General features: G+C 59.0%; 49 protein-coding genes, 3 pseudogenes and 2 riboswitches (2 of these 54 running past the window's edge). Of the genes and pseudogenes, 42 read left to right on the top strand and 10 right to left on the bottom strand.

Going from position 1 to position 57671, the window contains the following annotated elements:
• Together JJE66_RS31140 and JJE66_RS31135 are read left to right on the top strand one after the other, a co-directional pair.
• Positions 1–3353, top strand: the 3' portion of a protein-coding gene (locus JJE66_RS31140; protein WP_311979980.1) for a non-ribosomal peptide synthetase. 3079 nt of this gene lie to the left of the window's left edge; only the last 3353 of its 6432 coding nucleotides appear in the window; its start codon lies beyond the left edge, outside the window; it ends in the stop codon at positions 3351–3353.
• On the top strand, positions 3346–4764 hold the full coding sequence (locus JJE66_RS31135; RefSeq protein WP_200518484.1) for an MATE family efflux transporter: 1419 nt from the start codon (positions 3346–3348) through the stop codon (positions 4762–4764). The genes JJE66_RS31140 and JJE66_RS31135 overlap by 8 nt, the downstream gene beginning before the upstream one ends.
• Positions 4765–5354: 590 nt before the next feature.
• Here the strand turns inward: JJE66_RS31135 and JJE66_RS31130 are convergent.
• Positions 5355–5765 (bottom strand): hypothetical protein, encoded by a 411-nt coding sequence (locus JJE66_RS31130; protein ID WP_200518482.1) that lies wholly within the window; start codon positions 5763–5765, stop codon positions 5355–5357.
• A 961-nt stretch (positions 5766–6726) separates the two neighbouring features.
• Positions 6727–8409, bottom strand: a complete 1683-nt coding sequence (locus JJE66_RS31125; RefSeq protein ID WP_200518480.1) for an outer membrane beta-barrel protein — start codon at positions 8407–8409, stop codon at positions 6727–6729.
• A 754-nt stretch (positions 8410–9163) separates the two neighbouring features.
• On the opposite strand from JJE66_RS31125, the gene JJE66_RS31120 reads away from it, so the two are divergent.
• The 6 genes from JJE66_RS31120 (at position 9164) to JJE66_RS31095 (ending at position 14545) form a co-directional block, all read left to right on the top strand.
• Positions 9164–9817 carry a hypothetical protein gene (locus tag JJE66_RS31120; RefSeq protein WP_200518478.1) on the top strand — a complete coding sequence of 218 codons (654 nt, stop codon included), beginning with the start codon at positions 9164–9166 and terminating at the stop codon, positions 9815–9817.
• 13 nt (positions 9818–9830) lie between these two features.
• On the top strand, positions 9831–10232 hold the full coding sequence (locus JJE66_RS31115) for an SxtJ family membrane protein (RefSeq protein ID WP_200518476.1): 402 nt from the start codon (positions 9831–9833) through the stop codon (positions 10230–10232).
• Positions 10233–10239: 7 nt separating this feature from the next.
• Positions 10240–10392 carry a DUF5989 family protein gene (locus JJE66_RS31110; RefSeq protein ID WP_200518474.1) on the top strand — a complete coding sequence of 51 codons (153 nt, stop codon included), beginning with the start codon at positions 10240–10242 and terminating at the stop codon, positions 10390–10392.
• Between the two features lie 3 nt (positions 10393–10395).
• Positions 10396–12231 (top strand): carbamoyltransferase, encoded by a 1836-nt coding sequence (locus JJE66_RS31105; protein WP_200518472.1) that lies wholly within the window; start codon positions 10396–10398, stop codon positions 12229–12231.
• A 95-nt stretch (positions 12232–12326) separates the two neighbouring features.
• Positions 12327–13334 (top strand): SGNH/GDSL hydrolase family protein, encoded by a 1008-nt coding sequence (locus tag JJE66_RS31100; protein ID WP_200518470.1) that lies wholly within the window; start codon positions 12327–12329, stop codon positions 13332–13334.
• Positions 13331–14545: an SGNH/GDSL hydrolase family protein gene (locus JJE66_RS31095; RefSeq protein ID WP_200518468.1), complete on the top strand. Its 1215-nt coding sequence runs from the start codon at positions 13331–13333 to the stop codon at positions 14543–14545. The genes JJE66_RS31100 and JJE66_RS31095 overlap by 4 nt, the downstream gene beginning before the upstream one ends.
• Before the next feature lie 121 nt (positions 14546–14666).
• Here JJE66_RS31095 and JJE66_RS38275 read toward each other — a convergent pair.
• Positions 14667–14732, bottom strand: a pseudogene (locus tag JJE66_RS38275) (hypothetical protein); the annotation flags it as partial.
• 138 nt (positions 14733–14870) lie between these two features.
• Here JJE66_RS38275 and hypD point away from each other — a divergent pair.
• Positions 14871–15387 (top strand): annotated as a pseudogene (gene hypD / locus JJE66_RS31085) (hydrogenase formation protein HypD); the annotation flags it as partial.
• 125 nt (positions 15388–15512) lie between these two features.
• Here the strand turns inward: hypD and JJE66_RS38755 are convergent.
• Complete coding sequence (locus JJE66_RS38755) at positions 15513–15635, bottom strand: hypothetical protein (protein ID WP_311979915.1); 123 nt, start codon at positions 15633–15635, stop codon at positions 15513–15515.
• Here JJE66_RS38755 and JJE66_RS31080 point away from each other — a divergent pair.
• The 7 genes and pseudogenes from JJE66_RS31080 (at position 15579) to JJE66_RS31050 (ending at position 21847) form a co-directional block, all read left to right on the top strand.
• Positions 15579–15899, top strand: a complete 321-nt coding sequence (locus tag JJE66_RS31080) for a transposase (RefSeq protein WP_311979912.1) — start codon at positions 15579–15581, stop codon at positions 15897–15899. The genes JJE66_RS38755 and JJE66_RS31080 overlap by 57 nt on opposite strands.
• Positions 15893–16246, top strand: a complete 354-nt coding sequence (tnpB, locus tag JJE66_RS31075) for an IS66 family insertion sequence element accessory protein TnpB (RefSeq protein WP_200515194.1) — start codon at positions 15893–15895, stop codon at positions 16244–16246. Before JJE66_RS31080 ends, tnpB begins: the two co-directional genes overlap by 7 nt.
• A gap of 51 nt (positions 16247–16297) precedes the next feature.
• On the top strand, positions 16298–17863 hold the full coding sequence (gene tnpC / locus JJE66_RS31070) for an IS66 family transposase (RefSeq protein WP_200515193.1): 1566 nt from the start codon (positions 16298–16300) through the stop codon (positions 17861–17863).
• Complete coding sequence (locus JJE66_RS31065; RefSeq protein WP_200515192.1) at positions 17860–18462, top strand: plasmid pRiA4b ORF-3 family protein; 603 nt, start codon at positions 17860–17862, stop codon at positions 18460–18462. Before tnpC ends, JJE66_RS31065 begins: the two co-directional genes overlap by 4 nt.
• A gap of 36 nt (positions 18463–18498) precedes the next feature.
• Positions 18499–18758: pseudogene (locus JJE66_RS31060) on the top strand (hydrogenase formation protein HypD); the annotation flags it as partial.
• Positions 18755–19795 (top strand): hydrogenase expression/formation protein HypE, encoded by a 1041-nt coding sequence (gene hypE / locus JJE66_RS31055; RefSeq protein ID WP_200518466.1) that lies wholly within the window; start codon positions 18755–18757, stop codon positions 19793–19795. The pseudogene JJE66_RS31060 and the gene hypE, both read left to right, overlap by 4 nt.
• A 428-nt stretch (positions 19796–20223) precedes the next feature.
• A riboswitch (glycine riboswitch) is annotated at positions 20224–20312 on the top strand.
• Positions 20313–20422: 110 nt separating this feature from the next.
• On the top strand, positions 20423–21847 hold the full coding sequence (locus JJE66_RS31050) for an L-serine ammonia-lyase (RefSeq protein ID WP_200518464.1): 1425 nt from the start codon (positions 20423–20425) through the stop codon (positions 21845–21847).
• Positions 21848–21959: 112 nt separating this feature from the next.
• Here the strand turns inward: JJE66_RS31050 and JJE66_RS31045 are convergent, their stop codons facing one another.
• A complete protein-coding gene (locus JJE66_RS31045; protein ID WP_200518462.1) occupies positions 21960–22883 on the bottom strand; it encodes a LysR family transcriptional regulator in 924 nt (307 codons plus the stop codon).
• 221 nt (positions 22884–23104) lie between these two features.
• Here JJE66_RS31045 and JJE66_RS31040 point away from each other — a divergent pair, with 221 nt between their 5' ends.
• From JJE66_RS31040 to JJE66_RS31030, 3 genes are all read left to right on the top strand, one after another.
• Positions 23105–24088, top strand: coding sequence for an ABC transporter substrate-binding protein (locus JJE66_RS31040; RefSeq protein ID WP_200518460.1), 984 nt, complete (start codon positions 23105–23107; stop codon positions 24086–24088).
• Between the two features lie 248 nt (positions 24089–24336).
• Complete coding sequence (locus JJE66_RS31035; RefSeq protein ID WP_200518458.1) at positions 24337–26016, top strand: methyl-accepting chemotaxis protein; 1680 nt, start codon at positions 24337–24339, stop codon at positions 26014–26016.
• Positions 26017–26201: 185 nt separating this feature from the next.
• Positions 26202–27167: a PDR/VanB family oxidoreductase gene (locus tag JJE66_RS31030; protein WP_200518456.1), complete on the top strand. Its 966-nt coding sequence runs from the start codon at positions 26202–26204 to the stop codon at positions 27165–27167.
• Positions 27168–27512: 345 nt separating this feature from the next.
• Here JJE66_RS31030 and JJE66_RS31025 read toward each other — a convergent pair whose 3' ends face one another.
• Positions 27513–28532, bottom strand: coding sequence for an aromatic ring-hydroxylating dioxygenase subunit alpha (locus JJE66_RS31025; RefSeq protein WP_200518454.1), 1020 nt, complete (start codon positions 28530–28532; stop codon positions 27513–27515).
• A gap of 187 nt (positions 28533–28719) precedes the next feature.
• Positions 28720–29043, bottom strand: a complete 324-nt coding sequence (locus tag JJE66_RS31020; protein WP_200518452.1) for a hypothetical protein — start codon at positions 29041–29043, stop codon at positions 28720–28722.
• Positions 29044–29207: 164 nt separating this feature from the next.
• On the opposite strand from JJE66_RS31020, the gene JJE66_RS31015 reads away from it, so the two are divergent.
• The 21 genes from JJE66_RS31015 (at position 29208) to JJE66_RS30915 (ending at position 50108) form a co-directional block, all read left to right on the top strand.
• Positions 29208–30368: a mandelate racemase/muconate lactonizing enzyme family protein gene (locus JJE66_RS31015; RefSeq protein WP_200518450.1), complete on the top strand. Its 1161-nt coding sequence runs from the start codon at positions 29208–29210 to the stop codon at positions 30366–30368.
• A gap of 72 nt (positions 30369–30440) precedes the next feature.
• On the top strand, positions 30441–31583 hold the full coding sequence (locus JJE66_RS31010; protein ID WP_246756603.1) for a Xaa-Pro peptidase family protein: 1143 nt from the start codon (positions 30441–30443) through the stop codon (positions 31581–31583).
• A gap of 118 nt (positions 31584–31701) precedes the next feature.
• Positions 31702–33141 (top strand): amidohydrolase family protein, encoded by a 1440-nt coding sequence (locus tag JJE66_RS31005; protein ID WP_200518446.1) that lies wholly within the window; start codon positions 31702–31704, stop codon positions 33139–33141.
• A gap of 51 nt (positions 33142–33192) precedes the next feature.
• Positions 33193–33295, top strand: a riboswitch (glycine riboswitch).
• Positions 33296–33441: 146 nt separating this feature from the next.
• Positions 33442–34707, top strand: coding sequence for a D-amino acid dehydrogenase (locus JJE66_RS31000; RefSeq protein WP_200518437.1), 1266 nt, complete (start codon positions 33442–33444; stop codon positions 34705–34707).
• A gap of 136 nt (positions 34708–34843) precedes the next feature.
• Complete coding sequence (locus JJE66_RS30995) at positions 34844–35932, top strand: NAD/NADP octopine/nopaline dehydrogenase family protein (RefSeq protein ID WP_200518435.1); 1089 nt, start codon at positions 34844–34846, stop codon at positions 35930–35932.
• On the top strand, positions 35929–36819 hold the full coding sequence (locus JJE66_RS30990; RefSeq protein ID WP_200518433.1) for a dipicolinate synthase subunit DpsA: 891 nt from the start codon (positions 35929–35931) through the stop codon (positions 36817–36819). Before JJE66_RS30995 ends, JJE66_RS30990 begins: the two co-directional genes overlap by 4 nt.
• Positions 36816–38162 (top strand): dihydroorotase family protein, encoded by a 1347-nt coding sequence (locus tag JJE66_RS30985; protein WP_200518431.1) that lies wholly within the window; start codon positions 36816–36818, stop codon positions 38160–38162. The genes JJE66_RS30990 and JJE66_RS30985 overlap by 4 nt, the downstream gene beginning before the upstream one ends.
• A 47-nt stretch (positions 38163–38209) precedes the next feature.
• On the top strand, positions 38210–38845 hold the full coding sequence (locus JJE66_RS30980; protein ID WP_246756601.1) for a resolvase: 636 nt from the start codon (positions 38210–38212) through the stop codon (positions 38843–38845).
• Complete coding sequence (locus JJE66_RS30975) at positions 38845–39045, top strand: 2-hydroxymuconate tautomerase (protein ID WP_200518423.1); 201 nt, start codon at positions 38845–38847, stop codon at positions 39043–39045. The genes JJE66_RS30980 and JJE66_RS30975 overlap by 1 nt, the downstream gene beginning before the upstream one ends.
• Complete coding sequence (locus JJE66_RS30970) at positions 39042–40031, top strand: isochorismatase family protein (RefSeq protein ID WP_200518421.1); 990 nt, start codon at positions 39042–39044, stop codon at positions 40029–40031. Before JJE66_RS30975 ends, JJE66_RS30970 begins: the two co-directional genes overlap by 4 nt.
• 259 nt (positions 40032–40290) lie before the next feature.
• Positions 40291–41031 carry a GntR family transcriptional regulator gene (locus tag JJE66_RS30965; protein WP_200518419.1) on the top strand — a complete coding sequence of 247 codons (741 nt, stop codon included), beginning with the start codon at positions 40291–40293 and terminating at the stop codon, positions 41029–41031.
• A gap of 25 nt (positions 41032–41056) precedes the next feature.
• Positions 41057–41524: a RidA family protein gene (locus JJE66_RS30960; RefSeq protein ID WP_200518417.1), complete on the top strand. Its 468-nt coding sequence runs from the start codon at positions 41057–41059 to the stop codon at positions 41522–41524.
• 48 nt (positions 41525–41572) lie between these two features.
• Complete coding sequence (locus JJE66_RS30955) at positions 41573–42526, top strand: GTP-binding protein (protein ID WP_311979979.1); 954 nt, start codon at positions 41573–41575, stop codon at positions 42524–42526.
• A gap of 44 nt (positions 42527–42570) precedes the next feature.
• Positions 42571–42726, top strand: coding sequence for a hypothetical protein (locus tag JJE66_RS30950; RefSeq protein ID WP_200518405.1), 156 nt, complete (start codon positions 42571–42573; stop codon positions 42724–42726).
• A gap of 434 nt (positions 42727–43160) precedes the next feature.
• Positions 43161–43937 carry an ABC transporter permease gene (locus JJE66_RS30945; protein ID WP_200518402.1) on the top strand — a complete coding sequence of 259 codons (777 nt, stop codon included), beginning with the start codon at positions 43161–43163 and terminating at the stop codon, positions 43935–43937.
• 49 nt (positions 43938–43986) lie between these two features.
• Complete coding sequence (locus JJE66_RS30940; protein ID WP_200518399.1) at positions 43987–44790, top strand: ABC transporter ATP-binding protein; 804 nt, start codon at positions 43987–43989, stop codon at positions 44788–44790.
• Between the two features lie 232 nt (positions 44791–45022).
• A complete protein-coding gene (locus JJE66_RS30935; RefSeq protein ID WP_200518396.1) occupies positions 45023–46135 on the top strand; it encodes a hypothetical protein in 1113 nt (370 codons plus the stop codon).
• A 78-nt stretch (positions 46136–46213) separates the two neighbouring features.
• A complete protein-coding gene (locus JJE66_RS30930) occupies positions 46214–46393 on the top strand; it encodes a hypothetical protein (protein ID WP_200518393.1) in 180 nt (59 codons plus the stop codon).
• 59 nt (positions 46394–46452) lie between these two features.
• Positions 46453–47454 carry an ABC transporter substrate-binding protein gene (locus JJE66_RS30925; RefSeq protein WP_200518390.1) on the top strand — a complete coding sequence of 334 codons (1002 nt, stop codon included), beginning with the start codon at positions 46453–46455 and terminating at the stop codon, positions 47452–47454.
• A 353-nt stretch (positions 47455–47807) separates the two neighbouring features.
• On the top strand, positions 47808–48116 hold the full coding sequence (locus JJE66_RS30920; protein WP_200518371.1) for a hypothetical protein: 309 nt from the start codon (positions 47808–47810) through the stop codon (positions 48114–48116).
• A 708-nt stretch (positions 48117–48824) separates the two neighbouring features.
• Positions 48825–50108 (top strand): FAD-binding oxidoreductase, encoded by a 1284-nt coding sequence (locus tag JJE66_RS30915; RefSeq protein WP_200518370.1) that lies wholly within the window; start codon positions 48825–48827, stop codon positions 50106–50108.
• A gap of 381 nt (positions 50109–50489) precedes the next feature.
• Here the strand turns inward: JJE66_RS30915 and groL are convergent, their stop codons facing one another.
• From groL to JJE66_RS30900, 3 genes are all read right to left on the bottom strand, one after another.
• The gene (gene groL, locus JJE66_RS30910) at positions 50490–52139 is read right to left on the bottom strand and encodes a chaperonin GroEL (protein WP_200298516.1); all 1650 of its coding nucleotides are present in this window, start codon (positions 52137–52139) and stop codon (positions 50490–50492) included.
• Positions 52140–52228: 89 nt separating this feature from the next.
• Positions 52229–52543 (bottom strand): co-chaperone GroES, encoded by a 315-nt coding sequence (gene groES, locus JJE66_RS30905; RefSeq protein ID WP_200518368.1) that lies wholly within the window; start codon positions 52541–52543, stop codon positions 52229–52231.
• A 772-nt stretch (positions 52544–53315) separates the two neighbouring features.
• The gene (locus tag JJE66_RS30900; RefSeq protein WP_200518367.1) at positions 53316–53519 is read right to left on the bottom strand and encodes a hypothetical protein; all 204 of its coding nucleotides are present in this window, start codon (positions 53517–53519) and stop codon (positions 53316–53318) included.
• Positions 53520–54223: 704 nt separating this feature from the next.
• On the opposite strand from JJE66_RS30900, the gene JJE66_RS30895 reads away from it, so the two are divergent.
• A complete protein-coding gene (locus JJE66_RS30895) occupies positions 54224–55354 on the top strand; it encodes a glycoside hydrolase family 18 protein (protein ID WP_200518366.1) in 1131 nt (376 codons plus the stop codon).
• A gap of 766 nt (positions 55355–56120) precedes the next feature.
• Positions 56121–57671 carry the 5' portion of an outer membrane beta-barrel protein gene (locus tag JJE66_RS30890; RefSeq protein WP_200518365.1) on the top strand. It continues 171 nt past the right edge of the window, so 1551 of the gene's 1722 nt are visible here — the first part of the coding sequence; it begins with the start codon at positions 56121–56123; its stop codon lies off the right edge, out of view.

The raw sequence follows: 57671 nt of genomic DNA, 5'->3' as shown, positions 1-57671 counted from the left end.
GCGATCTCATCGGCCGTATGGCTGATAATCTGCGCTGTCTGATTGCAGCCTGCGTCGAGAATCCGCTTGCGCCCGTTAAGGATCTGAGCTGCCTCAGCGCGGCGGACGTCGTTGTGCTGGAATCGCTCGATGGCTCGGCGCAGTCATACGCGACTGAATGTCCGATTGTCGAAGCGTTCGAGCAAATCAGCGCCTCACATCGCAGCCAGCTGGCGTATTTTGGTGATTTCGGTGCGATCACATTCGGCGATCTGCGTGAGCGCGTAACCGCAATCCGGTCGCTACTGCAGGCGTCTGACGTCGGCGCCGGCGATAGGGTCGCCTTGCTGGTCGACCGGTCGCCTGACGTGGCCGCTGTTATTCTCGCGGCACGAGCCTTGCGGTCTATCGTTGTCCCTATATCGCCGGATTATCCACGTGAACGGATCGAACATGTCCTGCGAGATAGTCAACCAAAGCGTCTGGTTCACGCAAGTGCCATTGACCTTGGCTTTGAGACTCCGTCGATTTCTTTGTTGGACCTAGAAGGGTACGGCACGTCCGCGCACCATTCTGAGCGCATCGACAAACCATCAGATCAGGGAATTGCGAGCCTTATATACACCTCGTCCTCAACCGGAAAGGCGAAGGGGGTCCTTATACCGGAATCGGCAATTCTCAATCGGCTGCACTGGATGTGGCGAAGCGCTCCCTTCGACAAGTCCGACGTAATGGTTGTCCAGAAGTCCGCATCACTTGTTGCGTCGGCTTGGGAATACTTCGGGGGGCTTCTGAGAGGTGTGTCCACTCTGATCCTGACCCGGGAGCAGTTGCTGGATCCAGATCTGCTGTTGAGCACGTTGGCGAGATGTCGCGCGACACATCTATTTGCCTCGCCGTCGCTCCTGACCGGCCTCATTGCTTCCCAAGAACGGCAGCGGCGCGCCACCTCCCTGCGGTTGGTCACAAGCAGCGCTGAACCGATGCCGTCCTCGCTCCCGGTTCGCTGGCGTGCGCTTTTCCCGGATGTGCCGTTGTGGAATTTCTATGGCGCTACGGAATGTGCATCCAATGCCTCAGTCTACAAAACATCGGATGCCGACGACGGCTCGTCGCTCGTCCCAGTTGGGCATCCAATCGACAACGTCAAAGTCTACGTGCTCGATGACAGATTGAAGAGAGTCCCTGTCGGAGCCGCCGGCGAACTCTGCATCGCGGGACGCTGCGTGAGCGCCGGCTACTGGCGGGATCCGGAACGGACAGACCGTTGTTTCGTGCCGAATCCTTATGGTGACGGACAATACAGCGTTCTTTATCGAACTGGTGATATCGCACGGATCTCAACCAGCGGCCTTCTCGAGATTTGCGGCCGATCCGACAACCAGATTAAAGTACGGGGCTATCGCATTGAGCTGGAGGAGGTCGAAAAGGCCCTTGAATCTCATCCGGCAATCGCAAAGGCCGCGGTCGTCGCGCAAGGTATGGATGACCATCCTCACTTGACCGCAAGCCTGGTTCCCGTGCGGGACAGGCTATGCTCTGAGGATCTTGTCGCCCACCTGCGCCACAAGTTGCCGTCTTACATGATTCCCGCCGCCTTTCGATTGGTTGACAGTATCCCCCTTACGGCCAACGGAAAGATAGATCGTGCTCACCTGTTTTCCGTTCCTTACCGCGACGTCGGGCTTGGTCTGTCTGCTGAGCCCCGCACGAGCAAGGAGCGTCTTCTTGCCGGGATCTGGCAGGATCTACTAGGCGCGAAGTGGGTTGGAATTGACCACAGCTTCTTTGATATCGGCGGAGACTCTCTTCTAAGCGTGCGCTGCGTCACCCTGGCGAGCGCAGCCGGGCTGAATCTTACTGTTGACCAACTCTATCGAACCCCGACCATCAGGGAATTGGCTGCAGATGGAGCGACGGTTACACCCCATACCGTCCCTTCCGCGGATGGCTCGTTGCCAGTTATCCCCGCGATCGCATCTTGGAAGCCTCTTGTCGGCTTCGATGAGCACTACAACATAGGCGATCTGTTCTTTCTGCCCGGCGGGATCCTGGATATCCCGCTGCTAGAACGCGCCCTTGCCCATGTTATGGATAGGCACGAAGGCCTCAGGCTCCGTATCGCCCGAACCGACGATGGCCTACGTCTGACGATCGCAGATTCGGTGGCCGAACGCCTCGTGGAGGTGGTCAATCTCGTCGGAATGACCAGCCTGCGGCAGCGTAAGGTAATCGAGAGCATCTCAGCAAGACGTCAACATATTTTTCGTTTTGACGGCCAGACGCCTCTTCTTAACGTCACAGCCTTCCGCACATCGGAAAGCGGCGATTACTATCTGCTGGTCCTGATGCATCATTTCGTTGCGGACGGGATAGGCTATCGATTGTTCCTGGAAGCATTGGATTCGGCCTACAACGCGATTAGCTCAGCCCAGGCCGTGAGTAGTCCCGAGAACATGCAGATGCTCTCTTCATGGCTGAAGCGCCTTGAGCACTACGCGAACCGCGAAGCGCCAGCCGAACTCGAATACTGGGAGGGGATCGACTACCGTCAGTTCAATTTGGACGTCAGCCACACCTCATCGGGCGGCGCAAGCTTTTCAGACGTGACCGCTAGAGAGCTGCATTATGCACGCCTTGAAGGCCGCAAGGATGACGCGAATTGCCGATTCCTTTGGGAAGATCAGGCGAAGCATCATCTGGAGATTGGCAAAGAAGCGACAGCTGATCTCGTCAATATTGCAGCCAGATCGGCGCATTGTAAGGACATCGACGTATTTCTTGCGGCCATATCCGGCGCCTGTGGACGTGTTTTCGGCAACTATTCGCTCTGGATTGATAGCCTTACCTCGATCCGAGGTCGGCTGTTTGAAGATATTGATCCATCGCAGATCATTGGCCACATCAGCGAACTCGTTCCGCTTTCCTTGAGTCTCGCCGGAACGGAGTCCCGTCCCGATCGTGCCCATTCAATAAACCGCCAGCGCAATATCCTGCCGCGCAGGGGAATAGGGTTCCGGGCCTTGAAATTCCTTAACCGAGATCCAGCCGTGCGGAGCCGGATCGATCGTCTGCCCTTACCCAAAATTGGACTGAATTATCGAGCGGGTTTGAAGCGCCATTTTCCGCGCCGCCTCCTGACCCATGAGCCGTCTCCAATCTGGATCGGCGAAGACATGGATGAAGCGGCCGCGAGTCACCTCTTCTGGTTCGATGTTGGATATCAAGCCGGCGCTCTACAAATTGAAACAAGGTATGACCCAACCCAGATCGGTTATGAGGTGACTCAAAACTTTTGCACCGTGTTGCAGCAGGAGCTGCTGCTGACGATCGACGAATTCGGAGGAGCCCGCGACACTGTCATCCATGAATGAGCAGGATGCGGAAGTGGTCGTCGAAAGCGTTCGAGATGTGATGGCAAACAAGAAGAACATCGATCTATCGGATCCCAACCTGTCGGGCCTTATCCTGCGGCTTGCGATTCCGTCTATTGTTGGCCTATCGATCAACGCGCTACAGCAGGCCGTCAATGCGATCTTTGTTGGCGCACTTGGCGCGCAAGCGATCGCAGCTGTCAGCATGACCTTGCCTGTCGTCGTCCTGCTGACGGCAGTCGGTCAGGGTATCGGTGTTGGAACAGCCTCGTTCATATCTCGCCATCTTGGTGCTGGTGAGTACCTGGAGGCGAGTAGAGCGGCGAGTACTGCGCTGGCCCTGGCCGCTCCGATCGGTATCATGCTTACGATTGTTCTCCTGCTAAACTTGCGACGGATCTTCGTAACGCTCGGGGCGACTCCAACCATCATGCCCGTGGTGCTCGACTATGCGGCGACGCTTTTGTTCGGGTACACCCTGATGCTTCTAAACATCGTCAACGGCTTCATCGTGAGGGCCGAGGGCAACACACGCTTCAGCATGTGGACGATGATGACCGCCTTCATACTGAACGCCGTGCTCGATCCGGCCTTCATCTTCTTGCTGGACTTCGGTGTGCGAGGCGCAGCCCTCGCGACGTTGATATCTCAGATCGCTGCCATTGGCCTCTATATCGCGCATTTTTCGAAGCTGCGCGGGATAGTCCTCATAAAGCTGTCTTACATCTCATTGCGAACAAGTCGCATCAGGCAGATCGCGTCTATTGGAGCGCCTGCGACCATGACAGGCATCTTATCTGCCATTGCGTCTATGCTCTTGTACGGAGCTGCTGCGCCATTCGGGGACGATTGCATCGCGGCGATAGGGATAGCTGCGCGATTTCTGACCATCGGCGCACTGCCTATCACCGGCTTTTGTATGGGCTCTCAAGCTGTTCTGGGTTTCAGTTGGGGCGCACGCGATCTGCCTCGCGTATTGAAGGCCGCAAAGCTCATGCTTTCCATGAGTGTCGCACTGTCGGCTGCATACTCTGCGGCCGTTGTGAGCTTTGCCCGACCTTTGGTCAAGCTGTTCAGCGATAGCGAGAACGTCACGGAAATTGCCGTCTTGACCTGTGTCGTCTTCCATCTCTTTTTTTGGCTTTTTGGCATTGAGAGTTTCGTGACGTCGATGCTTCAGTCCTTCGGGAGAGCACGCCTTAGTGTGGTTGTGTCCTTGGCGAGGCACTGCTATTTCTTCATACCGGCCGTACTGTTGTTACCACTGATATCGGGCTTTAACGGACTGTTGGCCAGTCAGGCAACCGCTGAGCTAGGCGCCGGAATGGTCGCAACGCTTGTCGTGTTCCAGCAGTTTGCTGAGCTCAGACGATCGCTCCGACATCCGACCTCGGCAGCGATCGCGAATTGAATTGACGCCGAACATCAGCGAGGCCTCGGCATTGAGCCTACAACCCGAAAAGGTGTTGCGCTCCTGGGAATGACGAAGGTGGTGTGCAGAGCCATGCAGCTATAGTGGTACCGCTTGGCTTGCCCGAAGCTGATGCAAGCGAGCCCGGCTTCTTGAGCGGTGCTAGGGAGCAAAGTATAGAGCCGAGTACCAGCCCCGCCGTGCTCATCGCGCGTCTACTTCGTGCCCGGCACATGGACCAGTGCAATGGTAGGCTCCACACGGCCAGCTCTCACCGAGACACGCTTGCGCCCCACAAGGTCCAACAGTGCAAGCTGCCGTCAACCCTGGCGGTCGACAATCTTGATGCGTCGTTGTCGGTGCGTTCCCTGCTGATCTCGAGACGAAGCAAGGCGTCAGCGCGTTAAAACGCGCAACTCGAGTTTGGCGGCGCCTTGCTCTCTCTGCCGGCTCTTGTCTTTTGAGGAGCAAGCTCATGGGCTCCTGCGAGTCTCGCGGCACCAGACAAGGGACCACAATTCGTAAATCGCCTGACTTGGCCCGAAATTGAAAGCAGCCTCGCTGGCAACGATCAGGTAAGTTCGCGCCCGTTAGGTCTGCTCATCATTTTTTGTGGAAGTCGGCTCTGAAGAGTTGCCGTGGCCTCCGTCAGGAATACGCGAGTTAGGCGATCCGGGCGGTTGATCGGCTGCCGGAAAGTCTTCCCCCGTTCCCAACCTCGAGTGGCGCTTGCGAATAAATGCCTTGAGCTCGTCGTAGGCGTCAAGCAGGGGCGGCGTCAGAGAAAAGAATGCACCAACACCAAGTACGATGATGGCATGACGGAGCAAAATGCTGTCGTCCTCATCAAGGTGGTGACCGCGTCTGATGAAGACGGACGACCGGCAGCTGAATCCCTTCCGACCATTCGACCTGCGCGGTTGGCGCGGCGGGATCATGATCACGACGAACAAAACATTGACTAACAGCCATATGCCGAGAACAATGAAAAGCGTTTGCATCTTGGGCCATTCCGTACTGATCAGTGATATAGACGAAGTGCTGTTCTGACGAGCTGCCGAGCAGCTGACGAGCTCATCTCCAGGGGTTCATAACGAGTGACAGCAATCGCAGCCAAATTCCGCCCTTGCTGTCGCGCCGCGGAAGAGCCGACGATCATCAGAAAAGGTTTGCAAGCGCCAAGTCGATGGTTTGTCAAAATGATCTCGGATGTCGTATTCACCAAAGCAGCCGCCCGATCGGCGGCCAGCGCATGGTGGTGGCTTGGCCGCTTGCGGAATGCTCTGGCACCAGCACAGAGTCTTGCGAAGCAGGCTGGACGGTCTGAGAGGTTCATAATTGTCATCACGCATCAGGAAGCTGCCGACGGTCGGACGCGGTCCGTCGCCTACCTGTATGACGATACAAGCTTACGCTACGTGCGATTCAAGTCCCCTCGGGATCCGCTCTCAAAAACATCTTGAGACTGTTCGGCCCTAGAAGGCCGCTCGAACAGAGGCCCGGCCAACGCCCTAAGAGGTCCAGCTCTGTTGGTTTTGGGGTCCTCAGACGTGGTTCCGCTAATCTGGAGTGCATGCTCGTTGGGCATTTGGCAGGGAACGAGAGTCACCCGGTCGATCGACATAAGTATGCTCACGCGATCGGCGCGGGCATTCTAGGAGTCCGCAGCCGCGTCTCCCGTCTCTCGTGTGCATATGGAATTAGCCGGCTATGGCAGACGAATCGAACCGGAAAATGACAGGACTGCGTCAGACGTGCCATCTTGCAGAGAGTTGGTGACCCCAAATACGGCGGGCGCCAATCAACGAAGCGGCCCCATGCGGCCTAGCCATTAGCTTAAGCAAACCAATGCGTGCTTTCGGCCTTGAACTGCCCGAAAGCACGCAGCGTCATTCTCGGGTCTCGGCTCGACTTGAGCCCAGGATCCGCGATTTCGAAGCTTGGAACGGAGAGCGGGCAGTTTCAATCAAACTTGTAGGAGGCCTGCAGGAACGTGCCCCATCGCTCCATGCGATAGTTCGCAGGAAAGACCCCCAAGGCAACAGGAGAGCTGTCCTCCCGTTGGGCTTCATTGGGGAGTATCTTGCTATGTTTTTGAGTCCACATGGCCCAATACCGGGCGCCGATACCGACGCTGAAATTGTTGGTGAGGAAATATGAGAGAATACCTTCTACCTGCACACCACCGCCACCGCTCCCGCGTTGATCGCTGAAGAACGTCAAGTCTCGCAACAGATGGTTGTCACGGCCCTGGAAGTTTGTCCAGGGCAGGTAAGCCACATCGGCGCTGACGCGCCAGCGGTCGAGCAACGTGGTTTCAGCACTCAGACCGATGCGCAGCGCATTCCAATCAGTGTCTTGGCTGCCGATGACCATCTTTCCGCCAAGTGCTTGATGGCATGGCGGTGAGGAAGCGATCTGCGTGCATCCTGTCGTGTCAGAGTTCTGGCCGTAGTAGGTCCAGCCCATGAACCCGCCGACTTTGAAGGCGGTGCCGCGCAAGAAATCGTAACCCGCATCGGCCGTGTAGTACATGAATCTTCCGTTCGCCTGGCCCGATGTCGTGTTGGAGTAGGCGAAGCCCGCGCCCCAATCTTCATCGTTCACATTTCCGCTGCTGAAGCGGCCGACGCCGATATTGCCCTTCAGGAATATCCCCCATGGGCTGTCCACACGTTCGAACAACTCACCGGAGATCCCATCCAGCTTGTGATAGGTGAGCCTTGATGCGAGCTCGCTCCCGAAGCCCCATTGAAACTTTCCGCGACTCAGCCAGAAGCGTGTGCCGCTTTCCTGCGACCAACCCCGAGTGAAGGCAACCGGCGGCGCGCTGACGGGCGGCGTCGCCCCGTATAGCGGCCCGTCGAACCATGCCGGCGTCCGTGGGTCGGCATCAAAATGGTAGTTTAGGCTAATTTTGCCGATATGATAGCTGCTGGACGGGTGGGAGATGTTGGCTGGGACGGTTGCCAACGGAAGCCTTGCGGTCGGAGGGGTTGCCACACCTGGTCCACCAAACCACAGATAATCGTACTCAAGTCCAACGGACCATGTAGACGTAATCGCCTGCTCGACGCCGGCGCCGATTGTGCCGCCGACCCGACCATACTCGAAATGAGTTGCATTCTGTGGCGCCCAGCTAAATTCCTGGTTGTTGACGACATCGCCCTGATTGCGTTGCCAGGCCACACCTCCCTTGAGATAAGCCAGCGTATGTCCCTGCGAGCCGAATCCGTAACCGAGGCGCCCGGTGCCGGTGACAAAGACGTTTGGACTCGCATTGCAGGTTGCGCTCACAACAGATCCGGAAACGGCAAGACAAGTGTTGGTACCGTCCGACGCAGCGCCACTGGCATCCACTTCAACGCCAAAGACCCAGCGGTCCTTCTGCCAATTGTACCCGATCTGACCTCCCAGCAGGAACACTGGCGTATCGACGAGGTCCCCATAGAGTGACGGACCGTACGGATCCGTGAATGATGTCCGGCCATAGCCCCCGCCGACGTGCGCGCCGAAATATCCTCCGGTCCAGCTCCACAGCACCGGTGGGGGTTTTACTGCCGGCTTAAGATATGCCGAATTGACCGCACCGCTTGCAACGAGCGCAACTGTTGCTGCATTCCAAGAAAGAACTCCAGATCGCATCTCACCTCACGAAACACAACGCGCGCGCCATCTTGCAACCAAGCCCGAATGGCCGATGTTGTTGGCGTCGCCTCCACGCCGCTTAAGGTGTGCAGGATCGAGGCCAGCAGACGCGATGCGCGTCGCCTGCGGTTTTTTCGTCGGCGATGTCGTCTTCTCCTGTCAAGGATGGCGGATTTGAAACGCAATGCGTCTGATGACGGACACAAAGCGCGCGCCGCATGCTTGGCGATTCCGGATTGAATACGTCACCGCTCTCTTGCGAAATAGTTCGTCTCTTGCTCCAGCGGCCTCGCAAGCTTGCAATTATTGTTGTTTGAGCTGAACAAGGGCAATGCGAACCCTCAGCGGCCAAGGCGGCCAGTGAGAACTTCCGTTCGAGGATCACGCATCTCGAATGATTAAGCGATTCGGCGGCGTAAAGTATCGCTACTTGCCGGCGAGCTTTTCGTTAACGAACTGAAGGCCGTGACAAATGGATTCTGCAATCTCGAAGCCGGTGCTGTCCTGCTGAGCGCGCGCTGCTGACTGTCATCATTACCAGCAAACGCAGGCGTTGTTGATGGCCGATGTTGTCGGGTTTGTAACAGCGGTCTGCGGCTAAGTCGGGATCGCAACAATGTTCGGATAGGCCGCTCGCGCGCACTATCTGCTTTCAATTGCATGCATTTATTTCTCTGACGCAGCCTTGGCACGATCATTGCCAAACCTTGGCCGAGCGCCATCAACGCCGACAGGGAACTCCGAGGGGAGCATGAGTACCGTCACCACTGGCAGTGTCGCGGAAATCAGGGGCTGCGCGGAGCAACCTATCCGCAATAAACTGCTTATCGAGCACGCGCTGAAGGCGGACCCGGAGAAGACCGCGAAGAGGCGCGCCTGGCATGGCCGCTTCACTCGTATGCGCGTGAACGAGCCAGGCGGCGGAGCTAGGTTCATCCGCTGCAGGGACGTTGGGCAGCGCGACCTCTCAAAGGCGTTCGCAGCGATATTCAGAACACTGCATTGTGCGGACGCGCTAACGAGGGCTTCGGTGAAGAATGCTCTGCTGACGATTGGTTTCGGATCTCAGCATTCCCTGTCTGCGACATTCGCGCCCAAGCGATTGGTCAGGACATGGTTCGGGATCGATCCATTGAATTGGCGCTCTGTCGCGTCTCTCGTCAACACTATCCTTATTCCCAGGCGGGCGTCATTTTCGCAGCCGGTCGATGATCTCGCGCGGCATCTACCTGTCCACGTTACAGCGATACTGCAGCCATCCAACACAGGCTGGCTCTACGCGGAGATGAACGGAACCGTCGCGAAAGCAGTCGCCCTTGGAATGATCTCGTCCGGACTCCTGGCTCAGATCGCCGCAGTATCGGAGTATGTCCGCGCGGCCATTCTTGTGAGTCACGATACATAGCAGGAGATATAGCATGAGAGTGCCGGCCAAACTGCCGTCCAATCGACGCTTCGGCCTCACGTTTTGCGCCGTATTTCTTGCATTGAGCGCATGCGTGGCCGTCAAGGGACAAGTCGCTGCCGCTTACGTGTCGCTCCTTTCGGTTAGTGTCGCATTCGGCGGCATAGCATTGATCGTCCCGCGAATTCTCACGCAGCCCAACCTACTCTGGTTCTACTTCGGCGAGTTGCTTGGACGGATCATCAGCCCGCTGGTTCTGGGCATCATCTATTTCGGGCTTCTAGTACCGATCGCCTTCATCGCTCGCTTGCTCGGGCGCGATGAGCTTCATTTGAAGCGACGACCAGTCGCAAGTTACTGGATCAGTCGTAGCCCGCCAGGTCCGACAGGTCAGTCCTTCACACACCAGTTCTGAGGCGCATATGTTTCTCTTCATCAAGGAACTCTGGGCTTTCATGCGTGTTCGCAAAAAGATATGGCTCGCCCCCCCAATTCTTCTCATGGTGCTCATAGCCGCTCTGCTAGTTCTGGCGCAAGGCTCTGTCATGGCGCCGTTCGTTTACACGCTGTTCTGACCAGTGAATATTCTGGGTATCTCAGCTTACTACCACGACTCCGCCGCTTGCCTCGTCTCAGACGGCCAACTGATAGCTGCCGCGCAGGAAGAGCGCTTTACGAGGAAAAAACACGATCCAGGCTTTCCTGCCTGTGCGGCTCGTTACTGTGTTCGCGCTGCAGGGCTATGTCCAGCAGACGTCGACTATGTAGTCTTCTACGACAAACCCTTTAGTAAATTCGAGCGGATATTTGAAACCTATCTAGCTTTCGCGCCGAAGGGATTTAACAGTTTCGCAACGTCGATGCCGGTTTGGCTGAAGGACAAGCTGTTTCAAAGAACGTTGATTGCCGAGGCCCTGAACGAGCACCTCGGGAGTGATGTTGATTGGTCGAGGCGACTCCGCTTTTCAGAGCACCATCTCAGTCACGCAGCGTCGGCGTTCTTCCCGTCGCCATTCCACGAAGCCGCAGTGTTAACGATGGATGGTGTCGGAGAGTGGACAACAACCTCGCTTGCGATCGGCAAGGGAAAGGAACTGTCAGTCTACAAGGAGATTCACTTTCCGCATTCGCTTGGCTTGTTGTACTCAGCGTTCACTTACTACATCGGTTTCAAGGTGAACTCTGGTGAGTACAAGGTAATGGGACTGGCGCCCTACGGCGAGCCAAAGTATGTGCATCTGATAAAGGAGCACCTGATCAACATCAAGGAGGATGGGTCATTCCACCTGGACATGAGCTTCTTTGACTATTGTACCGGACTAACAATGACCAATGGTCGCTTCGAGACGCTATTTGGTGGTCCGGCCAGACGCCCGGAAAGTGGGTTGACGCAGAGGGAGATGGATCTAGCGGCCTCCATTCAGGCCGTTACCGAGGAGGTCGTCCTAAGGCTCGCAAAAGAAATCCGGACCACAACCGGCCAGAGAAATCTCTGCCTCGCAGGAGGAGTGGCGCTTAATTGCGTGGCGAACGGAAAGCTCATGCGGGAAAAACTCTTCGACAACATCTGGATTCAGCCGGCTTCTGGCGACGCCGGCGGCGCGGTGGGCGCAGCACTGGCTGCCTACCATCTCATGCTTGAAAAGCCCAGGAGCGTCCCTGCGGGCGACAGCATGAACGGTGCGTACCTCGGACCGGAGTTCAGTCAGCGCGAAATCGAAGAGCGTCTAGGAAAAGCCGGCGCGGTATTCACGGCGGAAATCGATGAAGCACTGATCGACAGTGTCGCGCATGCTCTGATCGACGGTAAGGCGGTTGGGTGGATGCAGGGTCGGATGGAGTTCGGCCCGCGAGCGCTCGGCGGACGTTCCATCATTGCTGATCCCCGCTCACCGACTGTCCAGAAGCAGCTAAATCTCAAGGTGAAGTATCGCGAGTCTTTCCGCCCATTTGCGCCGAGTGTTTTGCGAGAGGACGTGTCGCAATGGTTTCAGCTTCATTCCGACAGCCCCTACATGCTCCTTGTGGCCGACGTGCTGAGCACGAAGCAGTTGCCGATGTCAGAAAAGCAAAAGCAGCTCTTCGGCATCGATAAATTGAACGTCGTGCGCTCGGAAATTCCGGCTGTCACACACGTGGACTACTCCGCGCGCGTGCAGACTGTGCACAACACGACCAATCCGCGGTTTCACAGATTGATATCGAAGTTCAAGGAACTAACCGGATGCCCTGTTCTCGTGAACACCTCATTCAACGTGCGAGGAGAACCGATCGTTTGCACTCCAGAGGATGCGTTCCGCTGTTTCATGGGAACGGAAATCGAGATGCTGGCCGTCGGCAATTCGCTCTTACGGAAGGAAGACCAGAGCAAAATGCTGATGAAGAACTATCGTCGTTGCTATGAACTCGATTAGAGCGCGAGGCGTTCAAGCTGTGCGCCTGGCAGCCGTCGTGATTTCTATCTCCTGTCCGAACGATTTTGGCGCGCATTTCGAGGAAAGCCATCCAGATGGATGTCAAAGCAAAAAACGCAATCTTCGGAATGGTTTCAATAGCTACTAGCCTGATTACGGCTGCCGCCCTACTGGAATTCTATGTGCGTTTAACGCAGGCAGACGGCACTAATTTTGACATCGAAATGTGGCGTTACGCCAAAGACTTGAAAGTGGTTAGTGACATACCCGGTGCAGGGCACGAACATACCCCTGGAAAGGGTGGGGTTTACATGGGGGTCCCAGTAACGATCAACTCAGCAGGTTGGCGCGATCGCGAACATTCCGTGGAAAAAGAGAGTGGCACTGTTCGGATCATGATGCTTGGCGACTCCTTGACGTTTGGATGGGGCGCAAGACCTGAAGACGTCACATCATGTCGATTGGAAAGGCTGCTGAACGCGAAGGAAAAAAAATTCGAGGTCATAAATACTGGGATTGGAAATGCTAACACAGCGATGGAAGCAACGTACTTCGTGAAGAAGGCGTACGTATACAAGCCTGACATCGTCGTACTGAACTATTTTATTAATGACGCAGAGCCAACACCGCGAAGGACGGAGAATGTCTTTCTCGAGCACTTCTATTCAGCGGTGTTCATCGCGGGTCGTTTCGATGCCCTTATGCGAACATACTTCGGCAAGGCTGATTGGCAGCACTATTACCGTGGTCTCTACCAAGAGAATGAACCTGGCTGGTTGGTTGCACAGAGTGCGTTGAAAGAACTTGCGAGCTATTGCAAGGCGCGAAACATCAAACTCATTGTAGTTAACTACCCGGAACTGCACGAGCTGTCCCCATATCCATTTCAGGATATAACGAATCTCGTTGCCTCCAAGGTGAAAGCGCTCAGTATACCATTTCTGGACCTTCTTCCGGCTGTGGAAAATCAAGCCCCACAGTCCCTCTGGGTCACGAAGACAGACTCCCACCCAAACGGTAAAGCGGCCGGACTCTACGCGGACTCAATTATGAGAGCCCTAGTGGCCCAAATTCCCGAAGATTTTCGAGGGGCTGCAAATTGAAAGAAGCCTCTTCCACGGAAAACCGTGTGGAAGCAGATGCGCCGCTGCTGAGAACGGCCGCTGTGAGGACGAGGGTCGTTCGCTTGACGGCCCTATTGAACGAGATATGGGCAATCCTTGGTGTCGCTCTTCTTTTGCTGACGACTCTGGAAGTATCGCTGACATCCTACTACGAGAGGGCTGACAAGAGAGAACGTCAAAGCGCCGCCAAAGCTGCAGCCAATTCTGGGGTGTATGCAAATCCCGATCTCGCGGAAGAATACTTCAAAGAACTCACCGATGCCAAGGCGCGGGTGTGGGCTTCATATACGCAATCACAACAAACGGACTATGCGGGCAAATTCATTAACGTACACGAAGGCACCAGAAGAACGTGGAACTCCGAGACAATCAACGGTGATAGGCGTACCAGGCTAAAAATATTCTTTTTTGGCGGGTCGACTTTGTGGGGGCTTGGATCTAGGGACGACTTCACGATTCCCTCCCTTGTCGCCAAAATGTTAGCCGAAAATGGAATCAGCGCTGAAGTCACAAATTATGCAGTCATCGGGGATGTAACTACCCAAAGCTTGATTCGCTTTGTTCTCGAATTGAGAAAGCGGAATGTTCCTGATTTGGTGGTCTTTTACGGCGGATCGGTTGAGGCTTTCTCCGCTTGTTATGAAGGAGAACCGGGCGTTCCGCTTGGCAACTCAAACCTTGAAAAAATATCTCCTAAAAAGGAGGCAAAAGCACGCATAAGTATAAGGTTAGAAAACTTCGCGCTGATAAGACTGCTCACCGGCAAAACACAGCTCGCGGGGTGCTCGAAAAAATTAGACGTGTTGTCTGACGGAGCTCTAGATGTCTATCTAGGGAATGTTCGGTTTATAGAGGCTATTTCAAGGAGCTTATCCTTTAAAACATTATTCTACCTTGAGCCTCAGCTGTCTGATAAAACACGCAGGACAAAATATGAAGAGGATCAGCTTTTAAAATCAGAGAAACGGCTTCCAGGAAAAAACGACCTTTACTCTCTGATGAGAAGCAAGTTGGTCAAGAGAGAAGATGAAAGTTTGGAGCAAAACGTGTTGCATGACTTACGTACTATCTTTGCCGATGTTGCCAGCCCAATTTACATGGACGGCGGGCATTATGGCGCGGATGGAAATGATCGGATATCTCGGAGAATTACAGGCGACATATTGGCACTATATGCTCCGGCGAAGTGAGCAACAGCGCTGGACCCGGTTGTCTGAACAGAGTTTTCTGCGCACCGCTCCGCGCTCATGACCAAGAGCAGTCGTCGGCACTACGGCATCCATCACCGCCGGCACAACCTGTGCCTCTTCTTCAATAACCGCCTGCTGCTTCTCGCAACAGACGTCGCCAGCTGAACAACTGGTGCGGCGACAATCCATGCCGTCGCGCTACCGAACAGACCGAGTCGCCGCTCGCTACGACTACGGGGCAATGACTTCTTTGTCACGGAATGCGCGGCGAGAAATTCTCAGGTGGTCGGCGCATTGATCTGATAGCGCTCAATCCTGCCATCGCATGCGGATCGCGGAAGAAAACCCCGAGCACGAAGTCGTATTCTTCGCGATCGGCTTCGAGACCACGACGCCGCCGACCGCGGTCATGATCCGGCACGCCGAGAAGAAGCAGCTCGAAAACTTCAGCGTGTTCTGCAACCACGTGCTGACGCCGCCGGCGATGCAGAAAATCTTGGAGAGTCCCGACATTCGCAGCGTCGGCCACGCCGAGATCGACGGCTTCGTGGCCCGCGCATGTCAGCATCATCATCGGCACCGAGCCCTACGAGGTCTTTGCCGAGGAATTCGGCAAGTCGATGGTGATCTCGGGCTTCGAGCTCGACATGATGCAGGCGATTCTGATGCTGGTGCGTCAGGTGAACGAGCACCGAAGCGAGGTGGAGAATCAATATAGCCGTGCCGTAATGCGCGATGGGAATCCGCGTGCCCAGGAGGAGGTCTCGGATATTTTCGAGCTGCGCGACGCGTTCGAATGGCGAGGCCTCGGGTTCGTGCCCCATAGCGGATTGAAGCTGAAGCGTAAGCGGGGCTGCGAGGCCCATCAGATTGTTTGTGCGTAGACCTATGAGCGCCGTTAGAAGAGTCATCTTCTGCAAGGGTGCTCACAATGGACGACCATTCGGACGACATAAGACGACCGTTGTCACCGCGCATAGAAGTGTACGCCGGCGGCGGCCGGAAACAGTGGCCAGATGATTTGAAGGCGCAGATCGTCGCGGACAGTCTCGAGCCGGGCGCGATCGTAACAGATGTCGCACGTCGCCATGGCTGCCGGCCCCAGCAGGTGCATGACTGGCGGCGCCGGGCGCGTTCAGGTCAACTGGTGCTGCCAGCTGCGGGGGGAGCACTGTCGTTTGTGCCGTTGGTGTCGGAATCGTCGCCATCGGTGGCTGCAGCTCCCTCCGGGTCGCCGGAAGCAGCCGTTGTGACGGTTGAGCTCCATGGGGCACGAGTTGAGGTGCGAGGGACGCCTGGCCTTGCCGTGTTGAGTGATGTGTTTGTTGCGTTGCGCCGGACACGTTCATGCTGACGGCTCCCGCTGGCTTCATGATTTATGTTGCGACCCGACCTGTAGACTTCAGGAAGGGCGCAGATGGCCTGGCGCTGTTGGCGAAGGAGACGCTGGGCCACGATCCGATGAAGGGCGTGGCGGTGGTCTTCCGTGCGAAGCGCGCTGATCGGGTGAAGATAGTTGTCTGGGATGGTAGTGGCCTCGTGCTGTATTGGAAGCGGCTTGAGGGCAGCGCCTTCAAGTGGCCGCCGATCGTTGACGGCGTCATGCGAATGAACGCCGCGCAGTTGTCCGCGCTTCTGGCCGGCATGGATTGGACACGCATGCATGCGCCTCGAATCCTGCAGCCGAAAGCGCTTGCGTAGGACATAAAATCTTCGCTGCATCGGGGCGCGAAGCATGACAGACTCGGGCCAATGAGTGATTTGCCTGATGAGCTGCCGAGCGATCCAGCCGAGTTGCGTGCCTTTGCCGCGGCTCTGCTGGATCGCTGCGCCAGGCTCGAGCGGTTGCTCAAGCTTGCAAAAGACGCGCAGTTCGGTCGATCCTCGGAAAAGCTTGACGCTGATCAGCTCCAGCTTGTTCTGGAGGATATCGATCAGGCTGTCGCGGCTCTCGAAGCAGCCGAGGACCGCGCCAATCCCAAAGCACGCGAGAAGAGAGCTGCCGAGCGGAGGGCCAATCGTGGCAAGCTGCCGGAGCATTTGCCGCGCATCATCGAGACCCTGATGCCCGCTGCAACCTGCTGCCCGTGCTGCGCAGGCGACCTTTTTGAGATCGGTCACGATGAGAGCCAGAGGCTGGACGTCGTACCGGCGCAGTATCGCGTCATCGTCACCCGCCGCCCCAAACTGGCCTGCCGCGCCTGTCACGGCGTCGTCCTCCAGCGTGCTGCTCCCGAGCGATTGATCAGGGGAGGACTGCCGACCGAGCGGCTCGTCGCGCATGTGATCGACGCCAAGTATCATTGGCATTTGCCGCTTTACCGCCAGGCGCAGATGCTGGCGACGCACGGTATCGCCATCGACCGTTCCACGCTCGCCTTCTGGGTCGGCTACGCCGCCCAGGAATTGAAGCCCTTGTGGCATCGTCTGCGCCAGCTTCTGCTCGCCTCTTCGAAGCTCTGTGTCGACGAGACCCCCGCACCGGTATTGGATCCGGGGCGCGGCAGGACCAAAACCGGCTACTTCTGGGCGCTGTCACGCGATGACAGGCCCTGGGCCGGACCTGACCCACCTGTTGTGGTTTACGCCTATGCGCCGGGCCGTGGGGCCGTTCATGGCTTGCAGCTACTTGAGGGCTTTCGCGGCATCATCCACTGCGACGGTTATCAGGCTTACAAGACTATGACCCGAGAGACGCGTGCGGACGCCTTGTCCGGGACGCTCGCCTTCTGCTGGTCGCATCTGAGGCGCCAATTTGTGAAGATCGAGCGCGAGGCTTCGCCTGCGCCAGCGCCGGTTGCCCGCGAGGCTCTTGAGCGCATCGCCGAACTTTACGCGGTCGAAAAAGCGCTCCGCGGCCGATCAGATGTCGAGCGCCGTGCTGGCAGGCAGGCGCATGCCCGACCTCTGGCTACAGCCTTGAAGCAGTGGTTTGAGGCCAAGCTTGATCACCTTGCACAGAAGAGCGACACGGCGAAGGCCTTGCGTTACGCGCTGCGTCATTGGGACGGCTTGACGCTCTATCTTGATGACGGGCGCATCGAGATGGACACGAATGCTGTCGAGCGTGCGATGCGGCCGATCAAGCTCAACGCCAAGAACTCCCTTTTTGCCGGTTGCGACGAGGGCGCCGAGAATTGGGCAGTGCTGGCTTCGTTAATCGAGACCTGTAAGCTCAATGGCGTCAATGCCGAGCACTGGCTCGCTGATGTTCTCGCGAAGCTCGTCAATGGTTGGCCTGCGGCGCGACTGGACGAACTGCTCCCTTGGGCATCGATCTACACGATGCATGCACACGATCCGAGGCTGGCGGCATGAGCCTGAACACGACCGCGGTCCGGATCAAGGTGACCCTCAAGGACGTAAAACCGGAGGTGATGCGTCGCCTTGTCGTGCCGCTCACGCTGCGCCTTGATCGGCTGCATCTGACGCTTCAGGAGGCATTCGGCTGGACGAACAGTCACCTCTTCGAGTTCTTCGCTGGTGAGGCACATTGGGGGATTCCCGACCCCGACAATGATTACGGCCACCAGCCCATGGATGCCCGTAAAGCGCGGCTTTGCGATATCGTTCGAGAGACCGGCGCCAAGACGATCCACTATCTCTATGACTTCGGCGACAGCTGGGATCACGTGATCAAGCTCGAAAAATGGTTCGACAACACCACGACGGAGGGCATGCCCTTCCTGCTCGAGGCCGCCGGTCGTTGTCCTCCGGAAGACGTCGGTGGTGCGCCAGGCTATGCCGAATACCTCGACGCCATCAGCGACCCTGCTCATCCGGAGCGCGAAAATATGCGCCGCTGGGGCCCGGAGCGGTTCGATCCCAACGTGATCGACCGGAAGGCCCTCGAGGCCGCCGTCAACGCGTTGTCCGACACATGGAAACCGCGGCGACACGCCACGCGAACAAAATAGACGTCAAGCGCGATTCAAAAGGGCCGCAGAGCTACGCTTACGCTGAAGCAAACCTATGCCAGATTTGATGCGGAGATCTGTTTCGCCATGACGAGCTGCGCGTCGCCGACAATCCGGCCTGCGAATGCGGCGCGATCCTGCACGGTGTGAAGAAACCGGTCGACTGCGAGCTGTTCGGCACGGTGTGCACGCCGGAGACCCCGATGGGGTCCTGCGTGGTCTCCTCGGAACGCGCATGTGCCGCGCATTGGACCTATGGTCGATTCCGCGATCGTCAGCAGAAGCGGGCGCCATGAAAGCCCATCAGCGCAAACTCGACATCAAGCACGGCTGCGTCGACCTGTCGCACGGCTCCGGCGGCCGCGCGATGGCGCAGCTGATCTCGGGCCTGTTCCACGAATCATTCGGCAACGAATGGCTGGCGCGCGGCAACGATCAATCCGCCTTCGACGTCGGCGGCGGGCGCATGGTGATGACGACTGATGCCTATGTGGTCTCGCCGCTGTTCTTTCCCGGAGGCAATATCGGCTCGCTTGCGGTGCACGGCACCGTCAACGACATCGCCATGGCCGGTGCCCTGCCGCCTTATCTGTCTGCGAGCTTCATTATCGAGGAAGGCTTTCGGTTTTCAGACCTCAAGATAATCGCGGACTCGATGGGCCAGGCGGCGCAATCCGCCGGCGTCCATATCATCACCGGCGACACCAAGGTGGTCGAGCACGGCAAGGCCGATGGCCTGTTCATTTCGACCGCGGGCGTTGGCCTGGTGCCTGAGGGATTCGATTTCTCCACTGAGAATGCGAGGGTCGGAGACCAGGTGCTGATCTCCGGCACACTCGGCGATCACGGCGTCGCCATCATGTCAAAGCGCCAGAACCTCGCCTTGGAAACGGAGATCGTCTCGGATTCGGTCGCCCTGCATGATTTGGTCGCCAGGATGGTGGCGGCGGGCGGCCGCGGCATCCGTCTGATGCGAGATCCCACGCGAGGCCGGCTCGCGGCGACACTGAACGAAAGCGCCCAGCAGTCCGAACTAGGCTTCAGCCTCCAGCAAGAGGCGATCCCGGTCAAGCCGGGGGTGGCGGCTGCCTGCGAGCTGCTCGGGCTCGATCCGCTCAACGTCGCCAATGAGGGGAAGCTGCTCGCGATCGTCTCGCCTGATCTCGCCGGGGCCGTGCTGGCCGCCATGAGAGCCCATCCGCTCGGTCGCGATGCCGCCGATATCGGCGAAACGGTGCCCGATGAGCATCACTTCGTGCAGATGGCGACGAGCCTTGGCGGTGCCCGGATCGTCGACTGGTTTTCGGGCGAACAACTGCCCCGGATCTGTTGAGGTCCAAGATGCGCATTCTGCTCCTGTTGCATTCCTCCAACAGCCTGACGCACCGGCTGCATGTCGAGTTCGCGAGCGCGGTCACACGGTTTCGGTCGAGCTCAACATCCATGCTGACATCACACCCGAAAGCGTGAAGCTGCATCAGCCTGGTCTCGTCATCGCTCCGTTCCTCAAGCGGGCGGTCCCGGAGGATGTCTGGGCAGCGTCCGTTGCCGGCTGTGCACTGCGGATTGATCGATAAGACCAATCGGCTCAATGCAAAACGCCCAGGCCGAAATCCGTCCACCGGCAAGCCAACCCGTAAACGACCACAGAACAGCAAGACGTCGCATCTTCGCTTCATCGTTGACCCAAGCCGCATAGTAGAATACTGGAGAAAGGCAGCCACGAATTTGATGTCGTGACTTGGAAGGTCGAGTCCCAAAGACTCGCTTGCGGAAGAGATCGGCTTCGGCCGACGCCGAAGGAGCAACCGCCCCGGAAACTCTCAGGCAACAAGGACCGCGGGTGACGGAACAACATCTGGAAAGAGGTGCCTTGGCACCCGCCGACGGGATAATACTCTCAGGCAAATAGACAGATGGGGCGCATTTGTAATCAATCACTTGATTGAGGTGCGCGCCCATGTCCAAGATAGTCGAACAAGTCACCACGCCCAGTTTGTCGCCCAGGCGTCTAACCGGTCCGATCAGTGTACTCGATCTATTCACAATCGGGATCGGCCCATCCAGTTCGCATACCGTTGGACCGATGCGCGCGGCCCAGCGGTTCATCGAATGCTTGGGCGAAGATCTGTGGCGCTGTCGCTCCGTCGTCGTCGAGCTCTACGGCTCACTGGCACTGACCGGCAAAGGTCACCGCACCGATATCGCCATTCTGCTGGGGCTGTCGGGCTGGCTGCCAGAATCCGTTGATCCTGAAGCCATACCCATCATCGCCGGGCTGATCCGATCGCGTTCTGAAGTCATGCTTGGCGGTCGCCATGCGGTTGGCTTCGCTGAGGCCAAGCACCTGATCTTTTGCAAAGGCGAGTTCCTGCCGGGGCACTCAAATGGTATGAAATTCGTCGCGCATTCGGATACGGGAATCCTGCTTGGCCAAACCTACTATTCCGTTGGCGGCGGCGCGATCGTGTGTGAAGGCGATCAACCGAGCAGGCCCCCTGTTCGAAACGTTGGATGTGAGCCGTACCCATTCACGACAGCGCGCGAGCTTCTTGCGATCGGTGAGAGCACCGGCTCGACGATTGCCGAAATCGTTGCTGCCAACGAGCTATCGCACAGGGAAGAGACTGAAACCAACGCATTCCTGGAACGCGTTCGCGATGCAATGATGCGCTGCATTGATCTCGGATGTGTCAACGAGGGCGTTCTGCCTGGTGGCCTGAATGTACCGCGCCGTGCGCCAGGTCTGTTCAGCAAGCTGACGGGAGCCTCGAAGGGGCCGGCACATCCATTCCACGTGATGGAGTGGGTCAGCCTCTTTGCTCTCGCCGTCAATGAAGAGAATGCGGCCGGGGGGCGCGTCGTCACCGCGCCCACGAACGGAGCTGCCGGCGTCATACCTGCGGTCCTGAAATTTTCCGAGATGTTCTTTCCAGATCCGAACCCGGCAAAGGCACGCATTTTTCTCCTGACGGCGTCCGCGATCGGCATGCTCTACAAGCGAAACGCTTCAATATCCGCCGCCGAAATGGGGTGCCAAGGCGAGGTCGGTGTCGCCTGCTCGATGGCGGCAGCAGGTCTTGTGGCTGTCCTCGGTGGCACCAACCTGCAGATTGAGAACGCCGCCGAGATCGGCATGGAGCATAATCTCGGTCTCACCTGTGATCCGATCGGCGGTCTTGTGCAGATCCCGTGCATTGAACGCAACACAATGGGGGCGATCAAAGCGATCAACGCGGCGATGCTCGCGTTGCATGGGGATGGCCGACATCACGTGTCCCTCGATGCCGTCGTCGAGACGATGCGTCAGACGGGGCAGGACATGCGCACCAAGTACAAGGAAACGAGCCTCGGCGGCCTCGCCGTGAACGTGGTTGATTGCTGAAGGCAAGCTAGCCAGAGGACTCATTCGTCAAGGGACGATTGTTTCCGGCAGGGCTCCTGATCGCGTGGCGCTTTCGGCGTAACGGTGTCGCTGGTCAAAGCCACGTGCATCTTCACCCCGCAACCGGAAAGCCGATCTGCCGAGAGTTCCGTCGTCGATGTGCGACATCGAGGATAAGAGTTCGCAGCCACTGCAGCCCCGGATCCCGTTCGTGCGAGATGCGCCACTGAAGAACGTCGGTCATGAGGGGGAGAGATATGGGAGCTTCCACTTTCCTTATTGGCAGTGTGGCCGTTGCCCGATCCGCCAGGTCGGCGGGGATGAGCGCGAGGAACTGGGTCCCGATAAGGGCTTGCGGAAGCAGGGTGAAGCTTGGCGCTGTTATCCCAGCCTGCGGAGCGCGGCCGAATTGCTTGAAGAACCATGCCTCTATGAACGTCGCTCGCTCGCTATAGGCCTGCGCATGACGCGTCTCCAGAAACTGTTCGAGCGTCAAGCTGTCTCCGACGCGTTCGTTATCCTTCCATACGATACATTCGTAGCTGATCGAAGGAAGGGCGGCGAACGGACAATCTTCCAGCATGAATCGATCCGGAACGATCAGGAAATCGATTTCGGTACGAAAAAACCGGGTGCTTGGACCTTGGTAGAATATATTCACCGAGGGGGCGACAGCGCGCAATTCGGCAAGGATATCGACGATGAGGGTTGCCCAGACATAGTCCGAGCACGCGATTGTAAAATGCCGGTCGGAAGTCGCCGGGTCGAACGAATTTCGCATGGCCAGGAGCTTTTCCGTTTCGGTCAGGATGGCGCGAAGCGGCGCCACCAATTCCTCTGCGAGAGGGGTGAGAGCCATTCGGCGGCCGTTCCGAACCAGCAACTCGTCTTCAAAGTGCTGGCGCAACCTTGATAGAATCCCGCTGGTCGCCGACTGGCTGAGCAGCAGTCGCTCGGCCGCCCGCGATATGTTTTGATGGGTCAGGATCGCGTCCAAGGCGACGAGCAGATTCATGTCGAGGTGCCGGAACCGCATGGGTGTTCTCTTCGAGGTTTCCATGGTGCCTAGGAAGCTCCTCGCTCCCTTCCTTGGCGCGAGTGTACCCGACGCGCATTTGCCGGCTGCGATGTTTGTGCCTGTCCCCGAGCCCGCAGGCAGCTTGACATTAACAAAATTGTGATCACAATGCGAGATCAAATACCGGGGCGGCTCGGTTTCTACGACGGGCACTTGCCCAGAGACAAGAGGAGGGACTTATGTCGAAGCTGCGCCAAATTCTTGGGATAGTTGCGGTCTCGATTGCCGCCTTGTCCTGGACAACCACAGCTCAGGCTTTGGACACTGTGAATGTCAGGTTCAGCTGGAAGCTCAAGGGTGAGTATGGCTTCCTCTATCTCGGCAAGGCGAGAGGCCTCTATCAAAAAAAGGGGATCGACGTCGTTCTCGGCGAAGGTGCAGGTGCGCAAGCCGCGCTGGGTGGCCTCGTCCGCGGCAACGAAGATGTCGTGATAGCTCCGGCGATCTTTGCCATTTCGGCGATCGAAAAAGGAATGCCGGTCAAACTCGCGGCGATCTACCAGGAGCGAGCTCCATTCGTCCTCATCTCCTGGCCGGACAAAGCCATCACGACACCTGCGCAGATGGAAGGCAAGTCGCTTGCGATCTCGGTCGGAGACCCCGCCACGACCTATCTCGACGTATTCTGCACGATCAACAAAATAAGCTGCGAGAAGATCAACAAGGTTCAAGTCGACCCGCAGGTGAGATTTCCGCAATTCATGCAAAGGCGCGTTGATCTCGTCAGCGTATATACAAACGTCGATCTGCCGCTTATCGAAGATCGCACCGGGACAAAATTTCCCGTACTGGACTTGCCGAAGTACGGCCTCGGCCTACCTGGGCTGGCTGTCGTGGTCAGCGACAAGGGAATTGCCGAAAAGTCTGATTTGCTGAGGCGCTTCCTCTCTGCAACCGAGGAGGCAATCGAACTGACCAGGTCAGACCCGGCTGCAGCGACGGCGGCGCTGAAGGGCGCCTGGAGCGCGGCCCCGTCCGACGAGCTGATAAAAGCCCAGATAGTTGCAACGTCAGCCACGCTGAATTTCGAGAAGGGTCGGCCGGCCGGCTGGATCGGCGACAAAACGATTTCGGACGCGCTGAAATTGATGTCCTCAACCGAGAGCATCGACCCGAACAAACCGGTTACAGACTTCTACACCAACGATCTGCTGAAGAAATAGCTTGCGCAACGTCGTTGGCCGCGGTCGATAGATACAGCTATCCGACCATCTGCTGCGGTCCCGCCGCCTCATCGCGCTGACCGGCATGGCGCCTCGTCGCCGAGGCGAAGCGTTGTGAACGTCGTACATTTCCTCCTTGGATAGTTGCCCAGCCCCCAAGTCAGGCACGAATGAACGTGCGGTATGCCACATCGACTGCGAACTCTTGCGCACCGGCTCGCAGCTCTGCCAGCGGGAAGAATGGTTACATGTTCGGATCTCTTCGCATCTCCACCAAGCTTTTGATCGTCGTCTTGTTGTCTATTCTCGGGATGGTCGGCACGGCCGGCATCAGCCTGTCCAGCCTGAAGGACAGCTTACTCGAGGATAGAAAGGCAAAGGTGAAGGAGTTGGTTCTGCTCGCTCGTACCGCGATCGAAGCCGACTACCAAGCCGGGCGTAAAGCCGGCCTGTCAGAACTGGAGGCGCGTGAACGATCGAGGGCGCTGCTTCGCATGCTGCGTTACGACAAGGATAACGCCTTCTACGCCGCGACCAAACAAGGAATCCTCGAAGTGCATCCCAAGCAAGCTGTCGAGGGCAAAGATATGACGCAAACGAAGGACTCAAACGGCGTCTATTTTTTTCGCGAAGCGGTCGCAGCCGCTGCTCGCGGCGGCGGCTTCGTCACGTTCAGCTTCCCACGCCCTGGCGGCAGCGACCCTGTGCAAACCCTGACTTATGCCACTGAAGTGCCAATATACGGCTGGGTTCTGACCAGCGCCCTCTATATCGACGATATCGATCAAATCTTCTGGACCGAAGCGCGCCGCCTGGGAGCGATCGTCTTCTTCATTCTCGTGCTCGTGACTGGAGTATCCCTCCTGATCAGTCGCAACGTGGCTAACCCCATCGCCGCAATGACGGCGGCGATGCGCGATCTCTCGAGTGGAGCGACCGAGGTAACAATTCCGGCTCAGGACAGAAAGGACGAGATTGGCGCAATGGCCAGATCCGTCCAAGTCTTCAAGCAGAGCATGAGCGAGACTATTCGTTTGCGTCACGCTCAGGATGAGCTGAGGCAGCAGAGCGAAGCTGAGAAGAGGCAGTTCATCACCAAGATGGCCGATGAATTCGAAGGTGAGGTCAGGAGATCGCTCGATACGCTCGCCAAGGCTGCGCACGAAATGCATAGGACCTCCCAACGCATGTCGACCTCCTCGGAGGAAGCGACCAAACAGGCGACGACTGTCGCGGTAGCCGCAGAGCAGACCTCCGCCAATGTGCAGACAGTCGCTGCCGCAACAGAGCAGCTTTCCGCATCCGTTCATGAGATCGGTCGCCAGGTGGATCAATCGACAACGATTGCTTCGCAGGCCATGGATGAAGCCAAACGCACCAACGAGGTTGTGCATGGGTTGTCGGCCGCGGCCCAGAAGATCGGCGATGTGGTAAAATTGATCACCAATATTGCCGGTCAGACCGACCTTCTGGCCCTCAACGCCACCATAGAGGCCGCGCGCGCTGGAGAGGCTGGCAGCGGCTTTGCTGTAGTTGCAAATGAAGTAAAGTCGCTCGCCGGCCAAACAGCGAAGGCAACCGAGGCAATTTCCGCGCAGATACAAGCCATGCAGGGGGCGACCACGGAGGCGGTCGAGGCCATCGAGGGCATCGGTAGCACGATCGTCTCGATCAACGAGATCACGGTGGCTATCGCGTCTGCTATTCAGCAACAGGGTATAGCGACCGGCCAAATCGCCCGTAACATACAGGAAGCGGCGCGTGGCACCAACCAGGTCTCGGATAACATCGTTCGCGTCAATCGAATGGCAAGCGAAACCGGCGCAGCGGCGCAACTTGTGTCTCGTTCGGCCGAAGAACTCAGCAAGCAGTCTGCTGGCTTGCTTGTCGATGTTGAACGCCTCGTAGCCGACATTCGAGGCGCATAGGCTCGCTGCCAAGGCAGCGGGCAGCAATTTGTCCGCAGGAGTTCGGCTGTACTATCGATCTGGCCGATAGTTGGGCTCCGAGAAACCAATTTCCGGGTCATTCTGGAATTGAATAACATTCAGCCCTTAGGCAGTGATTGCGGCGATGGCGGGCAGTCGCTCATGGCATGCGCCGGATTGGAACGATGATCGATCCAGAACATACGATGGAAGCGCGGATTCGCAGGCTGCATTACGTTGCCCGCGATATCATGAGCATCGAGCTCGAATCCGCGACCTCAAGAGAACTTCCGCGTGCTTCTGCCGGATCGCACGTTGATGTCCATGTCTCGGATAAGATCGTTCGCCAGTATTCGGTGTGCAATGACCTCTCCCAGTCAGGCTATTACAGACTTGCAATACTCAATGACCCCGGCTCGAGAGGAGGATCCAGGGCGATTCACGAGACCTTTCGTGAGGGAATGATCGTCAAGATTGGGCGGCCGCGCAACAACTTCAGGCTCCTTGAAGATGGCGGACGCGCGATACTTCTGGCGGGGGGAATCGGAATCACTCCGCTTCTCTCGATGGCCTATCGGCTTCAGGCAATCGGCAACGATTTTGACTTTCACCTGTGCTCTCGGACCCAGGATCGTGCGCCCTTCGTCGATGAAATCTCGGCCTCGCCGTTCGCACCGCGATTTCGGCTCCACGTTGACGACGGGCCGGCTGAGCAGCGATTTCAGCCAGAGTTGGACCTTAATGGCGTGTGCTCCAGCACGAGCATCTACATATGTGGACCGAGAGGATTTATAGACTTTGCCGTCTCTGCCGCGAGAAAAGCCGGCTGCCTCGAGGAGAGAATTCACACCGAAAGCTTCTCCGCGGGCGACGTGAAGGGCGGAGCGTCGTTCACGGTTGTGGCCTCACGCAGCGGCCAACGATTTGTTGTGCCCAGTGACAAATCGATCGCGTCGGTTCTCGAGGAGAATGGAGTTTCCGTCGAGCTTTCGTGCGAGCAAGGAATATGCGGAACGTGCCTTACGAGAGTCCTCGCGGGCCGACCTGAGCACAGGGATTCCTTTCAGACCGACGCCGAGAAGCAAAGAAACGATAGGATCGCGATCTGTTGTTCTCGGTCTTTGTCCGAGGAATTGGTTCTCGACGTCTAGCGACGTCCAGGGAGCCAGTTCGAGCCAATCCGCCGGCGAGGGGGCGCGCTGCTGAGGTGCTTCGCAAAGGATGCCTGAGAGCCATTGCCAGGCGTATGGCGCGATCGGCACGGATAATGAGGTGTCAGATCGAGTCTGACGAACCTTCCCACGACTTGCCATTGCCATGGTCAGCGAGTTTTCGCGCTGGGAGCAAAAAAAAAGCCGCCGTTCTGATGCGGCGGCCAAGTCAGGGAGGGGCAGACGCCCGGTCTGCCAGCGGAAACGATCGACCCTACGACCTGGGTAGCCTGAGAAGCCCTGCGTCGCCTGGTGTCTGGCGATCAGGCCGCCAAATGCGCGCCGTTACGGCTGCTCGGCTTTGAGCTGAGCCTCCACGATCCGCCGTGCCCTGACTGCCGGGCCGTCGGTCTGTAGAAGAACCGGTTTGAGCGACATCAGGTCCTGGGTGTTCACCATGCGCTGCTGAGCCTCGATCACGGGCTTGTCTTCATCGTCGAACAGAGCCACGCCGGCCCTTAGCAATTCCTGGCTGAGGTCATCCTCATCCTGGCGGAAATCGCGCGACATAGCCCAGAAGTAGTGTGTCGATGTTTCTGTTTCCGGCGTGAGCAGGTGAGACGTTGGAATTGAGAGGCCGTCTTCTACCGGTCTGTTGACGCCGGTCATGCCGACGTCGAGCAGAAGCAGCGACGGAGCGTTCCACCGCATGAAGTTGCGATGGTCGCCTCGCTGATCCTTTGGAAACCCCAGCATCTGAAAATACTTGTTCGGCAGTTGATTAGGGCGCGAGAATCTTGCCCAAACTTCGTTGGGCTGCGGTTCTTTTTCAGCCTCGAATTTGGGCGGCCCCTCCGCATTCTTGAACATCGGGTGAAGATACTGCCCATGACTCAAATCGAGCAGGTTGTCGGACACCAGCTGATAATTTGCCCGGACGTGAAGATAGCTGCTAACCGTCCGAAACTTCGGGTTGGTCAAAACACTGAAGTCCGCGATCAAAGACTCGTCCGCCTTGCTTGCGTCTCCAAGCCAAATCCAGGCTACATCGTGTTTCTCCACGACCTTGTAGCTCTTGACTTTGGCTGCCCTCGGGATCGCGCCATCGCCATGCGGATTGAGAGTACATGCGCCGCTCGGATCGAAGCACAGTCCGTGATAGCCGCATTCGACGATGTCGCCTTTGAGCTTGCCGAGGTGAAGCGGGACGAAGCGATGCGGGCACCGGTCGGTCAGGGCGGCGATATCGCCGGCTTCCTTGCGGTAGAAGACGATGCCTTCATTGGCGATCGTTCGTGACAGCAAGCTGCGTGTGATTTCACGCGACCATGCCGCGGCGTACCAAGTGTTCTGGATGAATGACATGGGCTCCTCTTTGCTCCGTTCTGTCGGACGGCTGTCGGAGGAAACTCTCACCATTAGAGCAGTTTTAAAAATCGGCATTTTCAATGCAAACTATCGGGATCTCCGATAGTTCGCCGATCGAGCGGGCCCTTCATGATCGCAAGAGGGGAGATCGATGCGCCACTGGCGCTCTGTATCCTTGCTAACGCTAAGATGCGTGGCGCTGTGAGCGGCTCTCGTCCACTTCATAGACGTGCCGCTCGAACCGGTCCACCAGCGTGTGCATCACCCGGCGTGCTTGGATAAACGTCTCGGAGCCGGCTCGAGCTGCCATGTCGGCGTCGTATGCTGCGCGAGTGGGAAATCGACACTCCCACCTGACGTCAGGCCCATTTCCTTCGCGCAGGACGAGGATTTCGCCGGGGTCGAGCCCGAGCTCGCACCGGATGCGGGTTGCCTGGCGGCGCTGCTCGAGCACTGCCGACGCTTGGCCCTGCTTGGCAAAGTAGTTCGTTGCTTCGACGATCGTCAATCTTTTCTCCTCCGCCCCCGTAGGGCCTTCGACGCCCACCGCCACGCGGCCTCGCGCCACTTGACCGGCCAGCATTATGATCATAAAGTGTGATCACGATAAATGATCTTGGCTTTTAACCTAGCAAACCGAGTGCGAAACTGAAACGAATAAGGCAGGCCCATTTGCCCACGATCAAATCCGTCGAAACATTGATTGTCCAACTGCCGACCCGGCGAGAGCACAAATGGGCAGGTCTGACCGAGGTGATCGGTCGCTATGTCATCGTTAAGATGACCGACAGCGACGGTCGCGTGGGTTGGGGCGAGGCGCCGGCACTCAAGGACTGGGGTGGCGAGTTCGGCCGGTATTTCGGCGAATCCGCCGTGATCACGCGCGTCGTGATCGACACCTATCTGGCGCCTGCGATTGTCGGTGTCGAGCTCGGTAATATCGCCGAACTGCACGCGCGAATGGACGCCGTCATCAGGGGCTACCCCTATTCCAAGGCCGCCGTCGAATTCGCCGCCTACGACCTTGCCGGTCGTTGGCTCGATATCCCCGTCAGTACCCTGCTCGGCGGCAGGGCGCGCGATCGCGTGCCCGTGACGCATTCCATCGGCTTGATCTCGATCGAAGAGGCCCGCCTCGAGGTTGCCAAGCTCGTGCAGGAGGGGGTGCGGACCATCAAGGTGAAGATCGGCGTCGATCCGGATCGCGACGTTGCGATGGTCGGTGCCGTGCGCGAGGTCGCCGGCAATGCCGTCGAAATCTGCGTTGACGCCAACGAAGGCTACAAGACGCCCGGCGAGGCCGTTCAGGTCGTTCGCAGGATGGAGAAGGATCGGCTAAAATATGTCGAGCAGCCAGTCATGGGCATCGAGCGCATTGCTGAGGTTGGCCGCCGCATCGATGCGCCCGTCATGGCCGACGAGTCAGCCTGGAATGCGCACGATTCGATCCAGATCGTTCGGTCCGGCGGCATCCAGATCGTCTCCATCTATACGACCAAGGCTGGTGGTCTCTACAAGGCCATGGAGGTCGGCGCGGTGTGCCGGGCAGCCGGCATCATCTGCAACGTCAACGGCTCGATCGAGACCGGAATCGGGAATCTCGCCAACGTCCAGCTCGCCGCAGCTTCACCCGCGGTGACCCTGTCTTGCGTCATTCCGATTTCGACGCCGGCGGAGTTCCTGAAGGGTCAGGTCGCCGGCATCTACTATAAGGACGACCTGCTAGTCGAGCCGATGAAGGTCGCGGATGGCGCAATCGTCGTTCCATCCGGACCGGGCATGGGTATCGAGGTCGATCAGAAGAAAATCGAAAAGTACCGCGTGCGGGACTAAGCACGCAGCAAACAATTTGATAAAGAGGGAGCAGTCATGCGGGCGGAAATCGTCGCGAAACAAGTCAAGTCAATGTCTCAGCATGAGCTGGATGCCATCATCTGCTCGTCGCCCGAAAATTTCTCGTACACTGCGGGGTTCGTGGTCCCCTCGCAACCGCTCATCCGTCACCGCCATGCGATGACCATCGTCACTGCCGACGGCCGCACGGCATTGTTCGGCGTCGATATGGAAGCATCGACGATCAAACGTCGCCAGCCGGGCGTGCCTACGCGCATTTGGGCGGAATTCTCGGACGATCCCATGCTTGTGCTCGCCGACCAGCTCGCGGGGCTCGGACTTGCTCACGGTCGCATTGGACTCGAAATGGATTACCTGCCGGCGGGTGATTTTGCCCGTTTGCTCGCGGCCATGCCGGCCGCGAAGTTCGAGCGCGCCGAGCCGATCCTGGCGCGGCTCCGTCAGATCAAGACTTCGGAGGAGATTGCGCTCTTGCGCAGGCTTTCCCGCATTGCCGACCAGGCCATCACCGACACGCTCGCCGTGGTCGACGAGGGCAATTCCGAAATGGACATCGCCGGCCACTTGACGCGCAATGTCTATACTCTGGGCGCCGATCACTTCAAGCTGATGATCGTGGCGACCGGCGAGCGCAGCGTCTTGCCGAACGTCGGCCCGTCGGAGCGCATCTTGAAGCGTGGGGACGTCTGCCGGGTGGAGATCTTTTCCGTGATCGATGGGTATCAGGCCGGCGTCTGCCGTACGGCGATCGTCGGCGAGGCGCCGCCCATGGCCGAGAAGATCTGGGCGCATCTGGTCGAATGCAAATACGAGATCATGGAGAAAGTGAAGCCGGGTGCGAGCTGTCGTAATATCTACGATGCGTTCATTGCGAAGCTCGCCAAGCTCGATCTGCCGCCGATCTCGTTCGTGGGGCACGGCATTGGCCTGCACCTGCACGAAGATCCCTATCTCGGACTGACGCCGGTGCTGGGCAAGCCGGGCACCGACGCTCCGCTCGAGGAGAACATGGTGCTCGGTTTCGAGCCGCTTTGCTACGACACCGGCCATGGCTTCGGAATGCAGAACAAGGATATGCTGCTGGTGACGGCCAATGGATCGGAACTGCTTTCCGACTACGCCGACACCGACCGGCTGATTCCCGTGGGTACGGCCAAGAGGAGCGGGGCCGTGCGCAGGGCTGCCGTCGCCTGACGGAGGCTCCAAGGGGACGAGCTGTTTCGCTCGTTTGAAGATCGCTCGACATCGCCCGGCCTCCCGGCGCGGTGCGCCGGCGGGGCGATCGTGATGTCAGAGTAGTGGGTGAAAAGGCATGCGCACGCTGATCAAGGACTTGAACTTTGTTTTCACGGTCGACGAGAACGACACGGTCGTGCGCAACGCGAGCCTCGTCGTCGAAGACGACCGTATCGCGGATATCGGTCCAGCCGATGACGTGGCCGCGCGGCAAAAGAAGGTCGGTTTCGACAAGGTGATCGATGGCAAGATGCTCGGTATCTGTCCGGGCTTCGTTGACAGCCACGTTCATCTTTCGGAGACGCTGTCGCGCGCGGTATTTCCTGACAACCTCAATACCCGCGCCTGGGTGTTCCACTGGGCCAAGCCGTTTTACGCCCACATCACCGAAGAGGACGAATATTGGGGCGCGCTGCTGGGCATCACCGAGATGCTGCGGTGTGGCACCACGTGTTTTCTCGACATGGGCTCGCAATACGATCCCGGCATCGTCATTCGCGCGATGGAAAACGTCGGCATTCGCGGCATCACCGGGCGGCACGCCGCCGACAATCCTCCGCCCGAGCTCCCCCGCGGCTGGACCAAGGAAATGGTGGATCATCATTTCTTCCCGAATGCCGAGGCGGCACTCAAGGTGCTCGAGGATTGTGTCCTCCGCTACAACGGCGCCCTCGACGGCCGTGCGCGTTGCTGGGTCAATATCGAAGGCAAGGAACCGTGCAGCCTGGAACTCCACGTTGGAGCGGTCAAACTGGCTGAGAAGCTGGGCGTCGGCACCACCTATCATCTCGCGACCTCGATCGAAGAGGCAAAGGTTTGCGAGAGGAAATATGGCTGCTGGCCCATCACCCGCATCGATCGGGCCGGGGGCATCGGAAAGAACCTGGTGATCGCCCACGGCGCGGCCGTTTCCGACGCAGAGGTCCGTCTGCTCGCCGAGCGTGGCGCCAGCGTCGCCTTCTGCCCATGCTCGTCATTCAAGCTGGGGAAGGGAGCAACCGCGATCGGAAAATACCCGGAGATGGTGAAGGCCGGCGTCAAGGTCGGCCTCGGCACCGATGGCGTGTCAGCCGCCGGCAACATGAACCTCATGCGGCAAATGCTGCTCGTCGCCGGCATGTTCAAGGACGCCCGCCTGCAACCGGACATCTTCACCGCACGACAAGCACTGCGCGCCGCGACCATCGAAGGTGCAAAGGCGTTGATGTGGGACGACGAGATCGGTTCGCTGGAAATCGGCAAGAAGGCCGATTTCGTCCTCTTCGACCTGGACCACGTCGAATGGACGCCGTTCTACGACCCCCTGCAGGCTCTGGTATTCTCCGCATCGACCGCTTCGATCGTGCAGACCTGGGTCGACGGGAAGCCGTCATATGTCGACGGCAAGGTGCAGGGAGTCGACGAGGCGCAGATTCGGCGCAAAGCCCGGCAACTCGCCGCGGCGGCGGTCGAGCGCGCTGGTTTGCATGACGAAGCCGTCGAGACGACCACGACGCTTTACGACGTCGGCAATTGACCGGCCGGCTCCAGTTGCGGAGGCACAAGAGAGAAGAACCTATCGCGTTCAACAGGCTGCATGGGAGAGATCGGTCGCCGTCGTGACGGTGTTGGCCGGCGCCGAAGGAGCAACCCCCAGGAAACTCTCAGGCAAAAGTGACCATGCAGCTGAACGATCTGGAGAGTGGCACTTCGAGTGCCCACCGAAGGGGACCGCCGTGCCGGCCGAGCCGTCGCGGTCAATCTCTCAGGTACAGCGACAGATTGGGGACAGCCGCGGGCCTCGGCCCGCTTCCCAACTTTGATCGCGGAGAACGAAATGCCACATGTTGTCGTCGTCGGCGCCGGTATCACCGGCGTCACCACCGCCTATGCCCTTCTCAACCGCGGCTATTCCGTCACGGTGATCGAGCGTCAGCGTTATGCGGCCATGGAGACTTCGTTCGCCAATGGCGGCCAGCTTTCCGCAAGCAATGCGGAGGTCTGGAATAGCTGGTCGACCATCATCAAGGGGGTGAAGTGGATGTTGAGGCGCGATGCACCGCTCCTCATGAATCCGGCGCCGAGCTGGCACAAATATGCCTGGCTTGGCGAATTCATCTTCAACATCAAGAACTATCGCGACAACACAATTGAGACCACACGGCTCGCCATCGCCGCGCGCAAGCATCTCTTCGCCATTGCCGAGCGCGAAGGCATCGAATTCGACCACGAGCGTCGCGGCATCCTTCACTTCTATCGGGACAAGCAGAGTTTCCAACACGCGCTGAAGGTCAATGCCATGCTCGTGGAAGGGGGGCTGGACCGTCGTCCAGTGACGGCCACAGAGGTGAAGTCGATCGAGCCGACGCTGCATGGCGATTTCTTCGGAGGCTTCTATACCCCGTCGGATTCCACCGGCGACATCCACAAGTTCGTTTGCGGTCTCGCCAAGGCATGCGAGCGGCGTGGCGTGCGCTTCGTCTTTGACGCCACCGTGAGGCGGATCGCTCGCGACGACATTCTCCGCATCCAATATTTGCGTGATGCGCCTACAGGCGGTGCGCATGTCGACGAGATTGATGCAGACAGTGTCGTGATATGCGCCGGTTCCGCAAGCCGCGATCTCGCGGCGATGCTGGGCGATCGGTTGAACATCTACCCTGTAAAGGGCTATTCGATCACCGTGCACCTCGACGACGAGCGGAGCCAGAAAGGGGCGCCCTGGGTCAGCCTGCTCGATGATGGCGCCAAGATCGTTACCAGCCGGTTGGGTGCTGCGCGCTTTCGCGTCGCCGGAACGGCAGAGTTCAACGGCGTAAACCGCGACATACGCCAGGACCGCATCAAGCCGCTGGTTGACTGGACGCGAGCGCTGTTCCCCTCTGTCGACACCAACCGCGTCGTGCCCTGGGCCGGGCTGCGCCCGATGATGCCGAACATGATGCCGCGGGTCGGCAAGGGCAGGATTCCGGGCGTCTTCTACAACACCGGTCATGGCCACCTGGGCTGGACCCTGTCGGCCGCAACAGCGGAGACGGTTGCTGAATGCCTTGCCGGCGAATTTGGGCCCAGCATCGCGGAGTGGCTCCGACTGGCAACGTAGCCCGTCGAACTATGGAGTGGTTTGCATGCGCCGTCAGCAATTCTCTCGCTTGACAATCACAGTTGTGATCATAAGCTGTGATCAAATATAGGGGTCTCGTCGGGCGCGATTTGCGCTTCGATCTGCGGAGAGCAGAATGAAGGTTGCAGTACTTGGAGGAGGAGCGGGGGGCGCGGCCTCGGTCGCAGAATTGGTTCTCGCGGGTCACTCCGTTCATTTCTGGGCGCGTTCGGCGGAAACGCTCGAGCCGCACATCAAGCTCGGCGGCGTTGCATTCGATGGTAAGCTCGGCGAAGGAGTGGCGAAGCCTACGCTGATCACGACAGATCTCAAGTCGGCGATCTTCGGAGTCGACGTCGCGGTCGTCGTGCTGCCGACTTTTTCGCACTCGGCCATAGCCAGTGCACTTGCCGCGGCCGGCTGGCCGTGGAGCAAACCGGTCGTTCTTAACCCCGGTCACACCGGAGGAGCGCTGGAATTCGCCGAGGCCTATTCGCGCTCCGGGCGGGCCGTGCCTCCGGTGGTTGAGTTCTCGACGCTGACATACGTCGCGCGCAAATATCGTCCGGACGGTGTCACGATCAGCGGCCGGGCCAAGCAACTGAAGGCTGCCGCTCTCAAGGGAGGAGCGGAGGCGCTGGAGGTTGCTGCGAAATTGTATCCGGGTGTCACGCCCGTTCGGGACGTCATCGCCTCCGACCTCTCCAACGTGAACATGGTCCTGCATCCGCCCGGCGCGGTGCTGGGAGCCGCCTGGGTCGAGGCGACCGGCGGCAACTTTACCTTCTACGTCGATGCCATGACGCCCGGGGTCGCTCGCGTCATGCGGCAATTGGACGATGAGCGCGTGGCGGTCGCTCGGGCGTTCGGGCATGAATTGCCGAACTTGATTGAAGAGATGAAGCTGCTCGGCACGGTGGAAGCCGACGTGGTTGACGTTACCGACTACCGTGCGGCAATCGCGGGCGGCGAGGCCAATCGCCGTATCAAGGGACCGGATTCGCTCGAGTATCGCTACTACAAAGAGGATTTCGGTCACGGCCTGCTCCCCTTCCTGGAGTTTGCGCGGATCGCCGATGTCAACGTGCCCGTCGCGACGTCGCTCTTTCGCCTTGCGCAGGCCGCGGTCGGAACCGACTATCGGATCGGCGGGCGGACTGCAGATGCAATGGGCGTCGCCGGCATGTCCAGGGATCAGCTCATTGAGAAGGTAAGGGCCCCATGAGTTGGCAGAATACAGTCGTCGCGATCGTAGCCGGTGATGCGCGCGAACAGGAGATCGCTCGCTGTGCCGTGCGGGCTGGAGCTGCCGTTCGAGCCTACGGCTTTCCCTGGCCTGATGGGGGCATCGAAGGCGTCTATCATGCTGCGGACGCGGCTGATGCATTGAAGGGGGCCGACATAGCGCTGTTTCCGATTCCGGGCATCAGCGCGGAGGGCGCGCTGTTCGCGCCCAAGTGTCCGCAAAAGATCGTTCCGACGCGCGAGATGCTGGCCGGCATGAGGCGGCCCGGCAACATCATCCTCGGTTGGGCCGACGACAATCTGAAGGCCCATTGCAAGGCGCTCGGCATCGCGCTTCACGAATACGAATGGGACGTCGACCTCATGCTGTTGCGCGGGCCGGCGATCGTCGAGGGCGTATTGAAGGTAATCATCGAAAACACAGAGATCACCATCCACAAGTCCAACGTTTGCCTGGTTGGCCAAGGCACCATCGGCTCGCTTCTGACGAGGACGCTGGTCGGGCTCGGGGCTCATGTTCATGTTGCTGCGCGCAACCCGGTTCAGCGCGCAGCCGCCCACGCGATAGGCGCCGAGGCGCTGACGCTCGAACAATTGCCTGCGATTCTGAACCGCATGGACATCGTTATCGGCAGCGTTCCAAAGCGATTGCTTGAGCGCGATCAACTGGCTCTGCTGCCCAAACACGCATTGCTGGTCGACGTCGCAGCGCCTCCCGGAACGATCGACCGGGACGCTGCCGCCGAACTTGGGCTGAAGGCTATCTGGGCCCGCGGCATGGGCGCCCGTGCACCGATCACTGTCGGCCGCAGCCAGTGGACCGGCATCAGCCGGCGTATCGAGGCAATACTGGAGCAAGAACAATGAGAGCGGATCTGGTCATCAAGAACGCGCGAGTGATTCGCCACGACGGGGAATTCCACGGCGGTGTTGCGGTGAAGGACGGCAAGATCGTCCTGACTGGGGCTGACGAAGTCCTCCCGGAAGCCAAGCGCACCATCGACGCCGAGGGGCGGGTGTTGATGCCGGGCTTGATCGACCCGCACTGCCATCTGGGCGTGAAGTTTCCCTTCGCTGAGGATATGCGCACCGAGACGGCCGCCGCGGCCTCCGGCGGAGTGACGACGGCGCTTCTCTATATCCGCAATCTCAAGGAGTCCTATCTGCCGTTCTACGCGGAGCGCAAGGCGATCGGTGAGGAAAACTCGGTCATCGACTTCGGCTTTCATTTTGGCATCCAGCGCGAGGAACATATCGCCGAGATCCCGGAAGTCATCGCCAAGACCGGCGTCAAATCCTTCAAATGCTATTTCGGCTACGAGCCGGACAATCCGATCGGCATCGTGCCGGCGACGGACGGCTGGGTCTATGCCGCGATGCGCATCTTGTCGAAGGTTCCCGGCGGGGTGATCAACGTTCATTGCGAGAACACCCAGATCGCCTCCTGGATCAAAAAGGAGATCGCGGCCACCGGGCGTCAGGATCTCGGCGCATACACGGAATCGCGTCCGGCCTTCTGCGAGGTGGAAACCATCCGGCGCATGCTCTTCCTTGCCGAGAAGACCGGCTGTTCGCTTCATCTGGTCCACACCTCCGTCGGCATGGGTCCAGTGCTCGCTGCCGAGGCCCAGGCGCGTGGCGTGCGCGTGACGGTCGAGACCTGTCCTCACTACCTCACCCGCACGTGCTACGACGAAGATCTCGACATGCGTGCGAAGATATCGCCGCCGTTGCGCGACCGGAACGAACTCGAAGGTCTTTGGCACGGCGTCATGAACGGCTCAGTCTACAGCCTCGGGACGGACCACGTGCCATTCCTGCCCAAGAAGCTGGAAGATCTTTGGACCGAATTCCCAGGTGTGGTGAGCTTTCCCTGGGAGCTGTCGCTGATGCTTCATTTCGGCGTTCATCAGCGCGGTTTGTCGCTGTCCCGGCTTGTCGAGCTCAACTCTTTCAATCCTGCGCGACGCTTCGGGCTCTGGCCGCGCAAGGGCCATATCGACGTTGGATTCGACGCCGACCTCGTGCTGGTCGATCTTGATGAGCAGCGCACGGTCAAACATGCCGGGAAGGGCACGTGCATCTATGAAGGGTGGACGCTCAAGGGCTGGCCGGTGCTGACCGTCGCTCGCGGTGACGTCGTCTATGAAAACGGTTCCGTCGCCGACCACCACTTCGGTCGCGGTCGATGCGTGACCCTGCCGTCATGAGTGGCACGGACCTCCACCGACTGGAGTTGGCAGGCCGAGAGTCGCTGATGCCCGCCCAAATGTCGGTGCGTGAAGCCGTCGCCGCCATCGTGGCGCGCAAGACCACGATCCGTCAGGAGAGATTGTCCGGAATCCACAATCCATGGGGACATGCGATCGGCTTGACCGATCCCTGGATCTTTCTGGGCCTCTGCGAGAGTCAGGGCGTCGTCGATGCAGCGCGCGAGATCTTGGGGCCGGACATCATCCTGTGGGACAGCGAGCTATTCGCGGAAATGAGCAGCTATGCCGACTTTCTGCGTGAAGGGCGGGAAGGTCGTTATTGGCCGGTTACGCCATTGGCGGGGGCGGTGGTCTTTTTGCCCGTTGGCCAGGCCGACCCGCGACCGCTGGCGATCGGACTCAACGAGATCGGAACCAATGTGCCCGAGATGCTCGATCCGTCGGAACCGATTTATGTCATCCGGCTGATGCCGAGCACCAGTCATTTCGATCGAGACCCGCAGCATCCCGCCCATCGCGCGTGCATGGAGGAGCAGGTCTTGATCAACTATGCCAACCGCGCGCTGTGGCTGCTCAGCGGTGTCGATCGGGCAAGGAACGATCTGGTTACGGGCTTCGCGGCCGCTGTGCCCACCTGGGCATCCGGCGCTCTACCCATCCAAAGAGGAGGAGATTTCTGATGCCGTTCGTCGTCGTCGAAATGTGGGAGGGCCGTACAGTCGAGCAGAAGCGCCGACTCGTAAAGGCTATCACCAATGCAATGGTTGAGGAGGCCGCCTGCAAGCCGGATCATCTACATGTGGTGATTCATGAAACGCCAAAAGACAGCTGGGGCCGCGCTGGCGTGCTCGGCATCGACATGGTGGAGGACAAGAAATGAGCCTGGAAGCCCTCGATTATCGCAAGTCGGCCCTGCTGGTCATCGATCTCCAGAACGCCTTCATCCACGAGAAGGGAACGCTGGGCATTTCCGGAGTGGATACAAAGCGCCTGTCCTCGATCGTCTCGCCGCTGGCAAGGCTGATCAAGCGGTGCCAGGACGTCGACATTCCCGTCATTTGGACAATGCAAGAGCATTTTGCCATCGACAGGAATCGCGCCAAGAAGAAGCTGCTCGGCCACACCGCCCGGCGCAAGCAGGTATCTGCGCTCGCCGGCAGCTGGGACGAGGAGATCATCGACGAGCTCAAGCCGCTGGCCGAGTTCAATCCTTCCTTCGTGATCCGCAAGCACCGCTTCGGTGCGTTCTACGAGACCAGGCTCGAGATGATGCTGAAGATGCTGGGGACGCAGCATCTCTTCATCACCGGAGCAACCACCAACGCTTGCGTCGAGACGAGCATCCGCGAAGCCTATCTCCGGGATCTCGATGTGGTTGCCGTCGAGGATTGCGTATCAGGCGTCAATGCGGATTGGGAGGCAACCGCCAAGCAGGTCTGGAAGCAGTACTTCTGCGAGATAGCGTCGTCGTCGGACGTTCTCGACTGGATCGCCGAGCAGGCGAAGCCGAGGGTTACCAACTACGGTCACCAGTTGATCATGGTCAATGACATCGACAGGTCGGTCGACTTCTATACCCGTCAACTGGGATTCACGATCAGGCCGGCCAAGCCGCTGGCTGACGGGCGGCCCTTCGTTGCTTTCCACCAAGGCATCGCCCTCATCAACGGCAAGGCTGCAGACCATCGCCAGCTCGACCACATCGCCTTCGAGGTCAATGATGTGCGCGCGCTCGATGCCAAGTTGAAAAAGGCCGGCGTTCACTACTACAATGATCTGCACGACGGGCCGTATGGCTTGACGATCTACATCGCCGATCCCGACGGAACCAAGGTCGAGCTCTATCAGGTCGGAGCAAGCGCTTAATCTGGGGCCCGGCGTGCATGCTCACGCAGCTGATCCGGGCCACGTTCCCTGTGCCAAATCGGCAGGCCGAGCCAACCTTGGCGTGCCGATTAGCGGCATCACTGCTCCACGCTGCGGTTGCCGCCCGCTCTCAAATCTACTACTGATCACGATATGAGATCACAGGACTCACGCCGTCCAACTCTTCAGGGATGGTCTCGATGTCCTCAGGCATATCGGATGGCGCCCAGCGACGTCCTAAGAGAAAGAGAGTCGGGAGATGCGGACCGAGAAAGCGGAAATTGCCGGAAGCGGCAACGAAGAAGTCAAGCGGCAGCGGGGCCACATCTACGAGCGTGTGCTGGGCTATATGCGGAGAGGACTTATGGTCGGAGCCTTTGTGCCCGGCCAGGTCATGAGCTTGCGCAAGCTGGCGGCAGGGCTCGGAACCAGCCCCATGCCGGTTCGCGAAGTGCTGAGCCAGCTCGTCGCCGCGAATGCCTTGGAAGAGACCAAGGGGGGCTCGGTGCGCGTGCCGAGGCTGAGCGCCGAGAAGCTGAGCGATATCTTTTCGGTGCGTGAACTGCTCGAAGGTACGGCCGCCGAGCTCGCCGCCAAGAAGGCTTCGCCTGCGTTGTTGAACGGACTGACGTCCATCAACAAGCAATTGCTTCAGGCGATCGCCAAGCGCGACATCCTGAACTGCCTTTCCTTCAACCAAAAATTTCATTTCACACTCTACCAGGCGAGCGAATCCGAGACGCTCACGCTCTTGATCGAGTCGCTTTGGTTGCAGTTCGGACCGACCATGTACATGTCGCTGCTGATCCCCTCGAAGCCCTGGAGTGCGTCTCACCACGAGGACATTCTGGCGGGGCTGAAGGAGGGCAATCCAACCGCGGTCAAACGCGGGACGATCCAGGACATCCGGACGACTTGCCGAGCCTTGCTCAGCATCGCCGACTCGCAGGGGGCCGAGCTGCCCTTCGCACAAGGAATGGAACTGCAATTCGACGATTGAGAACAGAGATCCGGAGTATCGCGCCATGGAAGCAAAGATCGATCAAAAACTGGCCCAACTGGGAATCAGCCTGCCCGCAACGGCGTCTCCAAGCGCCAACTACGTTCCCGCGCGAAGACTAGGCAGCCAGATCTACATCTCCGGCCAGGTCCCCAGCGAGGGCGGCAAGGACAAGTACACGGGTAAGCTCGGCTCGGAATTCTCCGTGGAGCAAGGTCAAAAAGCTGCGCGTCTCTGTGCAATCAATATCCTCGCTCAGCTCAAGCAGGCACTGGACGGCAATCTCGACAGGGTGGTTGGGGTCGTTCGGCTGGGCGGCTTTGTCAATGCTGAGCCGGACTTCAAGGATCATCCCAAGGTCATCAATGGAGCGTCTGACCTGATGGTGGAGGTGTTTGGCGAGGCCGGGCGCCACGCGCGCGCGGCGGTCGGCTGCAGTTCCTTGCCCCGCAACGTTCCGGTCGAGGTCGACGCGATATTCGAGGTCAACTGAACCATGCAGCCTGCCGCTCCCTCCCTCGACGCGCGGATTCCGGTTCATGTGCTGACCGGCTTTCTCGGGAGCGGCAAGACGACGTTTCTTCGACACCTGCTCGGGGAGCCGGGTCTCGCCGAGACTGCGGTGATCATCAATGAATTCGGCGAAATAGGACTCGACCACCTGCTGGTGCGGGAGGTCACGGAAGACGTGGTCCTGCTGTCGTCCGGATGTTTGTGCTGCGCTGTGCGCGACGATCTCGTGTCAACCTTGGCCGAGCTTCTGGCGATGGCCCGCTGCGGCGCAGTGACGCCTTTCCGCCAGGTCGTGGTCGAAACCACCGGCCTCGCCGATCCAGCGCCCATCATCCAGGCAGTGATGAGCGCTCCCGAATTGCTGCATGGCTACCGCGCCGGCAGCATCATTACGACCGTAGACGGCGTCAGTGGCCTCAACAGCATTCGAAACTTCGCGGAAGCGGCCCAGCAGGTGGCGCTAGCGGATTGCGTTGTCATCACCAAGTCGGATCTCGTCGAGCGTTGGCAATTGGACACGCTGGAGCTCGATGTCGCCAAGGTCAATCCTTCAGTGCGCACGCTGACTTCGAGCAAGCATGCGATGCCCTCGGCGGCCGACGTTCTGGCCCATGGCGAGGATTGGAAGCCCCGCTCTCTCGGCGTGCACGACAGGGCTGCGCGGGGAATGCATAGCCACGGCATCGAGACCTTCACGGTCGAGGTGACGCGAGAAGTCGAATGGCCGGCCTTTGTCGGCTGGCTTGAACTGTTGCTGGCCGCACGCGGTCAATCCATTCTCCGTGTAAAGGGTTTGTTGCCGCTCGAAGGCGACGAGCGACCGGTTGTCGTCCACGGCGTGCAACACGTCGTCTATCCGCCAGAATACCTGCCACGATGGCCGGAAGGTTCGCCGCGCGGCTGGCTTGTGTTCATCGCCCGCAACTTGACGCGCACCGCGATCGAAAATTCCCTGCCAAGTATCTTCGCCTGCAGGCACTGACGGTCGAAAGCGCAGACGCGCCGATACGACATCGATCGCAATTCTTGTCCATCACCCGCGAGATCGAGCCGCTCGTCGAAGATGCGCGGGCAATCCGTCGCACCGCGCGAGTGCCATCGTTGCGCCGCCGAAATGGATCCAATGCACGAAAAACGATCGCACGCCGCCCGCATTACGTGCTTGACAACATCAAACTGTGATCACATCATGAGATCAAATAAAGATCGATTTGGGAATGGAGCGCCGTCGGACCGCAGGCAAGGGCCACACGAACCGTGATGCCCGGGTGGTGCAATCCAGCTCCAGCTCGACAGGGAGTGAACGGGATGTTTCGGGTGAATCTCGCAGCAGCAATGTCGACGCTGAGGGGGCGATGCGCCGGGCCTTTTCGACGACAGCATCGGGCGGTTGTCAGATCCTGGCGACCTCTCCTCGATTGGCTCGTTCGGGAAGGTCGATTGTCCCTCGAGAGTGCACTTGTCGGCGAAGTGTTCGTTGATGTCGCCAGGCCGTCGAAGGCGCCGATGGATGGTTCTGCTCCAAGACAACTGTAATCTTCTAACGCGGTGAGGCTACGGTGGCGAGTACGGATATTGTCAGCGCCGGTAAGGCGCAGCGGAAGCAGGATAAGCGGATGAGCGGCAAGAAGCGGGCCCGCGTCAGCTGGCAGGATCGCTATTCGGCGCTCCTCGTCGCTGCCGTGCTGATCGGTGCTTGGCAAATTCTCGTGCCGTTGTCAGGGCTTTCAGAGTTTGTCCTGCCGACGCCGCTCGCCATCGCGAAGCGCATCGTCCACGACTTGCCGCTGCTCTCGGCCCATACCTATGTGACACTGCTCGAAGTGATCTTCGGCTTCACTCTCGGAGCGCTGATCGGGATTCCTCTGGCTCTGTCGATCTTCTATTCCAGGGCCTTCGAACGAGCCATTTATCCGATCCTCGTCGGCCTGCAGACCGTCCCCAAAGTGTCGCTGGCGCCGATCCTAGTGCTGTATCTCGGATACGGATGGGCACCGAAGATCGTGCTTGCCTTCATGATCTCGTTCTTTCCGATCGTGATCTCGACCGTCGTCGGCCTGCAGTCGCTCGACAAGAATCTCGTCAATCTCGTCCGATCCATGGGCGCGAACGAATGGCAGACCTTCTTCAAGCTGCGCCTGCCGGCAGCGCTGCCCAATATATTCGCTGGCTTCAAGGTCGCGATTTCTCTCGCGGTCATCGGCGCGGTTATCGGCGAATACGTCGCGGCTGAGCGAGGGCTCGGATATCTTCAGCTCCAGGCGAATTCACAATTCGACACCACGCTCAACTTTGCGACCGTGGTGACGATCTCGGCACTCGGTGTGATGCTCTACTTCGTCATCGATATCATCGAGACGCGCGTTTCCCATAAGCGCGATGCCGCCAAATGAACCGCGTGCAACAGGTATGGACGAGGCATAGCTCCAGCGAGGCAGCGCAATGAACACTCCTATCCAATCTACCGGTGCAGCGATAGAGATTTCCCGGCTTTCGAAGATCTATGAAACTCGCGAGGATACCGACGTCATCGCGCTTGAAAAGATAGACCTTCGGTTCGAGCCGGGTAGTTTCGTTGCAGTGGTGGGGCCGAGCGGATGCGGCAAGAGCACCTTGCTATCGCTGCTCGCTGGCCTGACCCCCGCCTCGACTGGCAAGATCGCCATCGACGGACAGGCGATCAGCAAGCCGCACCCCAAGATCGGCGTCGTGTTCCAGTCGGATCTCCTGCTCTACTGGCGGACCGTGCTCGACAACATCCTGCTGCCGATCGAGATCAAGAAGCTCGATCTGGCCAAATACCGGCTGCACGCCGAGGACCTTCTCGCCCAGGTCGGGCTCGAGGGCTTCGGCAACAAATATCCATCGGAGCTTTCGGGCGGCATGCGGCAGCGCGTGGCGATCTGCCGCGCGCTGATCCAGGAACCGGGTCTGCTGTTGATGGACGAGCCCTTCGGCGCGCTCGACGCGCTGACTCGCGAGCAGATGATCATGGACTTGCAGTCCATGTGGCTGAGGGTGCGAAACACCGTTCTGTTCATCACCCATGGCATCGATGAAGCCGTTTTCCTCGCTGACCGCGTGCTTGTGATGTCGCCGCGGCCGGGTCGGATCGACCTCGACCTCACGATCGACATGCCGCGTCCACGGCAGTGGAGCAAGGTCCACGAGGACAAGGCCTATTTTGGCTACGTGCGTCAGATCCGCGATATTTTCGAGGCTAAAGGCGTGCTCGTCGCCCACTGAGGGTAGGGTTAGGGGCGTCAGTTTTCGAGAGAGCCAGGCATGAGTGCCGCAGGATGATTTTCTGCGGGAGATGACCTGTGTCCGAAATCGGGTGGGCGTGAGCCCGCCTTGTGCGGGGTTGGAATCGATCGGCATTGAGATGGTCGCTGCCGTCTCCAAGGCCGCGTCGCATTTCGTCTATCGGCCTGAGCATGCCTGACGGGCAGCTCGCTTTTGAAGAGGGGGACTAAACATGCATGCTTCCAGACTTTTGACTCCAATCGCACTTGCGGTCAGTTTGATCGCTTGCTCATCCATCGTGAGAGCTGCCGACGAACCGAGTCCGGCACCGGTCAAGGCAAAGCCGATCGCGGATGTTCCATTTTTTCTCGTGAACGATAACAGGCTGACCTTCTCGTACCAATTTACGGCCACGGACCCCGGTGCCTATAGCTTCCAGCCAAATGGGGCCGTCAACGGCACGACCGCAAAACAGGTGTATTCGTTCACCCATTTCGATGTGTGGGCTTACGGCACAAACTTCTTCAACATCGATATGTTGAAATCGACTCACAACGATCCTGCCTCGCCCTGCCAGCCTACCGGTACCCTGCCTTTTGGCCAAACAGGAGCCTGCGCCGGCACGACGGAATTCTACGGCTTAGAGCGCAGCACGTTCGGCTGGAATGAGATATTCGACACGAAGGCGTTCAAAATAGGACCGCTGCGAAATATCTCGTTCGAGGTCGGCGCCGATCTCGGTACGGCAAACAATTATTACGCACCCGCGACAAACAACGTCGTCGCTGGTCTGCAATTCGCCTTTGATCTTCCGTACAAAGGCTATTTCAACGTGGCGCCGCTGGTCGTCTACAACATTGCAAGCCACAAATCGTTTCTTCAGTGCGGTCTCTTCAATCCTGGCACTCCTGGGGTGACCTGTCTTGCGGACGGCAACAGGGTGTTTCCGCCCACCTGGAAGATCGAGACCAATTACTACATGGATCTCGGCTTCCTCCCTGAAAGCATGCGGTATTTCGCGATCAGTGGCCGCGTTTCCGTCACCGGACAGAAGGGCGACATCAATACCCTCCCTGCGCTGTCCGGCGTCGGACGTTTCAGCACCGCCAGCAAGATCGAAGTGAACAGCGAACCGATTCGCCTGACGTTCGATGCCAGTAAGGCCTTCATGGGCCCCAAATACAGTCACTTCGTCGACGTATGGGTTGCCTATCGATACTGGAAGAACAAGTTTGGTCTCGACAGTAACGCCACGCCCGGCACTTGCACCATTGCGGCAACAGGCGTCAGCACCAACAGCTGCACTGAAAAGTCGGCAAGCGCAGGCGTCTCAGTGAAATTCTGAGCACCTGGTCTGGTTCGCACAGCAAGATGGCGCGGCGATCGAACACGAAGCGCCATCAAAGCTCCTGAGTGAGCCGACATGACATCAGCCGGCTCATCGCTGAAGATGCTGAGCTGTATTCAAATCACCCGCGCCGTCACCCGCGAATCAATTCGGCCAGCGTTGGCCACGACAAACGACGCCGGCCCGCAAGCATTGCCTGCTTGCGACATCGTCGATCATCTGATGCGCAAGCAGGTGTGCGCATGGATGGTGTGACGCTCAGCTTGGTTTAAAGTGGAGGGCCCAGTGAGTGATGGTGGAAAGAAGTGAAGTTTATGACTGCAAGATACCGCAAGACGACGCCGAGCAGCACCGCGATGGCACTGTTGACACTGCTCGCTGGTCTCGCCTGCTCATTCTCTGCCTCGGCGGCCGACGAACTGCGGGTGCGCTTCAGCTGGAAACTCAAGGGCGAGTATGGACACCTCTATCTGGCGCAAGACAGGCGTTTTTATGCTGCCAGAGACCTCGCCGTACGCATGGGGGAAGGCGCAGGTGCGCAGGCCGCCTTGGTAGCCGTCGTTCAGGGCCAGGAAGATATTGTCATCATGCCTGGAATCTTCGCTGCGTCCGCGATCCAGAAGCGCATGCCGATCAAGATCATCGCGCTCTGTCATCCAAAGACGCCCGTCGTCATGATCTCGCATCCGGACAAGGCCATCCTCAAGCCGCAGGATCTCGAGGGCAAGATCGTGGCGCATGCCGTCGGCGAGACGGGGACATCCTATCTCGGAACGTTCTGCGCGGTGAACAAGATCGACTGCACCAGGATCAAGATGGTTCAGATGGATGCGCAATCGCGCATCGCCCACTTCCTGCAGAACCAGGTGGATGCTGTGAGCATCTATCGCACCAGTGACCTGCCCGTTCTTGAGCAGCGGACCGGAATCAAGTTTCCGATTCTCGATCTCGCGCAATATGGGCTCGTCGTTCCGGGGCTGGCCGCAGTCACGAGCGATGCCGCTATTGCCAGGAATCCGGATGTCCTCAAGCGCTATCTCGCTGCTGTTGGCGAGGGCATCGACGCCACACGAAGGGATCCGAGGGCCGCTGCGAATGCCGTCGCCAAGGTGTGGCAAGTCGGCCCGCCAGTTGATGTGATCGAAGCACAAGTCAGGGCAACGATTGACGCGATGGTGCCCGAGGAGGGGAAGCCCATCGGCTGGATCGACGCGAAGCTCATCGAACAGACGATCGAATTGCTCGCGACCGAACAAGCGGTCGATCATCCAAGACCCGCGGCGTCATTATTTACCAATGAACTCCTTGCCAACTGACTGGCCAGAGATTGCATGCGGGTCCGACTGTGGTGCGACGGCTAGGTCAGGCGATATCCAGGCTAGGTCAGGCGATATTAAGCCTGCATCGCGGTCCGGCAGTTGAATTGCTTGCGCAGATGCAAGACGGCATCGCCGACTTGGGACGCGCCTAGTCGTCGGGCGCGTCCCCTAGCCGCAACGCACTGTAAAGCAACTCCGCGAAATCGCCTCAAAATCTCTAAACGATGACCACAAGAATCACGTTCCTTGCGACGGCGCTGTTCGCAGTATTGACGCGTTGAACGATCCGGTGAAAGCGAATGGCGTAGAGTGATGGAATCGTTCAATCGCGAATAAGTCCAGGAGAGATGATGAAGTTGGTGAAGACCTCTGTAGTCGCATGTGTCCTTTCGGCTTTGCTTGGAGGCCAAGTGCTTGCGCAAGACCTTTCGACCGATTCCAAGAGTCGCGGCGGCATGCAAGGCAAGAGCATACAGGGGGGTATGAGCGATGATGACGAGGATTCGACCACTCAGCTCGGCGCTGCGGACCGAAAGGCAGGTATGAAGTCGGTCAAGAGCACAAAGGGCGCAGCCGGCACTACCGGAATCGCTCCGAACAAGGGGGCAGCTGACGATTCTTCAGTCGGCGGCACGCCGACCGCCGGCAAGCGCCACTAACGCAGGCGATTCTTATCGGCAAACCTCCGGTCGCGCACAGGCGCCGGAGGTTTTTTCCGTGTTCAGTTCGATCTCGGCGCGAATGGTCCAGCAGCAAGCGATCAAGTTGATTACTGCGTCAAGGCCGTCAGCGCCCCCTCCGGCTGGTCCACGAAAGTGAGTTGCTGGTCGGTATAGGGCGGAAGCTTTTGCCCTCGGTCTCGGCGAGTGCGGATGATTCAGCCAAGCGTTAGGTGCGCCCCCCAACCTGCTCTTCCTATCGCTTATCGAGGTCGCGCAGCGCCGAATGGTGATGCTCGGCGCGGACGCGTCAGGCTCTGCAGCGGGGTGCGGAGCTGCTACCCATGAATGAGGTCGTCACAGCGCGTTCCGGCAGGACATCGCTAGCCCGGCTGCCTGGATCGGGAGCTGACAACCAGGATCAGGCTTTCTTCGCCTGATTCCGGTTAACAGCGTGCTCGAGCCGGATACAGTGAAGAAGCCATCCCGGTGTTTCGTGCCATGAGCACTTTTGCCTTCTCATGCCAATCCGCTTTGCGAGCTTTATGCGAAGGCTTGTCAATCGGCATTCAATTTTGACCTCCCCACGAATTGTTCGCAGGCTTGCGCGATACTCCCGGAGTTCCTACGCTACGGCCGCGGAGCTCGGGACGGCTTGTCGGCGCGTTGCTGACGCGACGGACAATTGCAGCCGAGGGAGTTTGCCTGATGCAAGGGGATCCGAGATCGCACGGGCTCTGGGAACTGACGGCTCCGCATGAACCTCAGACCGCTCGTCTGGCTGGCGAGATGGACGTCGATGTCCTCGTCATCGGTGGCGGATATACCGGACTTTCGTCCGCTCTCCACCTTGCGGAAGGAGGAGCACGCGTCGCTGTCCTCGAGGCGTCTGAACTCGGTTTCGGCGGCTCCGGACGCAATGTCGGTCTCGTGAATGCCGGTATGTGGGTCATGCCGGACACTCTCGCAGCGACGCTGGGACGAACCCTTGGGGAGCGCCTGATCGATCTGCTCGGCCATGGGCCGCGGAAGGTGTTCGATCTTATTGCGCAACATGACATTGATTGCGAGCAGGAGCCCACGGGCACGCTGCACTGTGCAGTCGGACGCAGGGGATTGGAGGACATCAAGGCTCGTGCTGAACAATGGCAGCGACGTGGTGCGCCGGTCGAGATTCTCGGTGCCGAGGAGACGCGTCGGAGCATTGGCGGTGGCAACTACGCCGGTGCGCTGCTGGATAGGCGCGCTGGGACAATTCAGCCGCTAGCCTATGTTCGTGGTTTGGCTCGTGCGGCGCTTGCTGCGGGCGCGAAAATATTCACTCACAGTGCTGCTCTCAACGCCAACGACGGCGGCTCGCGCTGGAAGGTCAATACGACAGCCGGATCTGTGCGTGCAGATTGGGTGATTGTTGCCACCGATGCCTACGCGCGAGGACCCTGGTCGCAGGTCCGGCAGGAGCAGATCCAACTGCCTTACTTCAACTTTGCGACCCGACCTCTCCCGGATCATTTGAGGGCATCGATCCTGCCCGAACGCCAGGGAGCCTGGGATACGAAACAGGTGCTCAGTTCATTTCGATTCGACGGTGCAGGTCGGCTCGTTTATGGCAGCGTCGGTGCTCTTGAGCGGAGCAGTGCAGCAGTGCACAGGGCGTGGGCCATCCGTTCGCTTGGCAAGCTGTTTCCTCAGCTCTCCGACATCGAATTCGAGGCCGGTTGGTTCGGGACGATCGGTATGACCTCGGACAACCTACCCCGCTTTCACAAGTTGGACCGCAACGTAATTGGGTTCAATGGATACAACGGCCGCGGAATTGCGCCGGGCACTGTGTTCGGAGGCGTGCTCGCGTCCCATGTGCTAGGGCAGCTTGCGGACAAAGATCTTCCGCTTCCGATCGCGCCGGTGGAGGAGCCGCGCTTCCGCGCCACGCGGGAGGCGCTCTATCGGATCGGGGCGCAACTCGTTCATTTCACCGAAGCCCGGCTCTGACCGTCAGTTCTCGGTATCGCGAGCTCCACGCAAGGCGTATCCTTGCTTTTCGCCGACGGATTACAGTTCCGCCGGCCTCAGAGAGGGCTATTGCCCATCTCGCTCGATCGCTGACGTAGGATGCCGATCATATGTTCCAACTCGCCACACCGTATCATCTCAATCGATCTCTTTTTCGCTGAGCCACTGGCGTCCTTCATATGTTAGCACGCGATGAAAGTATTCGTCGCAGGCAGCCGGCGGCCCCATCGACTCGGCAGATGTTCGAGTCCGCTAAACAGGTTGATCTCCGCAGAGCTGTCGAACATGCTCGGCACACACCAAAAACCCCGGCATCGCTGCCGGGGTTTCGCATTTGCGCGGTTGGCCTTAACGGCTGGATCAGAAGTCCATCCCGCCCATGCCACCCATGCCGCCGCCCGGAGGCATCGCCGGACCGGCGCCGCCCTTCTTGGGCAGCTCGGCGACCATAGCTTCCGTGGTGATCAGCAGCGCAGCGACCGAGGCTGCATTCTGGATCGCGGTACGGACCACCTTGGTCGGGTCGATGATGCCCTTGGTGACAAGATTCCCGTATTCGCCGGTCTGCGAGTCGAAGCCATAGGCGTATTGATCCTTTTCGAGGATCTTGCCGACGATCACCGAGCCGTCTTCACCGGCGTTGATCGCGATCTGGCGGGCGGGCGCGGAGAGCGCCTTGCGCACGATCTCGACGCCGGTCTTCTGGTCGTCGTTCTTGGTGCGCAGGCCCTTGAGCTGCTCGGAGGCACGGAGCAGGGCGACGCCGCCGCCCGGGACGATGCCTTCCTCGACAGCCGCGCGGGTCGCATGCATCGCGTCATCAACGCGATCCTTGCGCTCCTTCACCTCGACCTCGGTCGCGCCGCCGACGCGGATCACCGCGACGCCGCCCGCGAGCTTGGCGAGACGCTCCTGGAGCTTCTCACGGTCGTAGTCCGAGGTGGTCTCCTCGATCTGCGCCTTGATCTGGGCCACGCGCGCCTCGATGTCGGTCTTCTTGCCGGCGCCGTTGACGATCGTGGTGTTCTCCTTGTCGATCATCACCTTCTTGGCGCGACCGAGCATGTTGAGCGTGACGTTCTCGAGCTTGATGCCGAGGTCTTCCGAGATCGCCTGGCCGCCGGTCAGGATCGCGATGTCCTGCAGCATGGCCTTGCGGCGATCGCCGAAGCCCGGCGCCTTGACGGCCGCGACCTTCAGACCACCGCGGAGGCGGTTCACGACCAGCGTCGCGAGCGCCTCACCTTCGACGTCCTCGGCGACGATGACCAGCGGCTTGCCGGTCTGCACCACGGCCTCGAGCAGCGGCAGCAGCTCGTTCAGCGAGGAGAGCTTCTTCTCGTTGATGAGGATGTAGGCGTCGTCCATCTCAACGCGCATCTTGTCGGCGTTGGTGACGAAGTAGGGCGAGATGTAGCCGCGGTCGAACTGCATGCCCTCGACGACGTCGAGCTCGGTCTCGAGCGACTTGGCTTCCTCGACGGTGATGACGCCCTCGTTGCCGACCTTCTTCATGGCGTCGGCGAGGAACTTGCCGATCTCCGCGTCACCGTTTGCCGAGATGGTGCCGACCTGAGAGATCTCGTCGTTCGAGGTGACCTTCTTGGTGTTCTTCTGCAGGTCCGCAACCACCGCATCGACGGCAAGGTCGATACCGCGCTTGAGGTCCATCGGATTCATGCCGGCGGCAACCGCCTTGGCGCCCTCACGGACGATGGCAGCCGCGAGCACGGTCGCGGTGGTGGTGCCGTCGCCGGCCGCGTCAGCGGACTTGGAGGCGACTTCGCGCACCATCTGCGCACCCATATTCTCGAACTTATCGTCGAGCTCGATATCCTTGGCGACGGTGACGCCGTCCTTGGTGATGCGGGGAGCACCGAACGACTTGTCGAGCACGACGTTGCGGCCCTTCGGACCGAGCGTGACCTTCACCGCGTTGTTGAGGATGTCGACGCCGCGCAGCATGCGGTCGCGGGCATCGACGCCGAATTTGACTTCTTTAGCTGACATATTGGTTTCCCTGAGTTGACTGGTCTCATCTCACCCTTGGCGAGGCGCCCGCAGGCGCTCCTCAGGGGTGAGCGGTGCGAGCGCTTGGATTAGGCGGCCTTCTTCTTGGCCGACGCGTCGGTGAGAACGCCCATGATGTCGCTCTCCTTCATGATCAGCAGCTCCTGGCCGTCGATCTTGACCTCGGTGCCGGACCACTTGCCGAACAGCACGCGGTCGCCGCCTTGGACGTCGATCGGGATCAGCTTGCCGCTCTCGTCGCGGCCGCCGGGGCCGACGGCGATCACTTCGCCCTGCGAGGGCTTTTCCTTGGCCGTATCGGGAATGATGATGCCGCCGGCGGTCTTCTCTTCTGCGTCGATGCGCTTGACCACGACGCGGTCGTGAAGCGGACGGAAGTTCATGCAGTCCTCCTAAGTAGTTGCTCGGGTTTGGATTTCAGAGTTGTTAGCAGTCGATGCCAGCGAGTGCTAACGCGGGCGGGGCTCAAATGGGGCTGGTCCTTTCCGGAAGCAAGGGTTTCTGGCAGAAAAATAGACGCCCGGAATATTCGGCTCTTCGGGGTGATGCCGCCGAAGAACCAGACCGGCGACCTGCCCTTGCTCCCCAGGATTTTTCCTCACTATTCTGCGCGGACTCGGACTCGTGATGGCGCCCTGGAGCACGCCGAGCTCGCGCCGGGTTCTGATGACGCCACCGAGAAGCTTGCAAAGGGCAGGCCAGTCGACTTCGAGGAGCTGCTGAGAACCCAGCGGCACTACCAATGTCCGCAATGTGAGAGCGCGCACCGGAGGCGCTGGCTCGATCTCGAGAGCCGCTGCCTGGTGCCGTTCACGTCGTTCTCCGGACACTACCGACGGCAAGAAGCTGCCGCGTCCGGTTCGCTACCAAGGAGAGCTGCTCTGTTCTCGCCTTCGCGAGATCTTTGGACCAACTGGACCGGCGTGTGCAAGGCCAAGCAAGGCGAGATCATCCCCGCCACATCTTCGCGCTTCTAACCTGCGAGCCGAACGCCGAGGTCGGCCGCGTCTCTGCGAAGGCAAAGGCGGTGATCCTGACGACGACCGCCGTGGCTCGCTGCTATGACGATTGCGGCCAGGTCAGCGGCTTCCTGCAACACGGCAGACGGGAGCGGTACTGGAATGTGTCGTTGGGCGACACGAAGAAGGCGAGAGATCAATTGAGAGGATCCGCCGGACGCTCGGCGAAACCAGGTGAACCGGGCAAGCTCGAATCCGATCCCGCAGGTGCCTCCGCGGCGAGCCTTTCGACTTGTTCGACGAGCTCGGACCGGGTGCGTTGATCGCGTAACCGGAGAAAAGCGCGGATCAGCCGAAGTCCCTGCAGATCACTTTGCGTTGGAGACGCGTCGTCGTTCATTTTCGAGCTCCCTAGCTTTCTGTAGGTGGTCCTAGTTACAACTGTAAGAATGCTCCTCATCTCGCTTTGGTTGAAACATGAATCCTACCGAGGGATTCCGCTCAGACCTGAAAGCAAGTTCACACTGTCCGGAGCCGGTGCGGGCAAGATGCGCGCCACCGTTTTCCCCTTCATAGCATTCCATCCTGTCGCAGAGACGGTGAAGCGAAGCGCAATTCAGCGACTAGAGCAGCCGTCGCTGCTGTCCATACGTTCCAACGATTCCGGTTGTGCGGCTTTCGACAAATTCGGATCGGATAACGCGGCCGATGTCAGCCAAGAAACGGCCAGAAGCCAGCCACAGAAGAGCTGTTACAGCTTCCATACCTCGTCTAAGATGTATCGCCTTGCTCCAAAGCATTCAACTTCGTCGTACCTTCGCCATTTCGCGGGCCGAATCCTTCGCGCAGCGAACACGGCTCTCGATGAAGGTTGCCGCAATAAAGTCGCAACGTTGGTGAAACGAAAGCCGGCAGTGCCACGCATATCGAAGGCTCGCTGAGATGATCGCGTCAGCGGTTGGCACAGGATACAATCAGACAGAGAGTATAAGGTCGTAGGCCGTGGCAATTAATCGTCGAACCTTTGCTGCAGCCGGGTTTTCTACGCTCGTGTGCGGATACGCAATGATGCAGCAGGGGCGGACCACGCCGTCCAGGAGGCCAGTGGTCGCCGGCTATGTCGCCCCGTGGAAAGCCCGGACGGGCGGTCCAAACATCAAGACGATCCCGACGCGCGCGCTGACCCACTTGATGTACGCGTTCGGCACCGTTTCGGCAGAAGGACGGGCTGCACTTGCGGATCGTTGCCTCGACGCAGGAGCCTGCGACGGAACCGCGCCCTCGCCCCCGTTCGGCGGAAATTTCGCCCAACTCGCCGAATTGAAGCGGAGCAGTCCAGAGCTTCGCATCCTGATTTCGTTGGGCGGTTGGAGCGGGTCGAAATATTTCTCGGCCGCCGCTGCCACGCCGATGTCGCGCGCGCGGTTCGCACAATCCGTTATCGAGGCGTTCTTTCGCCCGTATTCTGGTTTGTTCGATGGTGTGGATGTGGATTGGGAGTTTCCCGTCTCAGGAGGACGTCCAGGAAATCTGGCGCGCCTCGAGGACCGTACGAATTTCACGCTCCTGATTGCGGAGCTTCGCCGAAGACTCATTGAGTTTTCCGCATTGGAGCGCAGGGAGCTCGAGCTCACCATTGCCGTATCTGCCGCCCCCAATAAGATTGTCAATCTGGATGCGGCCGCTCTGGCCCCGCTGGTCGACCGGATCCATCTGATGGCTTACGACTATCATGCGGGCTCGGCTTTTGCCGGCTTCAATGCCCCGCTGTTCGCCTGTGCCGGCGATCCAAATCCCGATCTCAATGTCGATGCAAGTGTGAATGCCTTGATCCGGGCCGGGATGCCGCCGGGCAAGGTCACACTCGGCGTCGCCTTCTATGGCCGAGCTGTGGCAGGCGTTCCGCAGGAGAATGCGGGACTGTTGCAAGCAGGGACGAGGGCGAGCGAGCAGTGGGGAGGGAGCGATGGCATCGATTATCGCGATCTCGTTGCCAGGCGACCGGAAGAGCGGGGCTTTCGCCGCTATTGGAGTGATGAGGCGCAGGTGCCGTGGCTCTATGACGCCGAACGGCGGATATGGATCAGCTACGACGATCCGCTCTCCATCGCACGCAAGACGATGTACGCATGCGCCCATGGACTCGCCGGGATCATGATCTGGGACCTGTTCGCCGACGACGGTTCGCTGCTGCTCGCGGCGCTCCACATGCTTCCTGCGCGAAGATTCGATTAGAAGGTCGTCATCACGTCGCTTTGAAGCGCGTGATCCGTGCGCCTCGAGCGAAATCATCCGCGAAACGCGTTCGATGCGGTGAAATCAGAGCCACGTCGGGTTGAAAACGGCGATGTCGGAAATCTGACAAACGGCAGCGCCGTTCCTGACGCATGCTGGCGGCAATACAGGTTTTTCGTCATGATGCGACGTGCGCACCGGATCCCATCCGGTTGATCGCGAGGCCGGACGACTCTTCGCGACGCCCGACGCAAAGGCTTGAGCAACGCTGACCTAAGCCTTGTCTGTGTATCGGTGCGGGGTCCCGATCCCGATCGCCGCCATAAATCAGTGATCCATGCGACCATGGAAGGATATGCCTCAGTGCCGATCCACACGTGGGTCCCTGGAGTGAAGACGCTGGTCTTGCCAGCCGGCCCCGTTCCTTATTCCGCGGGCATCGGCAGAGTTGCGGTGAATGCTCTATTGGCCTGCTTCAGATGCGCCTCACGATCAAGCGGTCGGCGATGGCAACTTAGATTGTGAGTCTTGAGACAAATGTCAGCAACTTGACGCTACACACCATTACGAAGTGCCTGCCGCACAGCCGAATTCAATTGGCTCGCGGTTTGCTTTGCTTACGCCATCATTGCCAATCGCAAGCGGTGATTTTCCGGGCGTACTACGGCGCGCGTCGCAAGCCTGTGGTCTGGCCCCGTCGGTTTGCTGTGGCGACAAGTTAAAGCGCTTGGTTGTGGACGGCGCAAAATGCAGGGAAGTGTTTGGAATGCGATCTGGAGTTCTTCTTTCGGGAATCGCAACATTTGCGCTCGTCGCAAGCGGTGCAGCCAATGCGGTAGATCTTTGGCCAGACGTGAAATTGCCAGCGGCAGTGTGGAGCTGGTCCGGAGGCTATATTGGCGGGCACGTCGGCGGTGGGTACGGACGAACCTCATTCAGCAATCCCTACGGTCCCTCAATCTATGGCGGCGTGGTTGACACCCCAGTGTTCCTCGCAGGTGGTCAGATAGGCTTTAATTGGCAGAAGAACAGCTGGGTTTTTGGCGTCGAGCTCGATGCCAGCGGTGTTGTCTCCGAGGGCACAAATACCTGCCTCGCCGCCTCCGGCTTTGTTGTGAGCGCAAACTGCAAGGCAGGTCCCAACGTCTTTGCGACCGGGACCGGCCGGGTCGGTTACACCTTTGGCCCGCATGGCCGCACGCTGGCCTATCTCAAGGGAGGCGTGGCTTGGCAAAACAATCGTGGCGATGTCGTCAACAACAACGAGTTCAATGGCCGCGGGAGTCAAGAGAACACCAGTTTCGACTATGGTCGGGTCGGTGGCATCATCGGGCTGGGCGTCGAGCAAGCGCTGACGTCTGCATGGTCGCTCAAGGTCGAATATGACTACCTGCATTTCGGTGGGCCGAGTATCGTAACGCCTCCGACGGTGCAGTTTCCGCCGTTCGCAATCCTTCCGGCGAATACAACGAGCCTGTCTAGCAGCTATCACATCGGAACGATCGGTCTAAATTACCATTTTGAGGCCGACCCTTGGGGTGCGCATCGGTCCGATGCGCCGTTGTTCACGAAAGCAACGGGCAGCGTGCCGCCGACGACTGACACAGCCGGTTGGTCGTTCGAAGGCGGCTCCCGGCTCTGGCTCAGCCGCGGACGATTCCAATGGAATTTGCCTAATCAAATCCCTGCTGGAGATCCTGACATTCTTGTATCGAGGATCACCCACCACGGTCTCAACGGACTTTCCGGGGAATTGTTTGGCCGTCTTGACAGCCCGTGGGGAGTGTTTCTGAAGAGCAACGTTGGCATCGGTCGTTTCGACAAAGGAAGCACCAACGATGAAGATTGGGGCACCCAAGGAAACCATCCCAGCCTCTCCTACATTAACACGAAAGCAGGCCAGGCAAACGGGAGGTTCAGCTATTACACCGCCGACGTAGGTTACGATCTCCTGCGCGGCGTCGACTACAAGGTCGGCGGCTTTATCGGCTGGACCTACTACGAACAGAGCTCCGACTACATCGGATGTGTACAGATTGCTAACCCGATGGGTCCATGCTCGCGGCCGGATTCAGATGGTGACGACACGGTCGCTGGAAGCCAGAATTCCCAGTGGAATGCACCTCGTGTCGGCCTAAGCGCCGAAACCAGGCTCACCGAGCGTTGGCGTTTGAGCGCCGACGTCGCTTACCTGCCTTGGACCGATTTCAACGGACGTGACCATCACCTTGCGCGACCGCCGACCACATTCCTTGATCAACGCGGGAGCGGAGGCGGGGGTGTCCAACTCGAAGGCGTGTTGTCCTACTTCATTACC

This window comes from Bradyrhizobium diazoefficiens, from assembly GCF_016612535.1.
Classification (GTDB): domain Bacteria; phylum Pseudomonadota; class Alphaproteobacteria; order Rhizobiales; family Xanthobacteraceae; genus Bradyrhizobium; species Bradyrhizobium diazoefficiens_C.
The sequence above is the reverse complement of the archived record's forward strand: the minus strand, read 5'-3'. Positions and strand labels throughout refer to the sequence as shown.

Bases quoted from the DNA above. Each gene is read 5' to 3' on its own strand.
- JJE66_RS30975 (WP_200518423.1), top strand. From the start codon at position 38,845: ATGCCGTTCGTCGTCGTCGAAATGTGGGAGGGCCGTACAGTCGAGCAG.
- JJE66_RS31045 (WP_200518462.1), bottom strand. From the start codon at position 22,883: ATGCGGTTCCGGCACCTCGACATGAATCTGCTCGTCGCCTTGGACGCG.
- hypE (WP_200518466.1), top strand. From the start codon at position 18,755: ATGAAAGCCCATCAGCGCAAACTCGACATCAAGCACGGCTGCGTCGAC.
- JJE66_RS30960 (WP_200518417.1), top strand. From the start codon at position 41,057: ATGGAAGCAAAGATCGATCAAAAACTGGCCCAACTGGGAATCAGCCTG.
- JJE66_RS30935 (WP_200518396.1), top strand. From the start codon at position 45,023: ATGCATGCTTCCAGACTTTTGACTCCAATCGCACTTGCGGTCAGTTTG.
- JJE66_RS31115 (WP_200518476.1), top strand. From the start codon at position 9,831: ATGAGAGTGCCGGCCAAACTGCCGTCCAATCGACGCTTCGGCCTCACG.
- JJE66_RS30940 (WP_200518399.1), top strand. From the start codon at position 43,987: ATGAACACTCCTATCCAATCTACCGGTGCAGCGATAGAGATTTCCCGG.
- JJE66_RS31025 (WP_200518454.1), bottom strand. From the start codon at position 28,532: ATGTCATTCATCCAGAACACTTGGTACGCCGCGGCATGGTCGCGTGAA.
- tnpB (WP_200515194.1), top strand. From the start codon at position 15,893: ATGCTGACGGCTCCCGCTGGCTTCATGATTTATGTTGCGACCCGACCT.
- JJE66_RS30980 (WP_246756601.1), top strand. From the start codon at position 38,210: ATGCCCGCCCAAATGTCGGTGCGTGAAGCCGTCGCCGCCATCGTGGCG.
- tnpC (WP_200515193.1), top strand. From the start codon at position 16,298: ATGAGTGATTTGCCTGATGAGCTGCCGAGCGATCCAGCCGAGTTGCGT.
- JJE66_RS38755 (WP_311979915.1), bottom strand. From the start codon at position 15,635: ATGGCGACGTGCGACATCTGTTACGATCGCGCCCGGCTCGAGACTGTC.
- JJE66_RS30915 (WP_200518370.1), top strand. From the start codon at position 48,825: ATGCAAGGGGATCCGAGATCGCACGGGCTCTGGGAACTGACGGCTCCG.
- JJE66_RS30985 (WP_200518431.1), top strand. From the start codon at position 36,816: ATGAGAGCGGATCTGGTCATCAAGAACGCGCGAGTGATTCGCCACGAC.
- JJE66_RS30995 (WP_200518435.1), top strand. From the start codon at position 34,844: ATGAAGGTTGCAGTACTTGGAGGAGGAGCGGGGGGCGCGGCCTCGGTC.
- JJE66_RS31120 (WP_200518478.1), top strand. From the start codon at position 9,164: ATGAGTACCGTCACCACTGGCAGTGTCGCGGAAATCAGGGGCTGCGCG.
- JJE66_RS31110 (WP_200518474.1), top strand. From the start codon at position 10,240: ATGTTTCTCTTCATCAAGGAACTCTGGGCTTTCATGCGTGTTCGCAAA.
- groL (WP_200298516.1), bottom strand. From the start codon at position 52,139: ATGTCAGCTAAAGAAGTCAAATTCGGCGTCGATGCCCGCGACCGCATG.
- JJE66_RS30930 (WP_200518393.1), top strand. From the start codon at position 46,214: ATGACATCAGCCGGCTCATCGCTGAAGATGCTGAGCTGTATTCAAATC.
- JJE66_RS31000 (WP_200518437.1), top strand. From the start codon at position 33,442: ATGCCACATGTTGTCGTCGTCGGCGCCGGTATCACCGGCGTCACCACC.
- JJE66_RS30920 (WP_200518371.1), top strand. From the start codon at position 47,808: ATGAAGTTGGTGAAGACCTCTGTAGTCGCATGTGTCCTTTCGGCTTTG.
- JJE66_RS31050 (WP_200518464.1), top strand. From the start codon at position 20,423: ATGTCCAAGATAGTCGAACAAGTCACCACGCCCAGTTTGTCGCCCAGG.
- JJE66_RS30900 (WP_200518367.1), bottom strand. From the start codon at position 53,519: ATGAACGACGACGCGTCTCCAACGCAAAGTGATCTGCAGGGACTTCGG.
- JJE66_RS31135 (WP_200518484.1), top strand. From the start codon at position 3,346: ATGAATGAGCAGGATGCGGAAGTGGTCGTCGAAAGCGTTCGAGATGTG.
- JJE66_RS30925 (WP_200518390.1), top strand. From the start codon at position 46,453: ATGACTGCAAGATACCGCAAGACGACGCCGAGCAGCACCGCGATGGCA.
- JJE66_RS31035 (WP_200518458.1), top strand. From the start codon at position 24,337: ATGTTCGGATCTCTTCGCATCTCCACCAAGCTTTTGATCGTCGTCTTG.
- JJE66_RS30970 (WP_200518421.1), top strand. From the start codon at position 39,042: ATGAGCCTGGAAGCCCTCGATTATCGCAAGTCGGCCCTGCTGGTCATC.
- JJE66_RS30990 (WP_200518433.1), top strand. From the start codon at position 35,929: ATGAGTTGGCAGAATACAGTCGTCGCGATCGTAGCCGGTGATGCGCGC.
- JJE66_RS30965 (WP_200518419.1), top strand. From the start codon at position 40,291: ATGCGGACCGAGAAAGCGGAAATTGCCGGAAGCGGCAACGAAGAAGTC.
- JJE66_RS31040 (WP_200518460.1), top strand. From the start codon at position 23,105: ATGTCGAAGCTGCGCCAAATTCTTGGGATAGTTGCGGTCTCGATTGCC.
- JJE66_RS31065 (WP_200515192.1), top strand. From the start codon at position 17,860: ATGAGCCTGAACACGACCGCGGTCCGGATCAAGGTGACCCTCAAGGAC.
- JJE66_RS30945 (WP_200518402.1), top strand. From the start codon at position 43,161: ATGAGCGGCAAGAAGCGGGCCCGCGTCAGCTGGCAGGATCGCTATTCG.
- JJE66_RS31030 (WP_200518456.1), top strand. From the start codon at position 26,202: ATGATCGATCCAGAACATACGATGGAAGCGCGGATTCGCAGGCTGCAT.
- groES (WP_200518368.1), bottom strand. From the start codon at position 52,543: ATGAACTTCCGTCCGCTTCACGACCGCGTCGTGGTCAAGCGCATCGAC.
- JJE66_RS31130 (WP_200518482.1), bottom strand. From the start codon at position 5,765: ATGCAAACGCTTTTCATTGTTCTCGGCATATGGCTGTTAGTCAATGTT.
- JJE66_RS31100 (WP_200518470.1), top strand. From the start codon at position 12,327: ATGGATGTCAAAGCAAAAAACGCAATCTTCGGAATGGTTTCAATAGCT.
- JJE66_RS31010 (WP_246756603.1), top strand. From the start codon at position 30,441: ATGTCTCAGCATGAGCTGGATGCCATCATCTGCTCGTCGCCCGAAAAT.
- JJE66_RS31125 (WP_200518480.1), bottom strand. From the start codon at position 8,409: ATGCGATCTGGAGTTCTTTCTTGGAATGCAGCAACAGTTGCGCTCGTT.
- JJE66_RS31005 (WP_200518446.1), top strand. From the start codon at position 31,702: ATGCGCACGCTGATCAAGGACTTGAACTTTGTTTTCACGGTCGACGAG.